This window comes from Streptomyces kunmingensis, assembly GCF_039533535.1.
Taxonomy (GTDB): Bacteria; Actinomycetota; Actinomycetes; order Streptomycetales; family Streptomycetaceae; genus Streptomyces; species Streptomyces kunmingensis.
Map to the genome: position 1 here is coordinate 711,169 of NZ_BAAATS010000006.1, position 57,671 is coordinate 768,839.

The 57,671-nt window shown below is 70.3% G+C and carries 43 protein-coding genes (2 of these 43 only partly in view); 20 read left to right on the forward strand and 23 right to left on the reverse strand.

Going from position 1 to position 57,671, the window contains the following annotated elements:
* The 3 genes from ABD366_RS11300 to ABD366_RS11310 form a co-directional block, all read left to right on the forward strand.
* Window positions 1-203: the 3' portion of an acetate--CoA ligase family protein gene (locus tag ABD366_RS11300; protein WP_324773816.1), read on the forward strand. It extends 1,951 nt beyond the left edge of the window; the window shows 203 of its 2,154 coding nt (coding positions 1,952-2,154); its start codon lies off the left edge, out of view; its stop codon occupies window positions 201-203.
* Window positions 204-325: 122 nt separating this feature from the next.
* Window positions 326-1,711: an OFA family MFS transporter gene (locus ABD366_RS11305; protein WP_324773814.1), complete on the forward strand. Its 1,386-nt coding sequence runs from the start codon at window positions 326-328 to the stop codon at window positions 1,709-1,711.
* Between the two features lies 1 nt (window position 1,712).
* The gene (locus ABD366_RS11310) at window positions 1,713-3,089 is read left to right on the forward strand and encodes an OFA family MFS transporter (RefSeq protein ID WP_324773812.1); all 1,377 of its coding nucleotides are present in this window, start codon (window positions 1,713-1,715) and stop codon (window positions 3,087-3,089) included.
* 66 nt (window positions 3,090-3,155) lie between these two features.
* On the opposite strand, the gene ABD366_RS11315 is transcribed toward ABD366_RS11310, so the two are convergent.
* The 15 genes from ABD366_RS11315 to ABD366_RS11385 form a co-directional block, all read right to left on the reverse strand.
* Entirely contained in the window at window positions 3,156-4,340 is a 1,185-nt protein-coding gene (locus ABD366_RS11315; RefSeq protein ID WP_324773810.1) for a sugar phosphate isomerase/epimerase family protein, read from the reverse strand.
* A gap of 119 nt (window positions 4,341-4,459) precedes the next feature.
* The gene (locus tag ABD366_RS11320; protein ID WP_324773808.1) at window positions 4,460-5,845 is read right to left on the reverse strand and encodes an alkaline phosphatase family protein; all 1,386 of its coding nucleotides are present in this window, start codon (window positions 5,843-5,845) and stop codon (window positions 4,460-4,462) included.
* Complete coding sequence (eboE, locus tag ABD366_RS11325) at window positions 5,842-7,014, reverse strand: metabolite traffic protein EboE (protein ID WP_324773806.1); 1,173 nt, start codon at window positions 7,012-7,014, stop codon at window positions 5,842-5,844. The genes ABD366_RS11320 and eboE overlap by 4 nt, the downstream gene beginning before the upstream one ends.
* Before the next feature lie 3 nt (window positions 7,015-7,017).
* Complete coding sequence (locus tag ABD366_RS11330) at window positions 7,018-7,869, reverse strand: TatD family hydrolase (RefSeq protein WP_324773804.1); 852 nt, start codon at window positions 7,867-7,869, stop codon at window positions 7,018-7,020.
* Complete coding sequence (locus ABD366_RS11335; RefSeq protein WP_324773802.1) at window positions 7,869-8,498, reverse strand: EboA domain-containing protein; 630 nt, start codon at window positions 8,496-8,498, stop codon at window positions 7,869-7,871. The genes ABD366_RS11330 and ABD366_RS11335 overlap by 1 nt, the downstream gene beginning before the upstream one ends.
* On the reverse strand, window positions 8,495-9,367 hold the full coding sequence (locus tag ABD366_RS11340; RefSeq protein WP_324773800.1) for a sugar phosphate isomerase/epimerase family protein: 873 nt from the start codon (window positions 9,365-9,367) through the stop codon (window positions 8,495-8,497). The genes ABD366_RS11335 and ABD366_RS11340 overlap by 4 nt, the downstream gene beginning before the upstream one ends.
* A gap of 163 nt (window positions 9,368-9,530) precedes the next feature.
* Window positions 9,531-10,511 (reverse strand): SCO3242 family prenyltransferase, encoded by a 981-nt coding sequence (locus ABD366_RS11345; RefSeq protein ID WP_425576950.1) that lies wholly within the window; start codon window positions 10,509-10,511, stop codon window positions 9,531-9,533.
* Window positions 10,508-11,710 carry an inositol-3-phosphate synthase gene (locus ABD366_RS11350; RefSeq protein WP_324771114.1) on the reverse strand — a complete coding sequence of 401 codons (1,203 nt, stop codon included), beginning with the start codon at window positions 11,708-11,710 and terminating at the stop codon, window positions 10,508-10,510. Before ABD366_RS11350 ends, ABD366_RS11345 begins: the two co-directional genes overlap by 4 nt.
* Before the next feature lie 136 nt (window positions 11,711-11,846).
* Window positions 11,847-15,578, reverse strand: a complete 3,732-nt coding sequence (locus ABD366_RS11355; RefSeq protein WP_324771113.1) for a ThuA domain-containing protein — start codon at window positions 15,576-15,578, stop codon at window positions 11,847-11,849.
* Window positions 15,579-15,839: 261 nt separating this feature from the next.
* Window positions 15,840-16,838 carry a sugar phosphate isomerase/epimerase family protein gene (locus ABD366_RS11360; protein ID WP_324771112.1) on the reverse strand — a complete coding sequence of 333 codons (999 nt, stop codon included), beginning with the start codon at window positions 16,836-16,838 and terminating at the stop codon, window positions 15,840-15,842.
* A gap of 14 nt (window positions 16,839-16,852) precedes the next feature.
* A complete protein-coding gene (locus ABD366_RS11365) occupies window positions 16,853-18,088 on the reverse strand; it encodes a Gfo/Idh/MocA family protein (protein WP_411293766.1) in 1,236 nt (411 codons plus the stop codon).
* Between the two features lie 55 nt (window positions 18,089-18,143).
* The gene (locus ABD366_RS11370) at window positions 18,144-19,193 is read right to left on the reverse strand and encodes a substrate-binding domain-containing protein (RefSeq protein WP_324771111.1); all 1,050 of its coding nucleotides are present in this window, start codon (window positions 19,191-19,193) and stop codon (window positions 18,144-18,146) included.
* Between the two features lie 39 nt (window positions 19,194-19,232).
* Window positions 19,233-20,243: an ABC transporter permease gene (locus ABD366_RS11375; RefSeq protein ID WP_324771110.1), complete on the reverse strand. Its 1,011-nt coding sequence runs from the start codon at window positions 20,241-20,243 to the stop codon at window positions 19,233-19,235.
* Between the two features lie 139 nt (window positions 20,244-20,382).
* The gene (locus ABD366_RS11380) at window positions 20,383-21,870 is read right to left on the reverse strand and encodes a sugar ABC transporter ATP-binding protein (RefSeq protein ID WP_324771109.1); all 1,488 of its coding nucleotides are present in this window, start codon (window positions 21,868-21,870) and stop codon (window positions 20,383-20,385) included.
* Window positions 21,871-22,002: 132 nt separating this feature from the next.
* The gene (locus ABD366_RS11385) at window positions 22,003-23,184 is read right to left on the reverse strand and encodes an ROK family transcriptional regulator (protein ID WP_324771108.1); all 1,182 of its coding nucleotides are present in this window, start codon (window positions 23,182-23,184) and stop codon (window positions 22,003-22,005) included.
* 229 nt (window positions 23,185-23,413) lie between these two features.
* Between ABD366_RS11385 and ABD366_RS11390 the strand changes: the two genes are divergently transcribed.
* Together ABD366_RS11390 and ABD366_RS11395 are read left to right on the forward strand one after the other, a co-directional pair.
* Entirely contained in the window at window positions 23,414-24,646 is a 1,233-nt protein-coding gene (locus tag ABD366_RS11390) for a low temperature requirement protein A (RefSeq protein WP_324771107.1), read from the forward strand.
* Window positions 24,643-25,482, forward strand: a complete 840-nt coding sequence (locus tag ABD366_RS11395) for an NAD(P)H-binding protein (RefSeq protein WP_324771106.1) — start codon at window positions 24,643-24,645, stop codon at window positions 25,480-25,482. The genes ABD366_RS11390 and ABD366_RS11395 overlap by 4 nt, the downstream gene beginning before the upstream one ends.
* Window positions 25,483-25,513: 31 nt before the next feature.
* On the opposite strand, the gene ABD366_RS11400 is transcribed toward ABD366_RS11395, so the two are convergent.
* The 4 genes from ABD366_RS11400 to ABD366_RS11410 form a co-directional block, all read right to left on the reverse strand.
* Window positions 25,514-26,191 (reverse strand): GntR family transcriptional regulator, encoded by a 678-nt coding sequence (locus ABD366_RS11400; RefSeq protein WP_324771105.1) that lies wholly within the window; start codon window positions 26,189-26,191, stop codon window positions 25,514-25,516.
* Between the two features lie 174 nt (window positions 26,192-26,365).
* On the reverse strand, window positions 26,366-27,313 hold the full coding sequence (locus ABD366_RS11405) for a beta-ketoacyl-ACP synthase III (RefSeq protein ID WP_324771104.1): 948 nt from the start codon (window positions 27,311-27,313) through the stop codon (window positions 26,366-26,368).
* 142 nt (window positions 27,314-27,455) lie between these two features.
* Window positions 27,456-27,596, reverse strand: coding sequence for an MFS transporter small subunit (locus ABD366_RS43460; RefSeq protein WP_425576951.1), 141 nt, complete (start codon window positions 27,594-27,596; stop codon window positions 27,456-27,458).
* A complete protein-coding gene (locus ABD366_RS11410; protein WP_324771103.1) occupies window positions 27,559-28,908 on the reverse strand; it encodes an L-lactate MFS transporter in 1,350 nt (449 codons plus the stop codon). Before ABD366_RS11410 ends, ABD366_RS43460 begins: the two co-directional genes overlap by 38 nt.
* Before the next feature lie 379 nt (window positions 28,909-29,287).
* Here ABD366_RS11410 and ABD366_RS11415 point away from each other — a divergent pair, with 379 nt between their 5' ends.
* The 6 genes from ABD366_RS11415 (at window position 29,288) to ABD366_RS11440 (ending at window position 37,771) form a co-directional block, all read left to right on the forward strand.
* On the forward strand, window positions 29,288-30,268 hold the full coding sequence (locus ABD366_RS11415; protein ID WP_324771102.1) for a 2-dehydropantoate 2-reductase: 981 nt from the start codon (window positions 29,288-29,290) through the stop codon (window positions 30,266-30,268).
* Window positions 30,265-32,217: a molybdopterin oxidoreductase family protein gene (locus ABD366_RS11420; protein WP_324771101.1), complete on the forward strand. Its 1,953-nt coding sequence runs from the start codon at window positions 30,265-30,267 to the stop codon at window positions 32,215-32,217. Before ABD366_RS11415 ends, ABD366_RS11420 begins: the two co-directional genes overlap by 4 nt.
* A gap of 28 nt (window positions 32,218-32,245) precedes the next feature.
* A complete protein-coding gene (locus ABD366_RS11425; protein WP_324771100.1) occupies window positions 32,246-34,081 on the forward strand; it encodes an NADH-ubiquinone oxidoreductase-F iron-sulfur binding region domain-containing protein in 1,836 nt (611 codons plus the stop codon).
* Entirely contained in the window at window positions 34,078-34,938 is an 861-nt protein-coding gene (locus ABD366_RS11430; protein WP_324771099.1) for a 2Fe-2S iron-sulfur cluster-binding protein, read from the forward strand. The genes ABD366_RS11425 and ABD366_RS11430 overlap by 4 nt, the downstream gene beginning before the upstream one ends.
* Before the next feature lie 7 nt (window positions 34,939-34,945).
* Window positions 34,946-35,803: a formate dehydrogenase accessory sulfurtransferase FdhD gene (gene fdhD / locus ABD366_RS11435; protein WP_324771098.1), complete on the forward strand. Its 858-nt coding sequence runs from the start codon at window positions 34,946-34,948 to the stop codon at window positions 35,801-35,803.
* A gap of 276 nt (window positions 35,804-36,079) precedes the next feature.
* A complete protein-coding gene (locus ABD366_RS11440) occupies window positions 36,080-37,771 on the forward strand; it encodes an exo-alpha-sialidase (protein ID WP_324771097.1) in 1,692 nt (563 codons plus the stop codon).
* 102 nt (window positions 37,772-37,873) lie between these two features.
* On the opposite strand, the gene ABD366_RS11445 is transcribed toward ABD366_RS11440, so the two are convergent.
* Window positions 37,874-38,917 carry a bile acid:sodium symporter family protein gene (locus ABD366_RS11445; protein ID WP_324771096.1) on the reverse strand — a complete coding sequence of 348 codons (1,044 nt, stop codon included), beginning with the start codon at window positions 38,915-38,917 and terminating at the stop codon, window positions 37,874-37,876.
* Between the two features lie 123 nt (window positions 38,918-39,040).
* On the opposite strand from ABD366_RS11445, the gene ABD366_RS11450 reads away from it, so the two are divergent.
* Window positions 39,041-39,916, forward strand: a complete 876-nt coding sequence (locus ABD366_RS11450; protein WP_324771095.1) for a LysR substrate-binding domain-containing protein — start codon at window positions 39,041-39,043, stop codon at window positions 39,914-39,916.
* Between the two features lie 38 nt (window positions 39,917-39,954).
* Here ABD366_RS11450 and ABD366_RS11455 read toward each other — a convergent pair whose 3' ends face one another.
* On the reverse strand, window positions 39,955-40,959 hold the full coding sequence (locus ABD366_RS11455) for an Lrp/AsnC family transcriptional regulator (protein WP_324771093.1): 1,005 nt from the start codon (window positions 40,957-40,959) through the stop codon (window positions 39,955-39,957).
* 164 nt (window positions 40,960-41,123) lie between these two features.
* Here ABD366_RS11455 and ABD366_RS11460 point away from each other — a divergent pair, with 164 nt between their 5' ends.
* From ABD366_RS11460 to ABD366_RS11485, 6 genes are all read left to right on the forward strand, one after another.
* A complete protein-coding gene (locus ABD366_RS11460; protein ID WP_324771117.1) occupies window positions 41,124-42,608 on the forward strand; it encodes an MFS transporter in 1,485 nt (494 codons plus the stop codon).
* Window positions 42,609-42,833: 225 nt separating this feature from the next.
* Window positions 42,834-44,660 (forward strand): AMP-dependent synthetase/ligase, encoded by a 1,827-nt coding sequence (locus ABD366_RS11465; RefSeq protein WP_324771091.1) that lies wholly within the window; start codon window positions 42,834-42,836, stop codon window positions 44,658-44,660.
* A 132-nt stretch (window positions 44,661-44,792) separates the two neighbouring features.
* Complete coding sequence (locus tag ABD366_RS11470) at window positions 44,793-46,046, forward strand: ABC transporter substrate-binding protein (protein WP_324771090.1); 1,254 nt, start codon at window positions 44,793-44,795, stop codon at window positions 46,044-46,046.
* A gap of 31 nt (window positions 46,047-46,077) precedes the next feature.
* Window positions 46,078-48,765 (forward strand): ABC transporter permease subunit, encoded by a 2,688-nt coding sequence (locus ABD366_RS11475; protein ID WP_324771088.1) that lies wholly within the window; start codon window positions 46,078-46,080, stop codon window positions 48,763-48,765.
* Entirely contained in the window at window positions 48,762-49,484 is a 723-nt protein-coding gene (locus ABD366_RS11480; RefSeq protein WP_324771087.1) for an ABC transporter ATP-binding protein, read from the forward strand. The genes ABD366_RS11475 and ABD366_RS11480 overlap by 4 nt, the downstream gene beginning before the upstream one ends.
* 172 nt (window positions 49,485-49,656) lie before the next feature.
* Window positions 49,657-50,448 carry an aldo/keto reductase gene (locus ABD366_RS11485; RefSeq protein ID WP_324771116.1) on the forward strand — a complete coding sequence of 264 codons (792 nt, stop codon included), beginning with the start codon at window positions 49,657-49,659 and terminating at the stop codon, window positions 50,446-50,448.
* Window positions 50,449-50,532: 84 nt separating this feature from the next.
* On the opposite strand, the gene ABD366_RS11490 is transcribed toward ABD366_RS11485, so the two are convergent.
* Window positions 50,533-52,275, reverse strand: coding sequence for a glycoside hydrolase family 6 protein (locus ABD366_RS11490; RefSeq protein WP_324771086.1), 1,743 nt, complete (start codon window positions 52,273-52,275; stop codon window positions 50,533-50,535).
* Window positions 52,276-52,443: 168 nt separating this feature from the next.
* Window positions 52,444-53,943, reverse strand: coding sequence for a cellulose binding domain-containing protein (locus ABD366_RS11495; RefSeq protein WP_324771085.1), 1,500 nt, complete (start codon window positions 53,941-53,943; stop codon window positions 52,444-52,446).
* A gap of 285 nt (window positions 53,944-54,228) precedes the next feature.
* Here ABD366_RS11495 and ABD366_RS11500 point away from each other — a divergent pair, with 285 nt between their 5' ends.
* The gene (locus ABD366_RS11500; protein WP_324771084.1) at window positions 54,229-57,132 is read left to right on the forward strand and encodes a glycoside hydrolase family 48 protein; all 2,904 of its coding nucleotides are present in this window, start codon (window positions 54,229-54,231) and stop codon (window positions 57,130-57,132) included.
* Window positions 57,133-57,254: 122 nt separating this feature from the next.
* Window positions 57,255-57,671, forward strand: the 5' portion of a protein-coding gene (locus ABD366_RS11505) for a cellulose binding domain-containing protein (protein ID WP_324771082.1). Its footprint extends 2,244 nt past the window's final position; 417 of the gene's 2,661 nt are visible here — the first part of the coding sequence; its start codon is at window positions 57,255-57,257; its stop codon lies beyond the right edge, outside the window.

Sequence of the window (57,671 nt, forward strand, 5' to 3'; positions counted from 1 at the left end):
TGGTCCAGGAGTTCCGCGAGCGCGGCGTCGAGAAGCCCGTCGTCGCGTCGCTGGCCGGGGACGTCGAGGTCGAGGAGGCGTGCCAGTACCTCTTCGAGCGCGGCGTGGTCGCGTATCCGTACACGACCGAGAAGCCGGTGGCCGTGCTCGGCGCCAAGTACCGGTGGGCGCGGGCGGCCGGTCTGTTGGGGGGCGGTCGATGAGGTGACCTTGGGCGGGTCCGGTCGGCGGTGCGCGTCGGCCGGACCCAGGTCCCGTGCGCACACGAAAGCAATTTGGACAGGGGGCGCTGGCCAGATCTTTCGACGCAAGGGGTGCGACCGTCATGACAACCACCGAACTACCCGCCTCCGTCCCGTACCGGGAGGTGGCGGACGTCAACGGCCGGGTGTACCGGGTTGGCGAGACCGACATCGACATCATGGGCCGCAAGCGCAAGTGGATGGTGATCCTGCCCTGGGTGGGCATGATGGGGATCTCCTCCGCCGAGTACGCGTTCGCGTCCGCGGAGGACACCCTGCACACCGCGCACGACTGGAACAGTCTGCACATCTTCTGGATGATGACGGTCTGGGTGTTCTTCCAGGCCGCCGTGGCCTTCCCCGCGGGCAGGCTGCGGGAGAGCGGCAGGCTGCCGGCCCGCTGGACGATGATGATCGGCGCGGCGGGCACCTTCATGGGGTACCTCTCGCTCGCCCTCGCGCCACACGTCGTCGTCGCCTACATAGGCTTCAGCATGCTCAGCGGCATGGGCGCGGGCATGGTGTACGCCACCTGCGTCAACATGGTGGGCAAGTGGTATCCGGAGCGCAGGGGCGGCAAGACCGGCTTCGTCAACGGCGGATTCGCCTACGGGTCGGTGCCGTTCGTCTTCCTCTTCACCGGCTACATGGATCTGACCAACTTCCGCTGGGTGCTGCTCTCGGTGGGCGTCCTGCTCGCCGCGATGGTCGCGAGTGCCGGCTACTTCTTCAAGGACCCGCCGAAGAACTGGTGGCCCGCGAACATCGATCCGCTGAACCCGCCGGAGGACCCGCGCGCGCGGCGTTCCCTGGAGAAGAACCCGCCGGCTGTCAAGCAGTACACCCCCATGGAGGCGTGGAGGACTGGCCGGGTCGCGCTGATGTGGTTCTGTCTGGCCTGCACGTCCGGCGTGAACATCTTCGGTATCGCCTTCCAGGTCGACATCGGTGAGGAGGCGGGCTTCGCGGGTGGCATCGTGGCCACCGCCATGTCACTCAAGGCGATCGTGAACGGCACCGGGCGCGGCGTCATCGGCTGGCTCTCCGACCGCTACGGCCGCAAACAGTGTCTGCTCGCCGTCTGCGCCATTCTGGGCGGCGCCCAGTTCGGCATCCTCTTCTCGGCCGAGGCCAAGAACCTTCCTCTGTTCCTGATCTTCTCCGCGATATCGGGCTTCGGCGGCGGCGCCATCTTCCCGATGTTCGCGGCACTCACCGCCGACTATTTCGGCGAGAACAACAACGCCACCAACTACGGCATGGTCTACAGCTCCAAACTCGTCTCTGGACTCGGCGCGGGTATGGGAGCCGTGGTCGTCGGCGCCTGGGGACACTCCGGCGCCTTCATCCTGGCCGGCTGCATCTCGTTCTTCGCCGGTTTCATCGCTCTCTTCCTGTCGCCGCCCGGCAGGCCCAAGTCCCGTGATGTGAAACCCAATCCGCAACCGCTCGGTGAGGAGATGGCTTGATATGACGGCGGAGCCCATCGCCGCAGGTAACACTGCACCGGCCACTGGCACGAAGTACCGAGAGATCACCGACGAGAACGGCCGCGTCTATCGCGTAGGCGAGACGGACCGCGACATCCTCGGCCATTCCCGTAAGTTCATGGTGTACCTGCCATGGGTCGCGATGATGGCCATCAGCGTCTCCGAATACGCCTATGGTTCGGCAGAGGACACCCTGTCGAGCGCCCACGGCTGGACGCAGTCGAACACCTTCTGGATCCTGAGCATCTGGGTGTTCTTCCAGGCGGGTATCGCCTTCCCGGCCGGATGGCTGCGGGAGAGGGGAATCCTGACCGCGAAGAGGGCGACGATGACCGGCGCCTTCATGTGCTTACTGGGATTTCTCGCCCTGTCCCACTTCAGCAACGTGTGGCTGGCGATCCTCGGATTCGGCGTCATCGGCGGCCTGGGCTCCGGCCTCGTCTACGCGACCTGTATCAACATGGTCGGCAAGTGGTTCCCGGAACGCAAGGGCGGCAAGACCGGCTTCGTCAACGGCGGTTTCGCCTACGGGTCGTTGCCTTTCATCTTCATCTTCAACTACGGGTTCGACACGTCGAACTACCACCGTGTCCTCGACATGATCGGCGTGTACGTCCTGATCGTCGTGCTGGTCTCGGCCTTCTTCTTCAGGGATCCGCCGAAGAACTGGTGGCCGAACGAAATCGACCCGCTGGCCAAGAGCGGGACGAGCAAGAGCGAGAGGAGCCTCGCCAAGAATCCGCCCGCGGTACGGCAGTTCACCCCCAAAGAGGCCATCAGAACCGGGATGCTGCCGCTGATGTGGCTGAGTCTGGTACTGACGGCCGGAGTATCGATCTTCGGTATCTCCTTCCAGGTGGACTTCGCCAGGGAAGTCGGCTTCGGTCCTCTGGTCGCCGCGTCCTCGATGGGGGTGATGGCCGTCATCAACGGTGTGGGCCGTGCGGTCGTCGGCTGGATGTCGGACATCCTGGGCCGCAAATCGAGCCTCGTCTTCGTGATCGTCGTCCTCGGCCTCGCCCAGTTCGGAGTCATCTGGGCGGGCGACGTCCGCAGCGAATGGCTGTTCCTGTTCTTCGCCTTCCTCTCCGGGTTCGGCGGCGGCGCCTTCTACCCGATGTTCGCGGCGCTGACCCCGGACTATTTCGGGGAGAACTACAACGCCACCAACTACGGGCTCGTGTACAGCGGCAAACTCATCAGCGGCCTCTTCGGCGGCGGACTCGGCTCGATGGTGGTCGCCTCGTGGGGCTACAACGGGGCGTACGCGCTGGCCGGCGGGATATCGATGCTGGCGGCCGCGGTCGCGCTGCTGCTGCGCCAGCCGGGAAGGGAGCGGGGCGCTGCCGCGCAGTGAGACCGGTACCAATGGAGTGGGGCCCGGCCTGTTGGCCGGGCCCCACTCCATTCATCGCTTCGGTGATCAGCGCTTCTTGCGCAGGGCCGCCAAATTGTCGTAACCGGTCCTGGCGTACTTCAGTGACTGGCCGAGGTCCGTGGAGCTCGGTGCGTTGTCCTGCTCGACCATGGGATTGTGGTAGTTCTTGTCACCGACCCGGCTGAAGAATGTGCGGTAGTCGATGACGCCCTCACCGAAGACGCCCATGTCGTAGCCCTCCCCGCTCGTCTCGTTGCGCGTGCCGTCCTTGGCATGGAACAAGGGGTAGCGCTTGTTGTGGCGGACGACGAGCCCGGCCGGGTCGAAGACCTTCTCCCGCTGGGAACCGTCGTGCGCGGTGTACGTGTGGAACTTGTACTGCGCGACGTGCGCCCAGAAGATGTCCATCTCCAGCCAGACCGTCCTCGGGTCGGTGCCCTTGAGGAAGTACTCCAGCTTGCGGATGCCGGAGCTGCGGGTCGGGCGGCCCTGCGCGTCGAGCGGGCCGCCGTCGAGCAGGAAGCCGTACGCCGCGTCATGGTTGTGGGTGTAGAGCTTGATGCCGGCCTTGCGGGCGATGGCGCCCAGCGCGTTCCACTTGTCGGCGGCGACGTCCCAGTCCGCCTTGTACGAGCTTGAGGTGGGGTCGCCACCGGTGCCCATGTGCTGCATGCCGAGGATGTTGGCGATTTCCAGGTGCTTCTTGAACGTGTCGATGTCGGCCTGGCTGAGCGGCCACGACGACGGGATGAAGCCGTGGTTGCCCTGGGCGCGCAGACCGTACTCGTCGAGCCAGGAGCGCAGCAGCTTGGCGCCGGCCACGGACTCGAGGTTGGCGCCGCCCGGCGCGTTCGCGTGCTGGCCGTAGCCGGCGAACTCGACCTGCTTGTAGCCGTAGCGGGCCAGTTCCTTGAACACCTCGCGGAAGCCGGAGGGGAGATTGCTGGCGAGCGGGTCGCGGCCGGTCGCGTCGCGCACGGTGTAGAGGATGATGCCGCGTTTGTTCGCGGGCACGAGTTCGTGGCCGCGGCCGTGTCCGCCGTGGTCATGCCCGTGTCCGTGGCCGCCACCGCCCGTCTGCGGCTGGGCGAAGGACGGTGCGGCGCCGAACACGGGCGCGGCGATCGCACCCGCGGCGACGGCGGTGCAGGTGCTGAGGAAGCGGCGGCGGTTGATGCCGAGACGCAGTCTGAGGGCGTCGTCGGCGGGGGTGTCCTGGAAGTCGGTCACGGGTGCCTCTCTTCGACGTGCGGGCGAATCTGGCGGATACCACTGGCGTGTTGTCAGTGGCGCGTGCTTCACTCTCTGTAACTGGTCCTGGTCAGACGCGGGTCGGGCCGAGGTCTGTCTCAGCTCAGGCCTGCCAGTTCCAAGAGCAGGGATTTCACAGCGGTGGCCGGGATCCGGCCGGGAAGTGCGTGGGGGGTGGAGCTGATGATGAGCGGACCTTCGTCGTCGCTCGTGGGCAGGCGGCCGTGGCTGCCGCGAATAGGTGAGGGGTCGAGGGGCACGACCGCCATGCGGTAGCGCATCCCGAGCTTCTTGCGGGCGAGCGCGCCCGCGGCCTTGACCTTGACGTAGGGGTCGAGGGGGTCCATGAACAGTTCGACCGGGTCGTAGCCGGGTTTGCGGTGGATCTCGACCAGCTGCACGAAGTCGGGCGCGTGGGCGTCGTCGAGCCAGTAGTAGTACGTGAACCAGGCGTCGGGTTCCGCGATCGCGACGAGTTCGCCGGAGCGCGGGTGGTCCAGGTGATGGTCCTTCTTGCCCTGGTCGTCGAGGAGTTGCTCGATGCCGGGCAGGTCGGCGAGGGCGTCGCGGGTGGCGTCGAGGTCCTCGGGGCGGCGCACATAGATGTGCGCGATCTGATGGTCGGCGACGGCGAAAGCCCGTGAGGTCATCGGGTCGAGGTACTCCATGCCGTCCTGCGTGTGCACCTCGAGGAGGCCGGCGCGGCGCAGGGCCCGGTTGATGTCGACGGGGCGGTCGGCGCGCGTGATGCCGTACTCGGAGAGGGCGACGACGGTGCGTCCCTCGGCCCTGGCGTCGTCGAGGAGCGGGGCGAGGGCCGTGTCGAGTTCGGCGGCGGCCCGGTGGGCGCGGGGGTCGTCGGGGCCGAAGCGCTGCAGGTCGTAGTCGAGGTGAGGGAGGTAGCACAGAGTGAGATCGGGGTGGCGGGTCGCCATGACGTGGCGGGTGGCGTCGATGATCCACTGGCTGGAGACGATGTCGGCGCCCGGGCCCCAGAAGTGGAAGAGGGGGAACGTGCCGAGTTTCTCGGTGAGTTCGTCGTGCAGGGCCGGGGGCCTGGTGTAGCAGTCGGGTTCCTTGCGGCCGTCGGCGTAGTAAACGGGGCGGGGGGTGATCGTGATGTCGGTATCGGCGCCCATGGCGTACCACCAGCAGATGTTGGCAACCGTGTAGCCGGGGTGGGCGCGGCGGGCGGCGTCCCAGAGTTTGTCGCCGGAGACGAGGCCGTTGTGCTGGCGCCACAGCAGGACGTCGCCGAGTTCGCGGAAGTACCAGCCGTTGCCGACGATGCCGTGCTCGGACGGCATGGTGCCGGTCAGGAACGTGGACTGGGCGGCGCAGGTCACCGCGGGCAGGACGGTGCCGAGGGGCGCGCGGGAGCCGGACTGGCTGAGGGCTTTCAGGTGGGGCATGTGGTCGAGGAGACGGGGGGTGAGGCCGACGACGTCCAGGACGAGGAGCGGGGTGGGGCGGGTGTCCGTCATGGCAGCTCCTTGAGGCCGAGATCGGTCAGCAGGTCGCGGGCGAGGGCGAGTTCGGCGGCGATGCCGTCGGCGAGCTGGGTCCGGGCCCGGGGGCGCAGTTCGGGCGGCAGTGCCTGCCAGGTGTACGTCTCGACTTCGAGGTGCTGGGTGAGCGGGTGCGCACCGCCGACGAGGCGGGTCAGCGTGGACTTGAGGACGGGCAGCGTGGAGGTGAGCGGGGCGGCGGGGGCCGCGTGCAGGGGGACGTGGAAGTGGGCGCGCCAGGGTGTGTCGTCCGGCAGCGCGGCGCCGTCGAGGGCGGGGCCGAGGTCGTCGGTGCCGTGCAGGCCGTCGGCGGCGACGGTGCGGGTCTGGTGCAGGAAGCGGGGTTCGTCGAAGGCGGCGAGTGCCTCGCGGACTTCGGGTAGATGGGGGTGTTCGGCGTGCAGGGCTGCGGAGAGCTGCGATTTGACGACCGGGATGTGGGCGGCGGCAAGGCCGTCGAGCGCGGTGTCCGGGTCCTCGAAGGAGGTGGCGAGGTGACAGGTGTCGAGGCACAGGCCGATGCGGTCGGGGCGGGCCACGGCGGTGAGCGGCGCGATGGCGTCGGCGGTGGTCTCGACGATGCAGCCCGGTTCGGGTTCCAGGCCGACGCGGATCGAGCGGCCGGTCAGTTCCTCGAGGGCGTCGAGGCGTTCGGCGAGCGTGACCAGGGCGGCGCGGGCCGTGTCGGCGCGCTGCGCGTCGTGGACGGTGCGCCAGGCGAGCGGGAGGGTGGAGATGGTGCCGTCGGTGACGTCGGCGGGGAGCAGCGCGGCGAGGAGGCGCGCCAGTTCGATGGTGTGGCTGAGGCGTTCGGGGTCGGCCCAGTCCGGTTTGTAGACCCGGTACTTGACCTCTTCGGCGCCGAAGCCCTCATAGGGGAAGCCGTTGAGGGTGACGACCTCCAGGCCGCGCCGGTCCAGTTCCGCGCGCAGGCCGCGCAGTGCGGCCGGGTCGGTGGTCAGGGTGCGGGCGGCGTTCCTGGCGAGCCACAGGCCGATGCCGAGGCGGTCGCGGCCGAGGCGTTTGCGGACGGGTTCGCAGTGGTCGCGGAGCTGGGCGAGGACGCCGTCGAGGGTCTCGGCCGGGTGCACGTTCGTGCAGTACGCGAGGTGGACGGTGGACCCGTCGGGGTGGCGGAATCGCATGGGTCACGCTCCCCCGCGCAGGATGGAGTTGCCCTCGTGGGTCGCTTCCGGCGGGGTCACCGTGTCGAGTTGCAGGCGGCCGCTCAGCCCGTAGAAGGCGACCGGGTTGCGCCACAGGACCCGGTCGACGTCGTCGTCGGTGAAGCCGGCGGCGAGCATCGCATCGGCGACCTTGCGGGTCTTGAGGGGGTCGCTCTTGCCCCAGTCCGCCGCGGAGTTGACCAGGACCTTCTCGGGGCCGTAGAGGCGCAGGATCTCGACCATGCGGTCCTCGTCCATCTTGGTGTCGGGATAGACGGAGAAGCCGAGCCAGCTCCCGGCGTCCTTGGCCTCCTTGACGGTGGTCTCGTTGAGGTGGTCGACCAGGACGTGGTCGACGGGGAGCGCGGACTCGCGGACCACGTCCAGGGTGCGGCGCAGGCCGACGAGTTTGTCGCGGTGCGGAGTGTGCACCATGGCGGGCAGTTCGTGGTCGGCGGCGAGTTGCAGCTGCGCGGCCAGTGCCGTGTCCTCGGCGGGTGTCATGGAGTCGTAGCCGATCTCGCCGACGGCGACGACGCTGTCCTTGACGAGGTAGCGCGGCAGGGCGTCCAGGACCGGGGTGCAGCGCGGGTCGTTGGCCTCTTTGGGGTTGAGCGCGATGGTGCAGTGGTGGGCGATGCCGTACTGCGCGGCGCGGAAGGGCTCCCAGCCGAGGAGTGCGTCGAAGTAGTCGAAGAAGGAGGCGGGCGAGGTGCGGGGCTGGCCGAGCCAGAAGGAGGGTTCGACGACGGCGCGAACGCCGGCCGCGTACATGGCCTGGTAGTCGTCGGTGGTGCGCGACGTCATGTGGATGTGGGGGTCGAAGATGCGCATCAGGCCTCCTTCTTCGCGGGTGCCGTCTGGGTGAGCACGCGGTGCAGGTCCTCGGGGACGGGCCGGCCCGCGGCGGTGCGCTTCTGGGCGAAGTCGCCCAGCATGCGCGCGAGTTCGGTGTTCCCGTCGGCGCGCCGAGGCAGTTCGGCGACGACGTCGACGGGGACACCGGTGAACAGGCACTTCAGTACGGCGTGCCGCCAGTCGTGGTCGGGCAGGTGCTGGGCGGCGTACGGGCCGACGGCGGCGGCGACCAGCCGGGTGTCGTTGGTGCGCAGCGCGTCCTCGACGAGGGGCAGGCCCTCGGAGCCGGTGACGAGGTGGGGCAGCGCCTCCAGGACGGCGCGGCGTTCGGCGGCGGTGCCCTGCGCGTACAGGCGGGTCAGGGTGGCGGTGTCGGCGCGGGCCGCGTGCAGCAGCAGGACACGGGTGGCGTCGGCGTGGTCCTGGCCCGCCCTGCGGCCCGCCTCGGCGAAGCGCAGTTCCCAGACGGGTGGGGGGCTGTCGTCGCCGGATCCGGGGTGCGCGGCGGCTTCCTCCACGGCCTGGTCGAGCCAGGCGCGGGCGGCCGGCGTCAGGGTGGTGTCGAGGTGGGCGCGGAGTTCGGCGATCGTGGCGGGCCTGGTCATACGCGGCCTCCTTGTGCTGCTGTACGCAGGAACTCCATGGACCGGGCGGCCAGTTCGGGGCCGGCGTGGGAGTGCCGGGGCAGTTCGACCACCGTCAGTCCCTGGTAGCCGGTGGCGGCGAGCGCCTCCAGCACCGGCGGAAAGTCGATCTCGCCCTCCCCGAAGGGAAGGTGTTCATGGACGCCGCGGCGCATGTCCTCGATCTGGACGTGCCGCAGCCAGGGCGCCGCCGCGCGCACGCAGTCGGCCGGTGGGTCCGGTTCCAGGCACTGGCAGTGGCCGATGTCGAGGGTGAGGCCCAGGGCGTCGGGGCTGCCGAGGGCATGACGCAGTTGGTGGAAGTCCGCGAGGCTGCCCAGCAGGTGGCCGGGTTCGGGCTCGATGGCGAGAGGGACGCCGGCGGTGGTGGCGGCCTCCACGACCGGGCCGAGTTCGTCGGCGAGCCGCTTCCACGCGGTGTCCGGGTCGGTGCCGTCGGGGGTGATGCCGCTGAAGCAGTGCACCGCGTGGGCGCCGAGGTCGGCGGCGACGCGGACGGCACGAGTGAGCAGCCGGGCGCGGGCCGCGCGGGCGTCCGGGTCGGGGTCGAGGAGGGAGGGGCCGTGCTTGCGGCGCGGGTCCAGGACATAGCGGGCGCCGGTCTCGACGGTGGCCGTGAGTTGGTACCGGTCCAGGAGCCGGGCGACCTGGCGGGTGCGTTCCGCGAGGTCCGGGGTCAGCGGGTCCAGGTGCATGTGGTCGAGCGTGAGACCGACACCGTCGTAGCCGAGGTCGGAGAGGAGAGCGAGGGCGTCGTCGAGGCGGAGATCGGTGAGGCCGTTGGTGCCGTAGCCCCAGCGCGGGGCGCTGCGCGACGGATGCGGGCTCATGTGACGCTCACCTTCTTCGCGAAGCGTGGGGCCGGTGGGACGAAGGCACGGGTGGCCCAAGCCGCCTCCGGAGCCCTCGTGCGGGGACCGGGGACGGGGACGGCTGTGGCCCAGGCCGGCCCCGGGGCTCCCGCGCGCGGGGCGCGGCTTCGCCGGTGCGGGCTCATGTGACGCTCACCTTCTTCGCGAAGCGGCGGGCGAGGGGGGCCAGGGCTGCGGTGGCAAGGGCTGTTCGAGGGGCTCCCGCGCGGGCGGCGAGCGCTGCCTGGAGCGGGATCATGGCGCGGATTCCGGCGCCGACGGCTCGCTGGGTCAGGGGCGGGGACGGGTTGAGGGTGGCGTGGAGGAGGGGGCGGAGCGTGGTGGCGGCGTATGCGGTGGGACCCGACAGGCCGAGGGGGGCTGCGGCGCCTCGGCCTGCCGGGAGTCTGAGGAGGTGCCTGGTCAGAACCGCGGTGGTGAGCAGGGCCGCCGCGGGGGCGGCGGGTGTGCCGCCTGTCGTCTCGTTGCGGGAGACGGTGGTGACGGCGGCGGTGTGCGTGGCCAGGGTCAGGGCGGACGGTGCGGCGGCGCGCAGGGGTGCGGTCCTGTCGGGAGGGGTGGCGCCGTCCGGATGCCCGGCGTGGTGGGACGCGGCCGCTCCCATGAGGACGTCCAGGCCCCGGGCCGCGCCCATCGCGGCCGGTCCGGCGGGGGTCCGCTTCAGGCCGAGGTCGTACGCCCAGACCGTCGCCGCGAGCGCCGCGCTCAGCATGCCCGGCGTGCGGCCCGCGCGGAACGCCAGACCGAGGCCGGCCGCGGTGAACGCGCCGGCGGCGGTGAGTGCCGCCGCGGGGCGGACCCGCCCGGAGGGGATCGGGCGGTGGGGGCGGTCGACGGCGTCCTCGTCCCGGTCTGCCCAGTCGTTGAGGGCCATGCCCGCCTCGTACAGGCACAGCGAGGAGCCGATGGCGAGGAGGGTGCCGCGGCCGGGGCGGGCCCCCGCGGCGGCGGCGCCCGCGAGAGCGTCACCGGGGACGGTGAACAGGGCGGGCAGGCGCAGGAGTTCGGCCCAGGCGCGCAGGCTGCTCCGGGTGGCGGTCGGTCGGGCCTCCGCGGGCGACGGCCGGCCGGGGGTCGCACCCTGCGGCGGTCCCCCGGTCACCGTCCGGCCTCGTCGCGCAGCAGCGCGGCGAAGTCCACCAGGGCGGCGAACTGCTCGCCCAGCGCCGACGAGGAGTCGCCGTCCGGGTCCTTGAAGTAGAACCCGAGCTCCGGGCGGGGGCCGGTCAGGCCGATGTCGGCGGCGCGCAGCAGCAGCCGGGCGAGGTCCAGGACCAGGGGCGCGGCGAGTGCGGAGTCGCAGCCCTGCCAGGTGGTCTGGAGGACCATGCGCGCGCCGAGGAAGCCGTCGAAGGCGATGTGGTCCCAGGCGGTCTTCCAGTCGCCGAGGGCGGGCACGTCGTCGATGTGGACCTCGCCCTGGGGGGCGGCGCCGAGGGTGTCGGCGAGGACGCGTTCCTTGCCGGCGTTCTTCGCGGCGGCCGCGGCGGGGTCGGCGAGGGCGGCACCGTCGCCGCCGCCCAGCAGGTTGGTGCCGGACCAGGCGCGTACGGCGAGGGCGCGTTGCAGGAACATCGGGCCGAGTACGGAGCGCAGCAGGGTCTGCCCGGTCTTGCCGTCGCGGCCCGCGTAGGGGACGGATGCGGTGGCGGCCGTGGCGGCGAGGTCGGGGTGGTGCAGACCGGTGGAGGGGGTGAAGTTGACGTAGGGGCAGCCGGCGCGCAGGGCGGCGGCGGCGTAGAGCGAGCTGGGCGGGAGGAGTCCGTCGGCGGCCGGTGCCGGTTCGGTGGAGGCGACGTTCACGACGACGGCGCCCGCCAGGTTCTGGGCGTGTATGAAGTCGCGTATGTCGGTGGCGAAGGTGGTGATCAGTTCGTCCTGCGTGCGGTCGTCGTCACGGCCGGGCAGGGGGCCGCCGGGCTTGATCTCCCGGTCGGCGGCGGCCAGTTCGGCTGCCACGGCGGAGGGCAGTCCGTGCGGCAGGACACCACCGTCGGCGAGGTGTTCGGCGCGTTTGGGCAGCGGGCAGTCGACGGTGTCGTGGCCGCCGAAGACGAGCGACGACAACGTTGGCAGACCCACGTCGGTGAAGGGGGCGGTCTCGGTGACCATGCCGGTCGGCGGGTGCAGTCCCGCGGCGACGGCGGCGCATCCCGCGACGGCGGTGGTGGCGACGGAGCCGCGTGCTCCGACGAGCCAGACACCGTAGCGCGCAGGGGAGGGCGAGGGGGAAGACGAGAGGGAGGACGAGGTGGGGGTCGGGGAGGAGAGGGGGGACGAGAGGGACGGTTCGGCGGACATGGGCAGCCTCCTTGTCAAACACGAACCGGCGGTCGAACACGAACCGGGGGTCGTACGCGATACGGGGACGAGCGGTGCCGGAAGGGGCCGGGTGAGACGGCGGGCGGAGGTCCGGCGTCCTCCGCCCGCCGCCGTTCTAGTCGCCCGTGGTGGGCAGTTCCTTGAGCTGGATGTTGCGGTAAAAGACCTGGTCGTCGGCGCCGTGGTTCTGGATGCCGATGTAGCCGTCCTTCAGGCTCCGCTCAGGGTTCTTGTTGGTGAAGTCGTTGATCTTGACTCCGTTGAGGAACACCTGGAGGCGTTCGCCCTGGACCTTGATCTCGTAGGAGTTCCACTGGCCGGGCGGCCGCAGGACCTGGTCACGGGCTTTGATGTTCGCCGACTTGAACGTGTAGACCGCGCCGGTGGTGCGGTCGGCGGCGTCCGTGGCGTCGATCTGGATCTCGTAGCCCTTGTTCACCGCGGACCAGGGGTCGTCGGATTCGGGGAAGCCCACGAAGATGCCGGAGTTGTCGTCGCCCTGCATCTTCCAGTCGAGCTTGAGGGAGTACGACTTCAGCTCCTTGGCCTGGTACCAGAGCAGGCCCATGCCGCCCTCGGACTCCAGGGTGCCGTCCTTGACGTTGAACTTGCCGGGGCCGGCCTGCTTCCAGCCGTCCAGGGACTGGCCGTTGAAGATCGGCCGGTAGTCCTTGTTCGGCTTGCAGTCCGCCTTGGCCTGGCCGCTGGCGTACTTCAGGCCGCCGAGCAGGTGGGTGCGGAAGGCGTCGTCCGCGTAGGACTCCTTCGTGTGGCCGAGGCCGGTGTAGAAGGAGCGGCCGCCGCCGTAGTTCTGGCACCAGGCGATCGGGTGGTCGCCCTTCATGTTGCCGCCCTGGTACGTCGTCTCGTCGAGAGAGGCGAGGACGTGCACCTTGTCGCGCGGGTTGGTGCGGTAGTTGTACAGCTCGTCGGTGCGCTCCCAGGCCTGGCCGAGGTGGGCGGTGGCCGGGTTGGCGTTGTCCTCGACGCGGACGGTGGCCTTCTGGATGGCCGGGTGCGAGTCGAAGTAGGCGCCGACGAGGCCGCCGTAGTACGACCAGTCGTACTCGGTGTCGGCGGCGGCGTGGACGCCCATGTAGCCGCCGCCCTTGGCGATGAACTCCTCGAACGCCTTCTGCTGGGCGTCGTTCAGGACGTTACCCGTGGTCGACATGAAGACGACCGCGTCGTAGCGGGCGAGGTTGTTGGTGGTGAACTGGGCGGCGGACTCGGTGGCGTCGACCGTGATGTTGCTGGTCGCGCCGAGTTCCTTCAGGGCCGCGATGCCCTCGGGGATCGCGTCGTGGCGGAAGCCGGCCGTCTTGGAGAAGACGAGGACCCGCTTGGCGCCCTTCACGGGGGCCTCGTTGGAGATCTCGAAGTCGTCGACGTCGTAGAGCGCGCCGTCGCCGCCCTCGAAGACGAGGTACAGGTCGGTCGTCTTCTTCGGGACGTTCTTCAGCGGGACGTCGATGTTCTGGAAGGTCTCCCAGCCGCCGGTGACGGGGACCGGGGCGGAGCCCAGCAGGGTGCCGGTCGCCGATCCGGTGCGCACCTCGAGGAAGCCGCCCGCGCCGCCGGAGGAGATCCGGGCGGTGAGCTTCTTGGACCCGGTGAGGTTGTAGGGCGTGAAGGAGATCCAGTCGCCGTCGTTGATGTCACCGACGGTCCGGCCGCCGTTGGCCTCGGTCTTGTTCTGCGGCGTGGTGCCCTGCTGCGCGGTGTAGTGCTCGGCCTGGCGGTGGCGCGGCTGGAGCTGGACCTGGTCGTGTGTGGTGAGCGCGGCCTGACCGCCCCCGCCGCCGTCGGTGTACTCGGCGTCGAGCACGCCGTAGATGTTGGCGTTGGGGTCGTGCTCGGCGTCGGCGGGTGCGGTGATGGTGCCTTCGCAGCCGTTGGCCGAGGTGATCGCGTGGGCGTGGTTGTCGTGGCCGAGGAGGTAGCGCACGGTGACCTTGGAGCAGTCGATCGTGCCGTCCTCCGGGTCACTGACCGCGACCTTGAACGGGATGGTGTCGCCGAACTTGAACAGCGATCCGTTCGGCGGGTTCTGGAACTTCACCGAGGGAGCGGTGTTGCCGACGACGATGCGTACGTTGGCGGAGCCCGTGCGTCCCGTGCCGTCGTCACCGGTGACCGTCACCACGTACGTGCCGTCCTTGCGGTACGTGTGGCTGGGGTTGGCGCCGGTGCCCTTGGTGCCGTCGCCGAAGTCCCAACTGTAGGTGATCGGGTCGTCGTCGGCGTCGGTGCCGGTCGCCGTGAAGTTGGTGCGCAGCGGCGACTGGCCGGAGGTCTTGGACGCCTTGGCCTCGACGATCGGCGAGTGGCCGCCGGTGGCGTTCTCGATGCGGTACAGCGCCGAGTGCTCGTCGCCGCCGAACCAGGAGAGGCCGTAGTCGAGGACGTAGAGCGCGCCGTCGGGGCCGAAGGCGCTGTCCATGACCTGGGTGCCGGACCACGGGAAGTCGTTGATCTTCTCGACGTTTCCGGAGCCGTCCTGCTCGATCCGCTTGATCCACTGACGGCCGAACTCGGTGGCGAAGAAGTCGCCGTCGTACTCCTCGGGGAACTTCACCGGGGAGTCGAGGTTCGCGTCGTAGCGGTAGACCGGTCCTGCCATCGGCGACTCGGAGCCGGAGCCGAACTCGGGCACGGAGGCGTTGTCGTACGGGATCCAGGCGGGCTGGGCCGGCGGCAGGTCGGTGATGCCGGTGTTGTTCGGCGACGTGTTCTTCGGCGCGTTGCAGTCGAACGTGGCGCCGGACGCCTTGGTGGCGAAGTCGTAGTCGACGTAGGCGTCGTTGTTGCCGGTGCAGTACGGCCAGCCGAAGTTGCCCGCCTTGGTGATCTTGGCGAACTCGACCTGTCCGGCCGGTCCCCGCTTGGGGTCGGCGGCGCCGGCGTCCGGCCCGTAGTCACCGACGTAGACGGTGCCGGTCGGCTTGTCGACGCTGATGCGGAACGGGTTGCGGAAGCCCATCGCGTAGATCTCGGGGCGGGTCTTCTCGGTGCCCGGCGCGAAGAGGTTCCCGGCGGGGATGTCGTAGGTGCCGTCCGCCTTGACCTTGATGCGCAGGACCTTGCCGCGCAGGTCGTTGGTGTTGCCCGAGCTGCGCTGCGCGTCGAAGGCCGGGTTGCGGTCCGCGCGCTCGTCGAGGGGGCTGTAGCCGTCGGAGGCGAACGGGTTGGTGTCGTCGCCGGTCGACAGGTACAGGTTGCCGTCGGCGTCGAAGTCGATGTCACCGCCGACGTGGCAGCAGGTGCCGCGGGAGGTCTTGACCTCCAGGACGTTCTTCTCGCTGGCCTTGTCGAGGGTGCCGTCCTCCTTGAGGACGAAGCGGGCGAGGCGGTTCACACCGTCGAACTTGGCGAAGTCGGCGGCGGTGCCGGTCTCGGGGGCGTCACCGGCCGGAGTGGACAGCGGCGGCGCGTAGAAGAGGTAGATGAACCGGTTGTCCTTGAAGCCCGGGTCGACGCCGACGCCCTGGAGGCCTTCCTCGTCGTGGTCGTACACGTCGAGCTTGCCGGCGACGGAGGTGGAGCCGCCCGCGTCCGTGAGGCGCAGCGTGCCGTCGCGGGAGGTGTGCAGGACGCTGCGGTCCGGCAGGACGGCCAGCGACATGGGCTCGCCGGTCTCGTCCGCGCCCTTGGCGAGGGTGACCTGCTGGAAGTCGGAGTCGGCGGCGGGCGGGTCGGGGTCCGGGTGCGCGCTGGCCGTGCCGGGCACGGCGAGGGCGAGCGAGGAGCCGACCAGCACGGAGCCGGTGAGCAGGGCGATCGTGGTCCGGAGTCTGGAGCGCCGGGTGGTGGTGCCGTTGCGGTTTCTGCTTCTGCTGCTGTGCACGAAAGTCCCTCCGGGAACGGGGTGGGCCGTACGGAATGGGTGCGAAGACGTGCGGTGCGGGCGCCGGGGTGCGCCGTCACCCCGGAGGTGTGTGTTACCTGAACGCTTCAGGGACCGTAACCGCGTTTGTCCGGGGGGAACAGCCCTTGCGTCACTACTAGTTGAGCTTTTCCCCAACGCAGGACAAAGCCGGTTCCGGGCAGGCCGGACCGGGGACCGGCGTGGGTCGCCTGCCCCTGGTTCCGGCCCCGGCCGGGTCGGTCAGCTGTTGAACGCGGCGTCGAAGGACGCGCTCGGCGGCTCGAAGTCGAGCTTGCGCAGATGGCTCAGCGCCTCGGGAGCGCCCTGGAGCCGGTCCATGCCGGCGTCCTCCCACTCCACCGAGATCGGCCCCTGGTAGTCGATCGAGCGGAGCATGCGGAACACGTCCTCCCAGGGCACGTCGCCGTGTCCGGCGGAGACGAAGTCCCAGCCGCGACGCGGGTCGCCCCACGGCAGATGGGAGCCGAGGCGCCCGTTGCGGCCGTCGAGGCGGCGCCGTGCCTCCTTGCAGTCGACGTGGTAGATCCGGTCGCGGAAGTCCCACAGGAACCCGACCGGGTCGAGGTCCTGCCACACGAAGTGGGACGGGTCGAAGTTGAGACCGAAAGCCGGACGGTGGTCGACCGCCTCCAGGGCCTTGTGGGTCGTCCAGTAGTCGTACGCGATCTCGCTCGGGTGCACCTCGTGGGCGAAGCGCACGCCCTCCGCGTCGAACACGTCGAGGATCGGGTTCCAGCGCGTGGCAAAGTCCTCGTAGCCGCGTTCGATCATCGACTCGGGAGCCGGCGGGAACATGGCGACCAGATGCCAGATCGACGAGCCGGTGAAGCCGATGACGGTGTCGACCCCGAAGGCGGCGGCCGCGCGGGCCGTGTCCTTGATCTCGGCCGCGGCGCGCCGGCGTACACCCTCGCCGTCGCCGTCGCCCCAGATCCGGGCGGGCAGGATCGCCTCGTGGCGTTCGTCGATGATGGAGTCGCAGACGGCCTGGCCCACCAGATGGTTGGAGATGGCGAAGCACTTGAGGCCGTACTTGTCGAGCAGCGCGTGGCGCGAGTCGAGGTACGCCGGGTCCGCGAGGGCCTTGTCCACCTCGAAGTGGTCGCCCCAGCAGGCGAGTTCGAGGCCGTCGTAGCCGAAGTCGCGGGCCAGGCGGCAGACCTCTTCGAGCGGCAGATCCGCCCATTGACCGGTGAACAGGGTGAACTGGCGTGGCATGGTCGGGGGCCTCCTCAAGCCTGAACGGGGGTGTACACGGAGTTCTTCGCCGCGCTCTCCTCGACGGCCGCGAGGACGCGCTGCACCTGGAGGCCGTCGGCGAACGACGGGGCGGGCACGGTGCCTTCGGCGATGGCGTGGACGAGGTCGCGGGCCTGGTGGACGAAGGTGTGCTCGTAGCCCAGACCGTGGCCCGGCGGCCACCAGGCCTCCAGGTAGGGGTGCTCGGGTTCGGTGACGAGGATGCGACGGAAGCCGGCGCTGACCCCGGGCTCGGTCTGGTCGTGGAAGTACAGCTCGTTCAGGCGCTCCAGGTCGAAGGCCAACGAACCGCGTTCGCCGTTGAGTTCGACCTTCAGCGCGTTCTTGCGGCCCGTCGCGAAGCGGGTCGCTTCGAAAGAGGCAAGAGCGCCGGAAGCGAAGCGGCCGGTGAACAGGGCCGCGTCGTCGACCGTGACCTGACCGACGCCGCCTCCCCCGGTCCCCGACAGTCCGGCCGAGGCGCCTGCCGGGATCGGGCGTTCGCGGACGAACGTCTCCATGAGCGCCGAGACGCCCGCCACGGGCTCCCCCGCCAGGTACTGGGCCAGGTCGACGGCGTGCGCGCCCAGGTCGCCGAGGGCGCCCGAGCCCGCGTACGGCTTCTGCAGCCGCCACGTCAGCGGGAACGACGGGTCGACGAGCCAGTCCTGGAGGTAGCTGACGCGCACGTGCCGCAGGGTGCCGACGCGGCCTTCCGCGATCATGCGGCGGGCGAGGGCCATGGCGGGCACCCGGCGGTAGTTGAAGCCCGTCATGGCCACCTGGCCGCGTGCGGCGGCGAGTTGGGCCACTTCGGTCATCGCCTCCGCCTCCTCGACGGAGTTGGCGAGGGGCTTCTCGCAGAGCACGTGCTTGCCCGCTTCGAGGGCGGCGACGGCGATCTCGGCGTGGCTGTCACCGGGCGTGCAGATGTCGACGAGGTCGACGTCGTCCCGCTCGATGAGCGCCCGCCAGTCCGTCTCGGCGGCGGCCCAGCCGAGCCGGTCGGCCGCGGCGCGCACGGCGGAGCCGTCACGGCCGCAGACCGCGGCGAGCCGGGGGGTGAGCGGCAGGTCGAAGACCCGGCCCGCGGTGCGCCACCCCTGTGAGTGGGCGGCGCCCATGAACGCGTAGCCGACCATGCCGACCCCCAGGACCGGCTTCACCTCTCCGTCGTTGTCGCCGCCGCCCGTAACTCGAGCCGCCGTACCCGTGTTGCTGCCTGCCATGCGGAAGTCCTCCTCGTCCACGCGGTGATCGCCAGGTGCCTCGTGCCGGCGCCGGTCACTTGAAGCCGGTCGGCATGTACTGGCCGACGTTCTCCTTGTCGACGACCGCGGAGAACAGGGTCACGTGGGCGGGGATCTCGAACTCGGCCATGCCGCTGATGCCCTTGCCCTGGCCGAGCGCGCGGGCCAGGTCGATGGCGGACGCGGCCATGGTGGGCGGGTACAGGACGGTGGCCTTCAGGACACTGTCGTCGGCCTCGATGGCCTGCATGGCGGAGAGGGCGCCCGCGCCGCCGACCATCAGGAAGCCGTCGCGGCCCGCCTGCTTGATGGCGCGCAGCGCGCCGACGCCCTGGTCGTCGTCGTGGTTCCACATGGCGTCGAAGCTCTTCTGCGCCTGGAGCAGCTGGGCCATCTTGGCCTGGCCCGACTCGACGGTGAAGTCGGCGGCCTGGCGGGCCACCTTCTCGATGTTCGGGTAGTTCTTCAGCGCGTCGTCGAAGCCTTGCGTGCGCTGCTTGGTGAGTTCGAGGTTGTCGATGCCCGCGAGCTCGATGACCTTCGCGTTCTTCTTGTCCTTGAGCTTCTCGCCGATGTAGTTACCGGCGCTCAGGCCCATGCCGTAGTTGTCGCCGCCGACCCAGCAGCGGTAGGCCTGCGGGGTGTTGAAGATGCGGTCGAGGTTGACGACGGGGATACCGGCGCGCATCGCCTTCAGCCCCACCTGTGTCAGGGCCTTGCCGTCGGCGGGCAGCACGACGAGGACGTCGACCTTCTTGTTGATGAGGGTCTCGACCTGGCCGATCTGCGCGGCCGTGTCGTTCGAGCCCTCGGTGGCCTCGAGGGTGACGTCGGCGTACTTCTTCGCCCGTTCCTTGGCGTTCTCGTTGATGGCGTTGAGCCAGCCGTGGTCGGCCTGCGGTCCGGCGAAGCCGATGGTGACCTGCTTGCCCTTCTTGTCGTCGGCGACCGGCTGGTCGGCGGCCTTGCTGCTGTCGCCCTTGTCACTGGGCTCGTTGCTGGTGCAGGCCGTGAGCAGGCCGCCTGCGGTGACGGCTGCTGCCGCGCCGAACAGGAGTCCTCTGCGGCTCGTGGTCTCTGGCATGGCGTCGTCCCTTCCCGGGGCTGAGCGGGGCTGAGGAGGTCAGGAGTGCGTGTTCGCTGTGCGTCGCTGGACCAGGACCGCGGCGACGATGATCGCGCCCTTGGCGATCTCCTGGACGTCGCTCTGGAGGTTGTTCAGCGCGAAGATGTTGGTGATGGTGGTGAAGATCAGGACACCGAGGACGGAGCCGACGATGGTGCCGCGGCCGCCGGTGAGGAGGGTGCCGCCGATGATGGCGGCGGCGATGGCGTCGAGTTCGTACAGGTTGCCGTTGGTGTTCTGGCCCGATCCGGCGAGCACGATCAGCAGGAACGCGGCGATGCCGCAGCACAGGCCGGACAGCAGGTAGAGGTACAGGCGCTGACGGCGTACGTCGATGCCGGCGAGGCGGGCGGCTTCCGCGTTGCCGCCGACGGCGACCGAGCGGCGGCCGAACGTGGTGCGGTTCAGGACGAGCCAGCCGATGACCGTGACCGCGGCGAAGACGAGGACGAGCGGTGGGATCCCGAGGATGTAGGAGTCCCGCTCGCCGAGCTTCAACACGCTGTCGACGGTGACCACTTGGGTGCTGCCGTCGGTGATCTGCTCGGCGAGGCCGCGGCCCGAGGCGAGCATCGCGAGGGTGGCGATGAAGGGGACCATGCCGCCGTACGCGATGAGGACGCCGTTGACGAGGCCGCAGGCCACACCGACGACGACCGCGGTGAACAGGATGCCGATGAAGCCGTACTCCTGGGTGGCGACCGTCGTGGCCCAGCAGCTGGCGAGGGCGACGATGGCGCCTACGGAGAGGTCGATGCCGCCGGAGATGATCACGAAGGTCATGCCGACGGTGACCACGCCGATGACGGACGCCTGGGTCAGGATCAGCTGGACGTTGTCGGTGTCCAGGAAGGAGTCCGGCTGGGTGATGCCGCCGATGATGATCAGGGCGGCGAGGACGCCGAGCAGGGAGAGCGTGCGGACGTCCAGGCGGACGGCCTTCACGGTGTGGGGAGCGGCGGCGCGTTTGGGCTCCGCCGGGCGGGTTGGGGTGGCGGGCTGCGTCATGACGCCGGGGTCCCTTCTGAGGAGATCGACCACTCGCCGTGATACGGCTGTTCGATGTCGGGTGCGGGTTGTGGCTGGTTGCTCGCGCCCCGCGGCGGAGCCGCTGATTGACACAGCCCCGCGCCCCTTTCGGGGCTGCTCATGCCGGGGTGCCTTCCATTACCAGGTCCAGGACTCGGTGTTCCGTGAGTTCTGTGGCCGGGGCCTCATGGACGACACGGCCCTCGCGCAGGACCAGGACGCGGTCCGCCAGGCCGAGGACCTCGGGGACCTCGCTGGAGACCAGGAGGACGGCGAGGCCGTCGTCGGCGAGGCGGCGGATGACCGCGTAGAGCTCGGCGCGGGCGCCGACGTCGACGCCGCGGGTCGGCTCGTCCAGGAGCAGGACCTTGCAGCCGCGGAGCAGCCAGCGGGCCAGCACCGCTTTCTGCTGGTTGCCGCCGGAGAGGGTGCGGATGGGGACGGACGGATTGTCCGGGCGCAGCGACAGCTCGCGGACGACCTGGTGCGCGGCCTTGCTCTCCCGGCCCTGGTCGACCCAACCCCCGTAGGAGAAGCGGGACATGGAGGAGACCGAGACGTTGCGCGTCACGGACTCCAGCATCAGGAGACCTTGCGCCTTGCGTTCCTCGGGTGCGAGGCCGAGGCCCGCCCGGACGGCCGCGCGTACGCTGCCCGGGCGCAACGCCCGGCCCTCGACGCTGACCTGACCCCCCGTCGGTTTGCGGGCGCCGTAGATCGTCTCCAGGATCTCGGAGCGGCCCGAGCCGACCAGTCCGGCCAGGCCGACGATCTCGCCGGGGCGGATGTCGAGGTCCAGTGGCTCGAACTCGCCGTCGCGAGAGAGGTTCTGGACGCGCAGAACCGGTTCTGCCGTCGGTGGGGCCGTCGGGCGGTCCGGGAAGACGTACTCGACGTTGCGGCCCGTCATCAGCGCCACGACGTCACGCGTCGGCGTGTCCTTCGCGGGGAGTCCGCCGGCCACGGCCCGGCCGTCCTTGAGGACGGTGACCCGGTCGCCGATGCGGCGGATCTCCTCCAGGCGGTGCGAGATGTAGATGACCGCCACGCCGTCGGCCGTGAGGCTCGCGACGGTCCGGAAGAGGTTGTCGACCTCGTCCGGGTCGAGCGCCGCGGAGGGTTCGTCCATGACGATGAGCCGTACGTCGTGGGAGAGCGCGCGGGCCATCGAGACGATCTGCTGTCCGGCCGCCGAGAGGTCGCCGACCAGGGTGCCGGGGTCGATCTCTCCGTGGCCGAGTCGTCGCAGCAGGGCGGCGGTCGACGCCTTGGCGTCCCGCCCTCGTACGACGAAACCGGCTGCGGTGGGTTCGTGGCCGAGGAAGACGTTCTCGGCCACCGACAGGCCGCCCACCAGGTCGAGTTCCTGGTAGATGGTGGCGATGCCGAGGCGCATCGCGGCGATCGGTGAGCGCAGGGAGACCGTCTCGCCGCGCCAGGTGATGGTGCCCTCGTCGGGCTGGTGGGCGCCGGCGAGGACCTTGATGAGGGTGGATTTGCCCGCGCCGTTCTGGCCGAGCAGGCAGTGCACCTCGCCCGCCTGGACCTCGAGGTCCACGCCGTCGAGAGCACGTACGCCGGGGAACGACTTGGTGATGCCGTTCATGGTGAGCAACGGTGGTTCTGGTGCCGAAAGTGCCATGGCGGTTCCCCTAGCAGCGGGTGCGGGCCGGTTTCAGGGCAGGGCAGAGCAGTGCGCCGTACTGAGTGGTGTGGTGATGCGGTGGTGCCGGGTGTCCTACGCGGGTGAGAACAGGTGGTCGCTGATCAGGCGGGCGCCGCCGATGACGCCCGCGGCGGGGCCCAGCTCACCCAGGACGATGGGCAGGTTGCCGGTCGCCAGGGGGAGCGACTGGCGGTAGACCTGGGTGCGCAGGGCGGCGAGGAGCGTATGGCCGAGGCCGGTGACTCCGCCGCCGATGACGACCAGGCCCGGGTTGAAGAAGCTGACGAGGGAGGCGATGACCTGGCCGGTGCGGTTGCCGCCGTCGCGGATGAGATCGAGGGAGGTTCCGTCACCGGCGGCCGCAGCCACCGCGACATCGGCGGCGCTGAGCTTTCCGGCCGCCTCCAGGCGTCCGGCGAGCTCGGGCGAGCGCCCGTCACGGGCGGCCTCCTCGGCGTCGCGGGCGAGCGCCGCGCCGCTGAAGTAGGCCTCCAGGCAGCCCCTGTTGCCGCAGGCGCACTGCCTGCCGTCGGGTTCGACCTGGATGTGGCCGATGTCGCCGGCCGATCCGGTCGTGCCGCGGTAGACCTCGCCGCCGACGACGATGCCGCAGCCGATACCGGTACCGATCTTGACGCAGAGGAAGTCGCGTGCGGAGCGGGCGACGCCCGCGTGCTGCTCCCCCACGGCCATCAGGTTCACGTCGTTGTCGACCATGACGGGGCAGCCCAGCTCCTGGCTGAGTGCCTCGCGGACCGGGAAACCGTCCCAGCCGGGCATGATCGGCGGAGCGACCGGGACACCTTCGGGGAAGCGGACGGGGCCGGGCACGCCGATGCCCGCTCCGTCGAACCCCTCGGCGAGTCCGGACGCCTTCAACTTGGCTGCCATGGCGAGTACTTGCTCGAAGACCGCGACCGGCCCCTCGCGTACGTCCATGGGCTGGGTGATGTGCCCGAGGACCTCCAGCTCGGCGTTGGTGACGGCGACGTCGACCGAGGTCGCGCCGATGTCGACGCCGAGGAAGCGGAGTCCGGGCGCGAGCCGGATGTTGTGGGAGCGGCGGCCGCCGCGCGAGGCGGCGAGTCCGTCGGCGACCACGAGTCCGGTCTCCAGGAGGCGGTCCACCTCGACGGCCAGCTTGGAGCGGGACAGATCGATCTGATCGCCCAGCTGGGCGCGGGAGTTGGGTCCTCCGTCGCGCAGCAGTCGCAGCAAGCGCGCCTGGTGCGCGTTGGCGGGTCGAGCCGTCATGCGTCTCACGTGCCCCTCCCCGCCTCTTCGGGCTCCGGTACTTTCGCCGTTCTTTCGATGGGGAACGTAGCAGTGCCTGCCGGGTGTGGGAAGAAGTTGCGCAGGAATTACCCATGACTTTCTCCAGTCACAGGACAAAGGTGGATCCGAAGATCGGCCCGGGGGCCGGTCCTCCCGTAGCCTGTCCATCGCGCGCGGCAACGCGCCACGTCACAGGGGGAGTTAGGACATGACGCCGGAGACGGCACCATCACAGGAGCCGGCGAGAGCCGCACGGCCGGAGCCCGCGGTCCCACAGCGGGTCACCTCGCTGGAGCTCTTCTTCGACCTGGTCTTCGTCTACACACTGACCCAGCTGACCGTGCTGATCGCGCACGATCTGTCGTGGGCCACCGCGGGCCGCGTCGTGCTCATCTTCGCCGTTCTGTACTGGATGTACTCGGCCTACGCCTACCTCACCAACCAGGTGCCGCCGGACCGGCCCTCCCGCCGGGCGCTGATGCTCCTCGGCATGGCGGGCTTCCTCATCTGCGCCCTGTCGATCCCGCACGCCTTCGACCCGCACTCGAACGCGGGCGTCGTCTTCGGCCTCGGCCTTCTGCTGGTCGTCGTCGTCCACAGCGTCCTCTACACCCGCAGCCACGGCCATGACGTCGTCTGGTACGCGGCGCCCAACGCCACTGCCGCGCTCGCCGTGACGGGCGCCGGCCTGTGCACGGGGGCACTCGCGAACGGGCTGTGGGTCCTGGCGATCGTGCTGCAGTTCGTGACGCCGCTGATGGCGGAGCACGGACCGACGCGCGGTTCGGGCCGCGCGTCCGCCGAACTCCGCTCCCAGATGGGCGCGTTGAACCCCGGTCATTTCGTGGAGCGGCACGGGCTGCTGCTGATCGTCTCCTTCGGCGAGTCGATCATCGCGATCGGCGTCGGCATCGGCGACCTGCCGTTCACGGCGAGCGTGTTCACCGGCGTCTTCCTGGCCCTCGCCCTCGCCGGAGCGCTGTGGTGGACGTACTTCGTGCGCGACGAGGGCGGGGCCGAGCACGCGTTCGCCGCGACACCGGCCGACCGGCGCTGGCGCCAGGCGATGACCGCGTACTACTACGCGTTCCTGCCGATGCTGCTCGGCGTCGCGTTCCTCGCCGCCGGGATCAAGAAGTCGCTCGGGCACATCGGCGAGCAGTTGCCCACGGGCCCGGCGCTCGCGCTGGCTGGCGGGGTCGCCCTGTTCCTGGCGGGCGACGTGGCGTTCCGGGCGGCGATGCGGCTGCTCCCGGTGGGCTACCGGGCGCTCGCGGTACCGGTGGTGCTCGCGACGGCACTCCTCGGCCTGCACGTGTCCGCCCTGGCCCAACTGCTGGCGCTGGTGGCCCTGTTGGTCCTCATGCTGGCCGCTGAGGCGCGCTGGTCCCCCCGCGCGTCCGCCACCGGGGCGGGCGCCGGAGCAGGGGAGCTCACATGATTCTGGTGACGGGGGCGACGGGCAACGTCGGCTCGCAGGTCGTCCGTGCCGTGGCCGCGGCCGGGGCCCCGGTGCGGGCCCTCAGCCGCACGGGCCGGGCCGAGGGGCTGCCGCCCGGCGTCGACGCGGCGGCGGGCGATCTGGGCCGGCCAAAGACGCTGCGGCCCGCGCTCGCCGGCGTGGAGGCGCTGTTCCTGCTGCCCGGATACAGCGGCCAGCGGCAGGTCCTCGCCGACGCGCGGGAGGCGGGGGTGCGGCGGGTGGTGCTGCTGTCGAGCGCTTCCGTCCCCGGCGGCGAGGAGTCGAACGCCGTCACCCGCTACATGATGGAGTCGGAGGACGCGGCGAGGGAGTCCGGCCTGGCCTGGACGTTCCTGCGCCCGTGCGCCTTCGCGTCCAACACCCTGGAGTGGGCCGACCAGTTGAAGAAGGGTGACGTGGTCCGGGCCGCGTTCCCCGGCGTACGCGCGGCGGTGCTCGACCCGTACGACATCGGCGAGGTGGCGGCCCGCGTCCTGCTCGCGCCCCCGGGCCCGTACGACGGCCGGGCACTCGCCCTCTCCGGGCCCGAGGCGCAGACCCCGGCGGACCGGGTCCGCGTCCTCGGTGAGGTGCTCGGCCGGCCGCTGCGCTTCGAAGGCCTGACGGACGAGGAGGCGCGGGCCGACTTCTCGGCCCGGATGCCCGAGGCGTACGTCGACGCCTTCTTCCGGTACTACGTGGACGGGACGCTGGACGAGTCCCCCGTGCGGGACACGGTGGAGCGGGTCACGGGCCGGGCGCCGCGCACGTTCGCGCAGTGGGCCCGGGAGCACGCGGGCGCCTTCGACGCCTGAGACGGCACCCGGGCCGGTCCGGACGGCGGGCTCAGTCCTGGTTGCGGTGGTGGTAGGTCTCGCGGGTGTGCTCCGTGTGCGCCCGCATCACCGCTGTCGCCCGTGATTCGTCGCGGGCCGAGATCGCCGCGATGAGTTCGCGGTGCTCGATCCAGGACTGTTTGCCGCGCTGGCGGGCGACGGGCTGGTAGTACCAGCGGACGCGGGCGTCGACCTGGCCGGCGAGTTCGGCCAGGACCACGTTGCCCGCGAGTTCCATGACCTTCGCGTGGAACTCGGCGTTCGTCGCGACGACCACGTCCACGTCCCCGTCGGCGACGGCCTGCTCACCCTTGGCGCAGAGCTCCTCCAGGGCGGTGATGCCGGTCTTGCCCGCGTTGGCCGCGGCGAGCCGGGCCGCCTCGGCCTCCAGCAGCGTGCGGACGGTGAGGAGCTGGTCGGCCTCCTCCTCCGTCGGCTCGTGCACGAACGCGCCCTGCGCGGGGCGCAGATCGACCCAGCCCTCGGTGTTCAGGCGTTGCAGCGCCTCGCGCACTGGCTGGCGCGAGACCCCGAGATGCCCGGCCAGCTCACTCTCGACGAGGTGCTGGCCGGGCTGGAGGGCGCGGGTCGTGATGAGTGCGAGCAGCGCCTCGTAGACCCGCTCGCGCAACGGGCCGGGGCGCTCGAGCTTGGGCACCGCCCCCTGCGGCAGTCCTGTGGACAACATCGCGGTCCCCCTCGTGGGCGTTCGATTGTCTTTGGAATACAGTTTACCGAGCACAATCGCTACCACTAGGGGCAGTTGGCCTCGTCACATCCCGCACACCTCGGAGCACGGGCGGCGCGCACCTCAGATCACGGGCAGCGGACGACGTACGTCACGGACAGCGGACGACGCCCGTCAGGGGCAGCGCACGACCTGGCCCGCGTACGAGAGGTTTCCGCCGAATCCGAAGAGCAGGGCGGGCTCCCCGCTGCGCAGCTCCCCCCGTTCGATCAGCTTGGACAGCGCCATCGGCACGCTCGCGGCGGAGGTGTTGCCGGAGTCGACGACGTCCCGGGCCACCACCGCGTTCACGGCGCCGATCTTCTCGGCGAGGGGCTCGATGATCCGCAGGTTGGCCTGGTGCAGGACGACCGCGGCGAGGTCGGCCGGGGCCAGGCCCGCCTTCTCGCAGGCCTCGCGGGCGAGCGGCGGCAGCTGCCGGGTCGCCCAGCGGTAGACGGACTGGCCTTCCTGGGCGAAGCGCGCGGGTTCGCCCTCGATCCGTACGGCGTTGCCCATCTCCGGGACCGAACCCCACAGGACGGGGCCGATGCCGGGCTCCTCGCCGTCGGCGCACGGCTCGATGACCACGGCGCCCGCGCCGTCGCCGACCAGGACGCAGGTGGTGCGGTCGGTCCAGTCGGTGACGGCCGACATCTTGTCCGCGCCGATGACGAGCGCGCGGGTGGCGGCCCCGGCACGCAGTGTGTGGTCGGCGGTGGCCAGGGCGTGGGTGAAGCCGGCGCAGACGACGTTCAGGTCGAGCGCGGCCGGGGACGGGATGCCGAGCCGGTGGGCGACGCGGGACGCCATGTTCGGCGAGCGGTCGACGGCGGTGGAGGTGGCGACGACGACCAGGTCGATGGCGTCGGCGCTCAGGCCCGCGGCGGCCAGCGCCTTGGCGGCGGCGTGCGCGGCGAGCTCGTCGACCGGTTCGTCGGGGCCCGCGATGTGCCGGGTACGGATGCCGACGCGCGAGCGGATCCACTCGTCGTCGGTGTCGACCATGCCCGCCAGGTCCTCGTTGGTGAGGACTCTGGCGGGCTGGTAGTGACCGATGCCGACGATGCGCGAGCCGTTCATGGACGTCCCCTCGTGTAGCTGGCCCGCCCCCGTGCGAGCTGCGGACGTTCAAGTCTGCTCAGCGACCGGCGAGTAGGAGGTGACGTATGCAACAGGATTGCGGTGGATCGGTTGGAGACTTCCGACCGATCGGCCCGACCGGTCAGCCTGTGAACAGTTGTGTGGCCTTTTGCACTAGTTCGTACAGTCCGTAGGCGAGCGGCGCGCCGACCCACAGCCAGGCGAAGGCGATCAGGCCCCGGCGGCTAGGCGGGCTGCTGGTGGTCACGGTCGGCGGTGTCATCGGCGGGCTCCCTGGGGGTGGGGACGTGATGGCGGGCGTGGACGGGCCGGATGAGTTCGTTGGCGACGAAGCCGACGACCAGGAGGCCGATCATGATGATGAACGAGAGTCCGTAGAGGGACGAGCCGTGTTTCCCGGCGGACTCCTGGCTGTCGGAGACCCAGTTGACGATGAGCGGGCCGAGGACGCCCGCCAGCGACCAGGCGGTGAGCAGCCGCCCGTGGATGGCGCCCACCTGGTACGTGCCGAACAGGTCCTTCAGATACGCGGGAGCGGTCGCGAAACCGCCTCCGTAGAAGGAGAGGATCACCAGCGCGCAGATGACGAACAGGGGCTTGGAGGCATCGCCGTACAGGGCGATGAGGAGGTACATCAGGGCGCCCACGCCGAGGTAGAGGCGGTAGACGTTCTTGCGGCCGATCAGGTCGGAGGTGGAGGACCAGCCGATGCGGCCGGCCATGTTCGCGGCGGAGAGCAGGGCGACGAATCCGGCCGCGGCGGATGCGGTGACCGGGGTGCTGGAGTCTTTGAAGAAGTCGGTGATCATCGGTGCGGCTTTTTCGAGGATGCCGATGCCGGCGGTCACGTTCAGGCACAGGACGAGCCACAGGCACCAGAACTGGGGGGTGCGGATGGCCTGTTTCGCTGATACCTGCGGGCCGGTGGGGGTTACCGTCTGCGCGGTTTCCCGCGCCTCTGGCGGCGACTTCTTGCCCGGCACCCGTATCAGCACCACGCCCAGCGTCATGAAGACCGCGTAGACGAGGCCGTGCACGAGGAACGCCAGGGCGATGCCGTCGCTGTCCGATCCGAACGAGTCCAGCATCTGGGCGCTCCACGGCGACGCGATCAGCGCGCCGCCGCCGAAGCCCATGATCGCGATGCCGGTGGCCATGCCCGGCCTGTCCGGGAACCACTTGATCAGGGTGGAGACCGGGGAGATGTAGCCGATACCGAGGCCGATGCCGCCGACGAAGCCGTAGCCGAGCACGATCAGCCAGTACTGCTCGGTGGCGGCGCCGAGGGCGGAGAGCAGGAAGCCCGAGGAGAAGCAGACGAGGGCGACGGACATCGCCCAGCGCGGGCCGTTGCGTTCGACGAGCGTGCCACCGAACGCGGCGGACAGGCCGAGCATGACGATGCCGAGCTGGAACGGCAGCGCGCTCTGGGTGCCGCTCAGGTTCAGGGCGGATTCGAGGGGCGGTTTGAAAACGCTCCAGGCGTACGCCTGGCCGATGGAGAGATGGACCGAGAGGGCGGCGGGCGGTACGAGCCAGCGGCTCCAGCCCGGGGGTGCGACGGGGGGCCTCATGATCCAGAACCGTAGGCAGCGGCGGAGGCGTTGGGAAGGGGTGGACGGCACTCCGCACAGAATTCGTCGACGGTATGCAATGCCGTTGAGTACTCCGAGCCGCATGCCGGTACGTATGCCGCTGCGCAATGCCCTGGCAAGCCGAGGGGCGAGCCGGTGCGCGGAGTCTTGTCGACCCAACTTCCATACTGTAGACAATATTCCATCGACAGTCTCCACCGTTCCTTGTGACAGTCTCCACCGTCCCTTGTGACGGCCTCCGCCGTCCCGTGTGACGGCCTCCGCTCGTCCCCTGTGACAGCCTCCGCTTCTTTCCCCGGACCGCCACTGCCCGTGCGAGCAGGGCGGAGCCGGACCCTCGACCGGACGGAGCCAGCCAGTGAAGGTCGCAGTCCTCGGCGCCGGAGCGATCGGCGCCTACGTCGGAGCCGCGCTGCACCGCGCGGGCGCCGACGTCTCCCTCGTCGCCCGTGGACCGCACCTGGCGGCCATGAGGCACAGCGGTGTCCAGGTCGTCAGCCCGCGCGGCGATTTCACCGCGCGGGTCCACGCCACCGACGACCCGGCCGAGATCGGGCCCGCCGACTATGTGTTCCTGGGCCTCAAGGCCAACTCGTACGCGGCGTGCGGGCCGCTGATCGAGCCCCTGCTGCACGACCGTACGGCGGTCGTCGCGGCACAGAACGGCATCCCCTGGTGGTACTTCCACGGGCATGGCGGCCCGCACGACGGCCACCGGCTCGAGAGCGTCGACCCGGCCGGAGCCGTGAGCGCGGTGCTCGCCCCCCAACGCGCCGTCGGTTGTGTCGTCTACGCGGCAACGGAGCTGGCGGCGCCGGGAGTTGTGCGCCACTTGGAAGGGACGCGGTTCTCCGTCGGGGAGCCGGACCGCTCGGTGTCGGCGCGCTGTACCGCGTTCAGTGACGCGATGCGGGCGGGCGGCCTGAAGTGCCCCGTCGAACCCGATCTGCGCTCCGACATCTGGATCAAGCTGCTCGGCAACATCTCCTTCAACCCGATCAGCGCCCTGGTCCGCGCCACCATGCGGCAGATGTGTCTGCACGGCGGTACCCGCCGGGTCATCGAGATCATGATGACCGAGACCCTCGCCGTCGCCGCGGCCCTCGGCTGCACACCCGACATCTCCGTGCAGCGCCGCCTGGCCGGCGCCGAACGGGTCGGCGACCACCGCACCTCCACGCTCCAGGACCTGGAACGCGGAAAGCCCCTGGAGCTGGACGTGTTGCTGGCCGCGGTCGTGGAGCTGGCGGACATCACGGGCGTCGAGGTGCCCACCCTGCGCACCGTGCACGCCCTCTCGGACCTGCTCGCCCACGGCATCAGGAGGGACGCCGCATGAAAGAGACCATGAAGCGCAAGCGGCGCGACCGCACCCCGAAGACCTACACCCGGCTCACCCACCCGCTGGTGCGCTCCGTTCCGGGCGACCGCAACTCGCCTTTCAGGCAAGCCACTTGGGACGAGGCTCTGACGCGCGCGGCCGACGGTTTCCGGCGCACCCGCGAGGAGCACGGAGCGGACGCCTTCGCGATGCTGTCCTGCGCCCGCGCCACCAACGAGATGAACTTCGTGGCGCAGAAGTTCACACGTGTCGTCATGGGCACCAACAACGTGGACTCCTGCAACCGTACGTGTCACGCGCCGAGCGTCGCCGGTCTGTCGGCGGTGTTCGGCTCCGGCGGCGGCACCTCCTCGTACGAGGAGGTCGAGCACACGGACCTCATCGTGATGTGGGGCTCCAACGCCCGCTTCGCCCACCCGATCTTCTTCCAGCACGTACTGAAGGGGATCAGGAACGGGGCCCGGATGTACGCCGTCGACCCGCGCCGCACCTCGACCGCCGAGTGGGCGGAGAGCTGGCTCGGCCTGAACGTCGGCACCGACATCCCGCTCGCGCACGCCGTCGCCCGGGAGATCATCGCCGCCGGCCTGTACAACAAGGCGTTCGTGGAACGGGCGACGACCGGCTTCGAGGAGTTCAAGGCGCTCGTCGAACCGTGGACGCTCTCCCTGGCGGAGAAGGTCACCGGTGTCCCCGCCGCCGCCATCCGCGACCTCGCCCACGCCTACGCACGAGCCGAACGTGCGCAACTCTGCTGGACGCTCGGGATCACCGAGCACCACAACGGCACCGACAACGTCCGCGCTCTGATCAACCTGTCGCTCCTCACCGGCCACGTCGGCCGGTACGGCGCCGGGGTGCAGCCGCTGCGCGGCCAGAACAACGTGCAGGGCGGCGGCGACATGGGCGCCATCCCCAACCGGCTGCCCGGCTTCCAGGACCTCCTCGACGACGGCCACCGGGTCAAGTTCGAGCAGGCCTGGGACACGGTGATCCAGCCGCGGTACGGGATGACCCTCACCGACATGTTCGAGGCGATGGAACACGGGCGGCTGCACGCCGTCTACTGCATCGGCGAGAACCCCGCGCAGTCGGAGGCCGACAGCGAGCAGGCCATGCGCAGGCTCGCCGCCCTCGACCACCTGGTGGTCCAGGACATCTTCCTGACCAGGACCGCCGAGCTGGCCGACGTGGTGCTGCCCGCGACGGCCGCCTGGGCCGAGACCGACGGCACGACCACCAACAGCGAACGGCGGGTCCAGCGCGTACGGGCCGCGCTCACCCCGCCCGGCGAGGCGCGCGAGGACATCGACATCATCTGCGACGTCGCCGCGCGCCTCGGCCACGACTGGAAGTACGCGGACGCCGAAGCCGTCTGGAACGAGCTGCGCGCCCTGTCGCCGGACCACTTCGGCATGACGTACGACCGGCTCGCGGAGCACCAGGGGCTGCAGTGGCCCTGCCCCGACGTGGACGAGCTGCCCTCCTCGTATCTGCACGGGCGGCTGTGGGACACCGACCCCGAACGGCGCGGGCGGCTCGCGCCGTTCGGGCTCGTCGAGCACGATCCGCCGGTCGACCTCACCGACGAGTCGTACCCGATCCGGCTGACGACCGGGCGCCGCCTCGACTCGTACAACACCGGTGTGCAGAGCGGGGGTTTCGCGTCCCCGCTGCGCCGCGGCGAGTACGTCGAGCTGTGCCCGGAGGACGCCGAACGGTACGGGGTCGTGGTCGGCGAGGAGGTCCGGGTCTCGTCGCGGCGCGGGGTGGTCACCGCGCCGGTCTGGGTCGATCCGGGCCTGCGTCCCGGGCTCGCCTTCATGACCATGCACTTTCCCGACGAGGTGGACACCAACTCGCTGACGATCGAGGCGAACTGTCCGATCGCGGGGACGGCGGAGTTCAAGGCGTCGGCCATACGTATCGAGAAGCTGACCGTGTGACGTGTGAGCGGAGAGGGGCTGGGCGACCGTGGACCTGCGCTTTGGTGACAGCAAACCGACCGACGAGGAACGGGAGGCGGTCGACGCGCTGCTCGGGCCGCCGGAGTCCGCGTGGGAGGGGGCCGATGACCGCTCCGACGCGGATCTGCGGTGGGCGCGGGGTGGGCGGGCCGCCCGCGAGCGGCGGGATCTGTTGTTGCCGGGGTTGCATGCGGTCAACGACCGGGTGGGGTGGATCAGCCCTGGCGCGCTGGACTATCTGTGCCGTCGGCTGACGGTGCCTCCGGCTGAGGCGTATGGGGTGGCGACGTTCTATTCCATGTTCTCGGTGCGGGAGCGGCCTGCGGCCGTGCTTCATGTTTGTACGGATCTGGCGTGTGCGCGGGTGGGGGGTGCGGAGTTGTGTGCGGCGGCGCGAGCAGGGTTGGGGCCTGATGTTGATGTTGCGGAGTCACCGTGTCTGGGGCTTTGTGAGCGGGCGCCGGCTGCTCTGCTTGTGCGGGCCGGGTCTGTTGCGTCGGCCGTGCCTCTCGCGCCGTTTCGGGGCTCCGCCCCGGACCCCGCTGCCTCTCGTCCCGGAGCGGGGCTGGATTTGGCCGGCGATGAGCCCGTCGCGTCAGCAGCTGTGCCCCAAGCCGGTGACCCGGGCCTCGTCCTTCTCAAGCGCGTCGGCCGCGTCGACCCCGCCTCCCTCGACGACTACCGGGCCGCCGGCGGGTACTCCGCTCTGCGCCGCGCCTTCGCCATCGGGGCCGCCGGGGTGATTCGGGAGGTCACGGAGGCGGGGCTGGTGGGGCGGGGTGGGGCCGCGTTTCCTACGGGGCGCAAGTGGCAGGCCACCGCGGCGCAGCCGGACGGGCCGCACTATCTCGTGTGCAACGCCGACGAGTCCGAGCCCGGCACCTTCAAGGACCGGGTCGTGATGGAAGGCGACCCGTACGCGCTCGTGGAGGCCATGACGATCGCGGCGTACGCGACGGGTGCGCGTCACGGGTATCTGTATCTGCGCGGCGAGTACCCGACGGCACTCGCCAGGATGAGTCACGCCATCGAACAGGCCAGGGTGCGGGGGTTGTTGGGGGAGGACGTCCTCGGGCAGGGGTTCTCCTTCGACATCGAGATCCGGCGCGGTGCGGGTGCCTACATCTGCGGCGAGGAGACCGCGCTGTTCAACTCCATCGAGGGGTACCGGGGCGAGCCGCGCTCCAAGCCGCCGTTCCCCGTCGAGAAGGGCCTGTTCGGCAAGCCGACCGCCGCCAACAACGTCGAGACGCTCGTCAATGTGCTGCCGATCCTGACCATGGGGGCGCAGGCTTACGCGGCCATCGGCACCGGGCAGTCGACGGGCCCCAAGCTGTTCTGCGTCTCCGGCGCCGTCGACCGGCCCGGCATCTACGAGCTGCCCTTCGGGGCGACCCTGGGTGAACTGCTCGACCTCGCCGGCACCCCTGGCCCGCTGCGGGCGATCCTGCTCGGCGGCGCCGCAGGCGGCTTCGTACGCCCCGACGAACTCGACATCCCGCTCACCTTCGAGGGCACCCGCGCCGCGGGCACCACGCTCGGCTCCGGTGTGGTGATGGCCTTCGACGACGCGCTGCCGCTCCCGCGCATCCTGCTGCGCATCGCGCAGTTCTTCCGCGAGGAGTCCTGCGGGCAGTGCGTGCCGTGCCGGGTGGGCACGGTGCGCCAGCAGGAGGCGCTGCACCGGATCGCCGAGAAGAAGGGCATCGAGGCCGACGACGACATCGCCCTGCTGCGCGAGGTGGGGCGCGCCATGAAGGACGCCTCGATCTGCGGTCTGGGCCAGACCGCCTGGAACGCCATCGAGTCCGCCATCGACCGCCTGGGGGCGTACGCGTCATGACCGCCGTTGAGCTGGGGATCCCCCGGCGCCTGCTGGAGTTCACGATCGACGGGGAGCCGGTGCGCGCGGCCGAGGGGGCGACGATCCTCGAGGCCTGCCGCGCCGCCGGGAAGGACATCCCGACCCTGTGTCAGGGCGACACCCTGACGCCGAAGAACGCCTGCCGGGTGTGTGTCGTGGAGGTCGAGGGGGCGCGGACGCTCGTGCCCGCGTGTTCGAGGAGAGCCGAGCCGGGGATGGAGGTGCGCACGGACACCGAGCGCGCCCGGCACAGCCGCAAGGTCGTCCTCGAACTCCTGGCGTCCTCGGTCGACATGTCGACCACCCCACATGTCGCCTCGTGGCTGAAGGAGTACGAGGCGAAACCGGACCGGTTCGGCCCGGACGCGGAGCGGCTCGGCGAGGAACCGAGGGTCGACAACGACCTCTACGTACGCGACTACGACAAGTGCATCCTCTGCTACAAGTGCGTCGACGCCTGTGGCGACCAGTGGCAGAACACCTTCGCGATCTCGGTCGCAGGCCGCGGTTTCGACGCACGTATCGCCGTCGAGCAGGACGCGCCGCTGACCGACTCGGCGTGTGTGTACTGCGGCAACTGCGTCGAGGTGTGTCCGACGGGAGCGCTGTCGTTCAAGTCGGAGTTCGACATGCGCGCCGCGGGTACGTGGGACGAGTCGGCGCAGTCGGAGACGACGACCGTGTGCGCGTACTGCGGAGTCGGCTGCAACCTCACGCTCCATGTGCAGGACAATGAGATCGTGAAGGTCACGTCACCGCACGACAACCCGGTGACGCACGGCAACCTCTGCATCAAGGGCCGCTTCGGCTACCAGCACGTACAGAACCGGGACTGATCAAGACATGGGACGAGTCACGGAACGGCGCAAGGTGATCCGGATCAGGGACGGGCGTGTCTCGACCCGGCCGGACACCCTCGTCGCCGAGGAACCCCTGGAGATCCGGCTGAACGGCAAGCCGCTCGCCATCACCATGCGCACGCCGGGCGACGACTTCGCGCTCGCCGCGGGCTTCCTGGTCAGCGAGGGGGTGCTGGGCGGCGCCGACGATCTGCAGAACATCGTGTACTGCGCGGGCGCCACGGCGGACGGCTCGAACACCTACAACGTGGTCGATGTGCGCACCACGCCCGGCGTCGTCCTGCCCGACATCACGCTGGAGCGCAACGTCTACACGACCTCGTCCTGCGGGCTGTGCGGCAAGGCGAGCCTCGACGCGGTGCGCACCACGGCCCGGTTCCCGATCGCCGACACTCCCCCGCTCCGCCTCACGCCGGAGCTGCTCTCCGCTCTCCCCGACCGGCTCCGCGAGGACCAGCGTGTCTTCGACCGGACCGGCGGCCTGCACGCGGCGGCCCTGTTCGACGAGGAGGGGCAGCTCGTCGACATACGGGAGGACGTGGGGCGGCACAACGCGGTGGACAAGCTCGTCGGCCGCGCCCTGCAGAACGGGGACCTGCCGCTGTCGCGGTCGGTCCTCATGGTGTCCGGACGGGCCTCGTTCGAGCTGGCGCAGAAGGCCGTCATGGCGGGCATCCCGATGCTCGCCGCGGTCTCCGCGCCGTCGTCGCTCGCCGTCGACCTGGCCGCCGAGACGGGCCTGACCCTGATCGGCTTCCTGCGGGGCTCCTCCATGAACGTGTACGCGGGTGAACACCGGGTCGCTCTGCAGGCCGCGACGGCCGTTTCACAGCAGGGCTGACCCGGCCCCCGCCACACGGCGGCGGGGGCCCGGCCCGGCGGGGAGCGCCCCCTGCGCCGGCCGGGCCCCTACGCCGCCGTGTCAGCTGTTCCTGACGGGGCGTCCGGTCCCCGGGTCCCGTGCTGCGCCGATGGCCTGAACCTCCGGTCCCGCGATGCACGGTTCTTGTGGGGTGACGAGCCGCCCCAGTAGCGTCTGTCACGCATACGTTGGACGTGGGATGTCCGGTTGTCCGTATGACCTGAAAGGGTAGGACGCGCCATGCGACGAAGAAACATGCGCACACGTCTGAGATCGGCGGTGGCGGCGCTGGCCGTCGCCGCGGCACTGCCCGCGCCGGTGGCCGCACACGCCGCCACCGCCACGGAGACCCCGCCCTCCTTCGAGCAGCAGGTCCTCTTCAAGGCGTCTCAGGACCCCGGATACGCCTGCTACCGGATCCCCGCCGTCGTGAAGACGGCGAAGGGGACCCTGCTGGCCTTCGCCGAGGGCCGCACGAACGACTGCTCGGACGCCGGTGACATAGACATCGTCGTCAAACGGTCCGAGGACGGCGGCCGTACGTGGTCACCGCTCCAGGTCGTCAACGAGGGCGCGGGTGACACACACGGAAACCCGGCGCCGATCGTGGACCTGCGAACCGGTCGCATCGTGCTCGGCGAGACGTACAACACCGGCCGCACCGACGGCAAGAACTGCGACACGCCGTGCGATCGCACCCCGCACCTGCAGTACAGCGACGACGACGGCCGCAGCTGGTCCGCGCCGCGCGACCTCAGTGACGAGCTGCTGCCCCCCGACTTCAACTCCTGGTACGCGACCGGGCCCGTGCACGGCATCCAGCTGACCAAGGGCCGCCCGATCGCGGACGACGGCACGTTCCGCCAGAAGCCGTCCGAGATGACGCTCGCCGAGCGCCCCGACGGCACGATCTACGTCAGCGGCCGCGAACAGGACGGCACCGACCCCGGACATCGCACGCACGCGGTGAGCCGGGACGGCGGGAACTCGTTCGCCCGCCCCTTCGCCACGCAGCCCGACCTGTACGCGCCGCAGGTGCAGTGCTCGGTGCTGCCCGCCGGCCGGGGCGGCAGGCAGCTGCTGCTCGCCTGCCCCGGCGATCCGGACCGGCGCCGCACCATGACCGTCCGGTCCTCCTACGACGGCGGGCGCACCTGGGACAGCTTCGACCGGAGCACCGTGGTGACCACGGACTGGTCGGGCTACTCGGATCTGGTGCAGGCCGACCGTGACCACGTGGGCCTGATGTACGAGGGCGGCGCGGTCGACGCGCGCGACGAGATCCGCTTCGCCCGGTTCATGCCCGACTGGCTGAAGAAGCGGCGCGGCGCCGATCCGACGACGGACGACGTCGCGCCGGGCGCGCGGCGGGCGGCTGTGCTCGGCGGGGCGTCGGTGACGGACGGGGCCGCCGGGCGGGCGCTGTCGTTCGACGGGGTCGATGACGCGGTCCGGCTGCCGTACCGGCCTGGAATAGCGCTCGGCGAACGGGACTTCGCCGCCTCCGTACGGTTCCGGTACACGGCGACCAGCGGCGAGCAGCCGTTCCTGTGGATGGGCGGAATAGGAACGACTCAGCCGCAGGTGTGGCTGCGGGGCGAGCCGGCCTCGCACCGGATCATCGGGTTGATGACCGCCCGCGACGGCGCGGGGGCGCCGCGCTCCGTTTCGGTGAGCAGCTCGTCCGCGTACAACGACGGGGCATGGCATCAGGCCGAACTCCGGCGCGCCGACGGCCAGTTGACGCTCACCATCGACGGCGTCGTGGTCAGGAGCGCGGCCGCCGTTCCCGGGTCGGTGAGCAGGAACTCGCCGTTCGGGGTGCATGTGGGGCAGCGGATGGACAGCCGAGCGTACTTCAGCGGGGCCCTCGACGATGTGCGGGTCACCTCCGGTGGGCGGTCGGTTGTGTGGTTGCCGCTGGATCAGGTGCGGGGCACCCGGTAGCTACGCGTGGCGTGGGGGGCGTGAGCGATCGTTGGCGTCTCGCGACCGGTGAGGGCTGGTCGCGCAGCTCCCCGCGCCCCTGACCGGGCTTCATTCTGGCCCTCAGCCGGAACGTGTCGCTGTACCGGCCGCGGTTCGGGCCTCGACGGCCGGGGTGAGCGGCTCGCCGCCCGGCTCCTCGGGGTCCTTCGCTCGGCGCTTGGCGATGACCGCGCACACCATCAGCTGCATCTGGTGGAAGAGCATCAGGGGCAGCACCGCCAGCGAGGCGTGCGCACCGAACAGGACGCTCGCCATGGGCAGTCCGGAGGCCAGGGACTTCTTCGAGCCGGCGAACTGGACGGCGATCCGGTCGGCGCGGTTGAAGCCGAGGGCCTTCGCGCCGTACCAGGTCGCGGCGAGCATCACCGCGAGGAGCACGGCCTCGACGGCGAGCAGGCCGGCCAGGCGGACGGCGCTGACCTGGTGCCAGATGCCCTGCACCATGCCTTCGCTGAACGCCGTGTAGACGACGAGCAGGATCGAGCCGCGGTCGACGTAGCCGAGGATCTTCTTGTGGCGGGCGATGAAGCCGCCGACCCAGCGGCGCAGCAACTGGCCCGCGAGGAACGGCACGAGCAGCTGCAGCACGATCTTGACCAGCGAGTCGGCGGAGAAGCCCCCGCCGCTGTTGCCGAGCAGCGCCGCCGCGAGCAGCGGGGTGAGGACGATGCCGGCGAGGGAGGAGAAGGAGCCCGCGCAGATCGCCGCCGGGACGTTGCCGCGCGCGATCGAGGTGAACGCGATCGACGACTGGATGGTGGAGGGGACGAGGGTGAGGAAGAGCAGCCCCTCGTACAGGTTCTGCGGGAGCAGGACGGGGACGAGGCCGCGGGCGGCGAGGCCGAGCAGCGGGAAGGCCACGAACGTGCAGGCGAGAACCGTGACGTGGAGCCGCCAGTGCCGCAGGCCGTCCATCGCCTCACGGGTCGAGAGTCTGGCCCCGTAGAGGAAGAAGAGGAAGGCGACCGCGCCGGTCGAGGCGCCCGAGGCGACATCGGCGGCGGCGCCGCGGGCCGGGAGGAGTGCGGCGAGGCCGACTGTCCCGATCAACGCCAGAATGTACGGGTCGATCGGCATCCAGCTCGGCCAGTGCAGGCGTTTCATTGGTTCCTTGCTCTCGGTTCAGGTCGTGCCCTCTCCATGGTCCTCCTGATCACCGTGATCGGGAATCCTGCATACCGTTCTGACTGTGATCGTGTTGCGTGATGAGCGGGGTAGGGTCGGAGCATGTACGACCCCGGGCAGTTGCGGACGTTCCTCGCCGTCGCGCAGACGCTGAGCTTCACGCAGGCCGCGCGCCGGCTCGGGCTGCGGCAGTCGACGGTCAGCCAGCATGTGCGGCGGTTGGAGGACGCGGCCGGGCGCACGCTGTTCACGCGGGACACGCACTCCGTGGAGCTGACCGAGGACGGGGAGGCGATGCTCGGGTTCGCGCGGCGGATCCTGGAGGTCCACGAGCAGGCCGCCGCCTTCTTCACAGGAACGCGGCTGCGCGGGCGGCTGCGGTTCGGGGCCTCCGAGGACTTCGTGCTGACGCGGCTCACGGAGATCCTGGAGGCGTTCCGGCACGAGCATCCCGAGGTCGACCTGGAGCTGACGGTCGAGCTGTCGGGGACGCTGCACGAGCAGCTGGACGCCGGGAAGCTCGATCTGGTCCTGGCCAAGCGGCGGCCGGAGGATCCGCGCGGGGAGTCCGTGTGGCACGACCGGATGGTGTGGATCGGCTCCGAGCGACTGCGGATCGATCCGGAGCGGCCCGTGCCGCTGATCGTGTACCCGCCGCCCGGGATCTCGCGGGCGATGGCCCTCGAAGCGCTGGAGCGGCACGGGCGGGCGTGGCGGATCGCCTGTACGAGCGGTTCGCTGAACGGGCTGATCGCCGCGGCGCGGGCCGGTCTCGGCGTGATGGCGCACGCGCGGGGGCTCGTCCCTCCGGGGCTGGTGCGGGTCCCTGACCGGGTGGGGCTGCCGGAGCTGGGGGAGGTCGATTTCGTGCTGCTGCACGGTTCCGCGGGGCGGGGGCGGGAGCAGGGTGGGGCCGGTGCGGCACTGGCTCAGGCGATCCTGGCCGGTGGGGATCGGTTGCATCGGGCCGCTCGTTAGCGCCTTCGCGCCGTTGTTTCGCCGCTTGCGTCGCGGCTTCACGTGCGTCGTGGTTGCTCGCGCCGTTCCCCGCGCCCCTTGGCGGGGTTGTATGTGAGCTGCTTCACCCTGCGGGAGAAGGGGGCCGTTTCCACGTGTTCCACTCCCTTCAGGTGGCCGAGTTTGCCGCTCACGTAGGCGTAGAGGTCCGCCGTGTCGCGGGCCACCGCGGTGACCACGATGTTCGAGGGGCCCGCGGTCGCGGCGGCGTAGGCGATCTCCTGGTGGTCGGCGAGGGCGCGGCCGACCGCGTGGAGGTGGCGCGGGGCCGCAGTGATCCACAGGACGGCCGCCAGTCCGTAGCCCAGGCGCGTCGTGTCGTACTCGATGTCGACATAGCAGGCGCCGGAGGCGAGGAGCTGGGCCAGGCGGCGTTTGACCGCGGATTCCGAGGTGCCGGTGGCGCGCTGGAGTTCGGGGTAGGTGGCGCGGCCGTCCCGTTTGAGGACGGCGAGCAGCGGGGCGTCGTCCTGGGTCGGCAGAGCCGGTTCGGCCGTGGGCGGCGGCGGGCGCAGCGCCTCGACCTGGTCAGGGGTGAGCAGGCCGTGCTTGCGCAGCCAGCCCTGGGGGCCGCCGAAGTACCGGTGCAGCATCTGCAGGGCCCGGATCTCCACGATGTGCGGCGTGCGCGGGAGTTTGCCGAGGAGCAGGTCGTCGTGGTCGCCGGGGGTGCGCGGCACCGTGATGCAGACGACCTCCGTGCCGCCGGAGGTCAGGCCGATCCACGCCGTGTCCGGTCGGCGCGCCAGTGCCGTCGCGATGGTCTCGGCGCCCTCCGGCGCACAGCGCAGCCGCAGCATCCAGGTGTCGTGGCCGAGCAGATGGCTGTCCTGGAGGCCGACGACGCGCAGCCCGCCGCTCGCGACGAGCTTGCGGTAGCGGCGGGCCACGGTCTGGTCGGAGACGCCGACGACCTCGGCGATCCGGCTGAAGGGGGCACGCCCGTCGATCTCCAGGGCCTGGAGGATCTTGAGCTCCACCTCGTCGAACGTGTGGGAATCCATGCCGTTTCCGCCTTCAGTTGTCGGATTCCGTCTCCTGAGCGCCGCTGATCGTGGTGATCGACCGCCGCAGCGTCATCGTACGGAGGCATTACGAGAGACGACGAGAGACGACGAGTGTCGACGAGTGTCGACGAGTGTCGACGAGACGAGAGGCCGGATTCACGATGCGTACATGGGGGACCTTGACCGCGGTCTGCCTGGGCACGTTCATGCTGCTGCTGGACGTGTCCATAGCCGTGGTCGCGCTGCCGGACATGGCCGGCGCGCTGCACGCCTCGCTCAGCGATCTGCAGTGGGTGATGGACGGGTACGCGCTGGCGCTCGCCGCGCTGCTGCTCGGTATCGGCGCGGCCGCGGACATCCTCGGGCGGCGCCGGGTGCATGTGGCGGGTGTGGTGGTGTTCGCGGTCGCCTCGCTGGTGTGCGGGCTCGCGAGCGGGCCGGGGATGCTCGTCACCGCGCGGGTCGTGCAGGGGGTGGGCGCCGCGGCGATGTTCGCGACGACGCTGCCGATCCTCGGCTCCGTCTACCAGGGGCGGCAGCGCTCCGTCGCCCTGGGTGTGTTCGGTGCGGTGAGCGGTGGCGCGGCCGCCATCGGGCCCGTGCTGGGCGGCCTGCTCACCGAAGGGCCGGGATGGCGGTGGATCTTCTGGGTCAATCTGCCGGTCGGTGTCGCGGCGGTGTGGCTGACCCTGCGGGCCGTGCCGGAGTCGCGCGGGCCGCGGGAGCGGCGGATCGACTGGGCCGGGACCGTGACGTTCGCGGCGTTCGCCGGAGCGGCGACGTACGGCGTCATCCGGGCCGGCGAGCGGGGCTGGGGCGAGCGCGGCGCACTCGGCGCGCTGGCCGCGTCCGGCCTGGCCCTGGTGGCGTTCGTCCTGGTCGAGCGGCGGTCGGCGCATCCGATGCTCGATCTGGCGCTGCTGCGCAAGCCCGCGTTCGTGGGCGTGATGGTGGGGGCGTTCGCCTTCAACGCGGCCGCGTTCGGTGTGCTGCCCTACACCTCGCTGTGGCTGCAGACGCTGCTCGGGATGAGCCCGGTCCGCGGCGGCCTGGTGTTCTTGTCGCTGTCCGGGGCGTCGATGGTGGTGGCGATCGCCGGCGGGAAGCTGCTGCACGGGGTGCCCGCGCGGATCACGGTCGGCGGCGGGCTCGTCCTGATCGGGGTCGGCCTGTGCTGCCAGGCCGTGCTCGACGCGGGGTCGACCTGGCCGGCGCTCGTGCCGGGGCTGCTCCTGACCGGCGTCGGGGTCGGGTTCGTGTCGCCGGGCATCGCGGGCGCCGCGCTCGCCACGGTCGAGCCGGCCCGGGCGGGCATGGCGGGCGGTTCGCTCAACACGTTCCGCCAGCTCGGGTACGCGCTCGGCATCGCCGTCTTCGGCACCGTGGTGATCTCCGGGATGCAGGACACGCTGCCGCGCGGGGCCGCGCATGCGCTCGCGGGCGGTGGGGCAGACTCCATGCGCGGCCGGGTGCCGGAGCACGCGCTGCACACGGCGTTCGCACACGGGCTCAACTCGGCATCGGTGCTGGCCGGTTGCGTGGCGCTCGTCGGGGGCCTGGCGGTGCTCGTCCTGGTACGGTCGCCCAAGGCGCCCGTAGCGGAACCGACCACTCCGTCCAAAAAGGCGGTCGGCGCGCCTCAGTGACCTCTCCGTACAGATTCCGTGGAGAGTGGTGAAGAGCGCCGGGAGATTACGCCCCCGAAACTTACTCAAGCGTAAGTATTCTGTCCCGCCGCTTCCCTTGTGGCCGTATTTACCCGGCTGACCTGTGCATATTCCGCGCGCTCCCGGCGACTTGGTACCCCTCCCGCCGAGGCGCGCGGTCGGGTACCGTCACCGACGCTGTGCGGAGCGCCACAAGGAGCAACTTTGCGCGAGTTCACCAACCCCGCTCTGGCGACGGCGCCGCCGGTGGGCGGCCTGGCCGACGCCGTCTTCGATCACGCCCTGGAGGATCCCTCACATATCGCCTTCGGCCGCAAGGACAAGCAGGGCCAGTGGCACGACGTCACCTCGGGCCAGTTCCGTGACGAGGTGCTGGCCCTGGCCAAGGGTCTGCTCGCGGAAGGCATCAGATTCGGCGACCGCGTCGCGATCATGTCCCCGACGCGCTACGAGTGGACGCTGTTCGACTTCGCGCTGTGGACCATCGGCGCCCAGGTCGTCCCGGTCTATCCCACGTCCTCCGCCGAGCAGGTCTTCTGGATGCTGTACGACGCCCAGGTGACGGCCGCGGTGGTGGAGCACGAGGACCACGCGATGACCATCGCCACGGTCATCGACCGGCTGCCGCATCTTCAGCGGTTGTGGCAGCTCGACTCCGACGCGGTCGGCCAGGTGTCGGCGTCCGGCACCCACATCGACGACGAGACGGTGCACCGGCACCGCCGCGCGGTCACCCCGGACTCGGTCGCCACCATCATCTACACGTCCGGCACGACGGGCCGCCCCAAGGGCTGCGTGATCACACACGCGAACTTCATGTTCGAGGCCGACACGATGGTGACCCGCTGGGAGCCGGTCTTCGCGTCCAAGCGCGACAGCGTGGCGTCCACCCTGCTGTTCCTGCCGCTGGCGCACGTCTTCGGGCGAATGGTGCAGATCGCCGCCGTACGCGGCGGCGTGAAGCTTGCGCATCAGCCGCGACTGAACGCGGCGGCGCTGCTGCCCGACCTCCAGGCGTTCCGGCCCACCTTCATCCTGGCGGTGCCGTACATCTTCGAGAAGGTCTTCAACGCGGCCCGCCGCAAGGCCGAGAAGGAGGGCAGGTCGGGGGCGTTCGACAAGGCCGTCGAGTGTGCCGTGAAGTACGCGGACGCCCAGGAGGCGAAGGCGTTCGGCACCGGCCCGGGGCCGTCGGCGTCGCTGCGGATGCAGCACTCGGTCTTCGACAAGCTGGTGTACTCCAAGGTGCGCGAGGCGATGGGCGGCCGGGTGCGGCAGGCGATGTCCGGCGGTTCCGGCATGGACCGGCGGCTCGGACTGTTCTTCGCGGGCGCGGGCGTCGCCGTCTACGAGGGGTACGGGCTGACCGAGTCCACGGCCGCGGCGGCCGCGAACCCGCCCGAGCAGACCCGCTACGGCACGGTCGGCAAGGCCATTCCGGGCACGACGGTGCACATCGCGGACGACGGCGAGATCTGGCTGTACGGCGACAACATCTTCCAGGGGTACCTCAACGACCCGAAGGCGACGGACGCCACTCTGCACGACGGCTGGCTGGCCACCGGTGACCTGGGCTCGCTCGACGAGGACGGCTACCTCACCATCACCGGGCGCAAGAAGGAGATACTGGTGACCTCCGGCGGCAAGAGCGTCTCGCCGCAGCAACTGGAGGAGCGCGTCCGGGACCATCCGCTGGTCGCGCAGTGCATCGTCGTGGGCAACGACCGGCCGTACATCGCGGCGCTCGTCACGCTCGACTCCGAGGCCGTCGAGCACTGGCTCGGCATGCGCGGCAAGCAGCTGATGACCCCCGCCGACCTGGTGCGCGACGGTGACCTGGAGATGGAGGTGCGGCGGGCGGTGGTGGCCGCCAACACGCTCGTCTCGCAGGCGGAGTCGATCCGAACGTTCCGGATCCTGGCCCATCAGTTCACCGAGGAGCACGGGCTGCTGACCCCGTCGCTGAAGCTGAAGCGGAAGTCGATCGAGTCGGCGTACGCGGCGGAGGTCGACGCGCTGTACCGCAGCTGATCCGACGCGTCACTGAGCAAGTCCAGCCTTGCACACGGCTCCTGACGGCCTATCAGAAACTGCTGCGTCGGTTATTGACGGTTCGTCAGGTCGCACACAGAATCTGCCTCACTCCGACGGAGGGGGCCGACCGTGTCGCGACCGATCCGCGCCATCACCGCCACCGTGGCGGCGCTCCTGCTCGCCACCGCCTGCAACTCCACGGCGAACAGCACCTCATCGGCAGGCGAGGGAAGTTCCGTACGAGGGGTGAGCGACGACACCGTCAGGGTCGGCGGCATCGTCTCCATGACGACCGCGAGCGGGTACAGCAAGAAGGACACCGACCTGGGCGCGAAGGCCCGCTTCGCCAGGGCCAACGCCGAGGGCGGGGTCAACGGCCGGAAGATCGACTACCTGGGCGCCGAGGACGACGGGCAGGACCCCGCGAAGAACCTGGCGGCGGCCCGCAAACTCGTCCAGCAGGACAAGGTGTTCGCCATCGCCCCGATGAGCTCGGTGACGTTCTCCGGCGCCGACTTCCTGCAGAAGCAGCGGGTTCCGACGTTCGGCTGGGGCACGCTGCCGGCGTTCTGCGGCCCGGCCTACCTCTACGGGTTCGGCGGCTGCATGGTGCCGATGCCGGGCGGCACGATCTCGCAGACCTGGCCCGAAGGCCTCAAGAACGTCACGGGCGGCGCGCGGGGCAGGTCCGTCGCGATCCTCGCCAACGACAACGACGCCGGCACCTTCGCCATCCGCACCTACAAACAGTCCTTCGCCTCCGCCGGCTACAGAGTGACGTACGCGAAGGCGTCCGTACCCGCCACGTCGGTCCCCAGCGACTGGTCCGCGTACACGAAAGAACTGCTGCGCAGTGACCGCGGCAAGGCGCCGGACGTGGTCGTCTCCGTGATGCAGACCCCGTACAACATCGGCCTGTTCACGGCCGTCAAGCGCACCGGCTTCAAAGGCGTGCTGACCGATCCGACCGACTACGACCCCGGGCTGCTCGCCAAGAGCGCGACGAAGCAGGCGCTCGACGGGGTGCACGTGCTGCTGTCCTTCCAGCCGTTCGAGTCGTCGACCGCGGCGATGAAGCAGTTCAAGGCGGACATCAGGAAGGCGGCCGACGAGGACGTCCCGTTGAGCATGCACATGATGACCGGCTACATGGGCGCCGATCTCTTCCTGGCCATCGCCGAGAAGGCGGGCAAGGACCTCGACCTCGACTCGTTCCAGAAGGCGGCGGCCGGTTTCTCGGACACCGGGACGATGGTCGGCGACCGTGAACTGCCGCGCGGGCAACGGGAATCGTTCGGCTGCGGGGCGCTGGTGCAGCTGAAGGGCGGAGCGTACCGGGTCTCGTCGCCGTTCAGGTGCTACGCGCCCATCCCGTTCAAGTAGTTCGAGTAGGCCCGCCTGAAGGGGTTCTCGCATGGCTGACCTGCTTGCGTTCGTGCTGAGCGGCCTGGTGTCGGGCGCGCTGTACGCGCTGCTCGCCACCGGGCTCGTGCTCTCCTACTCGGCCTCCGGCCTCTTCAACTTCGCGCACGGCGCGACGGCGTATCTGTGCGCGCTGGCCTTCTACGAGCTGCGTTCCGGCTTCGGCTGGCCCGCCGTGCCGACAGCGCTGCTGCTGGTGCTCGTCGTATGTCCCCTGCTGGGCTGGGGACTTGACCGGATGATGTTCCGCAAGCTGGCGCGGGTCGGCGAGAGCGCGCAGATCGTGGCGACGATCGGGCTGCTCGTCGCGCTGCCCGCTCTCGGTCTGTGGGTGGTGGAGCTGCTCGACGACGCGGGGGCCGCCGTGAAACCGGCGGAGAACCAGTTCGGCCTGCCGGGCGTCGGGCCCAGCCCGGCGGAGAGCTGGCAGCCGATGGACGGCGTCGGCGTCGACTCCGACCAGCTCATCACCTGGGTGGCCACGGCCGTCGTGGCGCTCGGCCTGTGGATCCTGCTGCGGCACACGGCCCTCGGTCTGAAACTGCGGGCCAGCGTCGACAACCGGACGCTGGTCGAGCTGCGCGGGATGAGCGCGGACCGCCTCTCGTCGGTGGCGTGGATGCTGTCCTCGGGGCTCGCGGGGCTCGCGGGCGTGCTCGCCACTCCCCTGCTCGGGCTCTCCGCGCACGACTTCACCCTGTTCCTCTTCGTGTCGGCGACGGCCGCGGTCCTCGGCCGGTTCATGTCGGTCCCGCTGGCCTTCGCCGGCGGCCTCGGCCTGGGGGTGCTGCAGAACCTGGTCGCGGGGTACGCCTCGTTCGCCGAGAAGATCACCGGGTTCCGTACGGCGGTGCCCTTCCTGATCCTGTTCGCCGGGCTGCTGCTGCTCACGCGACGCCGGCGCACGGCGGGCACGGCCGCGACGGACGCCCCGCCGGTGGACTACCTGGCGGGCAGGTCGTGGGCGCGGCGATGGGGGCCGTGGGCGGCGGCCGCGGTGCTGCTCGCGGTCTCCTTCTACACGGTGACGACGCCTTTCTGGAGCGGGATCCTCGCGCAGGGCCTGGCGATCTCCCTGGTGTTCATGTCGTTCACCGTGGTGACCGGGCTCGGGGCGATGGTCTCGCTCGCGCAGGCGTCGTTCGTGACGGGCGCGGCGCTGGTCGCCGGGCTGCTGATGAGCCACGGGGTGCCGTTCCTGGGCGCGGCGCTCATCGGGACGTGCGCGGCGGCGGCGCTCGGCGCGGTGGTGGCGCTGCCCGCGCTGCGGCTCGGCGGTCGCTCCCTCGCCCTCGCGACGCTCGCGCTGGCCTTCCTGGCGGACCAAGTCCTGTTCCAAATGGGCTGGTTGCGCAACGGCGACACCGGCTGGGAGATCCCGCGTGCCGTCCTCGGGCCCGTCGACCTCGGGGACGACCGGGCGATGGGTGTCGCCATGGTCGTGCTGTGCGCGGCGGGCGTGGCCGCGCTCAGCGCCCTGCGGGGCTCGCGGGCCGGGCGGGCCATGCTGGCGGTGCGCTCGGCCCCTGCCGCGGCGATGGCCTCCGGTGTCTCCGTGATCCGCACGAAGCTGCTGCTGTTCACCGTGTCGGCGGGGCTCGCCGGATTCGGCGGCGTGATGTACGCGTCGTTCAACACCCGCGTCACAGCGACCGACTTCACCGCGATGACCGGACTGATCTGGCTCGCCGTGGTGGTCGCGGCGGGGGTGCGCCGCCCGCAGTTCGCGGTGGTCGCGGGCCTCACGTTCGCCGTCGTACCGCATCTCGTCAGCGACTACGCGACGGAGTCGGTGCAGGTACCGGTCATCCTGTTCGGGCTGGCGGGGCTCGCGCTCGCCAACGATCCGGACGGGTACTGCGCCGCGTTCTCGGTACGCAGACACCGGCGCGGGGCGACCGCGGCCTCCCCGCCGAAGACCCGGGCGGCGACCGTCCCCGACCCCGATGCGGGACTCCAACTCCTCGACGTCCACGCCGGATACGACGGAGCGCCGGTCCTTCAGGGTGTCGGCCTGAGCGTCCGCCCCGGCGAGATCGTGGCGCTGCTCGGACCGAACGGTGCCGGGAAGTCGACCATGTGCAAGGTCGCGGCGGGACTGCTGACACCGCTCCAGGGGCAGGTCTACGTCGCCGGGCGCGCCGCGGGCCGGGAGGGTGCCGTCCGCCGGGCGCGGGCCGGGGTGGTGCTCGCGCCCGAGGGCCGCGCGATCTTCCCGTCCCTCACGGTCGACGAGAACCTGGCCCTTCAACTCCCCTCCACGCACGGCCGATCGGCGGTCTACGAGCGGTTCACCGGACTCGCCGCACGGCGAAGCGTCCCGGCGGGCTCGCTCTCCGGCGGCGAACAGCAGCTCCTCGCGCTCGCCCCGCTGCTGCACCGCCCCCCGCGGGTGCTCATCGCGGACGAGCCGTCGCTCGGACTCGCGCCCCGCGTCGTCGACGAGGTGTACCGGCTGCTCGCCGAACTCCGCGACGCGGGCACGGGGTTACTGCTCGTCGAGGAGAAGGCGTCCGAGATCCTCGGCGTCGCCGACACCGTGGCGTACCTCGCACAGGGCCGGGTGACCTGGTGCGGCCCACGCTCGCAGGTCGAGACGGAGCGGCTCACCGACGCCTATCTGGGCCTCGCGGCACCGGCACCCCGGCCCGCACCGGCCGAGGAGGCGGGGCGGGCATGAGCCACGTACTGAAGGCAGAGAGCATCGGGGTGCGGTTCGGCGGGGTGCGGGCCCTCGACGGGGTGGGCCTGCGGCTCGCGGCGGGCGAGGTGTGCGGCCTGATCGGACCGAACGGCGCGGGCAAGACGACCCTGTTCGACGTCGTCTCCGGGATCCTACGGCCAGACACCGGCCGGGTGCTCCTGGACGGCGCGGACATCACGCGGCGCTCCCCGGTGTGGCGGGCACGGCACGGGATGCGCCGCACGTTCCAGCGCCGGCAGTTGTTCGGGCAGCTCACGGTCGGGGACAATCTGCTGGTCGCCCAGGAGTGGCGGCGCGGCGGCGCGGACCCCGGCCGGGCGGCGGCGCTGCTGCGGGCCTGCGGACTCGACGCGCTCTCGGACGCGTACGCGGGGACACTGCCGGTCGGGCAGGCGCGCATGGTCGAGCTGGCGCGGGCCGCCGCCGACCGGCCGCGCGTGCTGCTCCTCGACGAGCCGGCTTCGGGCATGACGGCGGAGGAACGCGCACTGCTCGCGGCGGCGGTGCGGCACCTCGCCGAGGACGACGGGTGCGCGGTGCTGCTCGTCGAGCACAATGTGGCGTTCGTGATGGAGCTCTGCTCCCGGGTCATGGTCCTCGATCTGGGGCAGGTGCTCGCCGAGGGGACACCGGCTGCGATACGGGCTGACGAACGGGTACGCGAGGCGTACCTGGGGACGCAGACCCCGGCATGAAATTCACATACGTGACTGGCATGCTGGTGGTCGGCAAGAGTCCCGTGGTGCTCCCCCGGGCAGGAATGCACGTACTCCCGCGATCGTTGATCATGGGAGTACCAATCGACGACTTAAGGATCGACACCTCGTGAGCAAGGTCCCCCCGATCATCCTGAACAACGGCGTCGAGATGCCGCAGCTCGGTTTCGGCGTCTGGCAGGTGCCGGACGACCAGGCGGAGACGGCCGTGACGACGGCCCTGGAGTCCGGGTACCGCAGCATCGACACAGCGGCTGTCTACGGAAACGAAGAGGGCACCGGCAGGGCGATCGCCGCGTCCGCCGTACCCCGCGAGGACCTCTTCGTCACGACGAAGCTGTGGAACGCCGACCAGGGTTACGACTCCACCCTGCGCGCCTTCGACACCTCGCTCGCCAAGCTGGGCCTCGACCACGTGGACCTGTACCTGATCCACTGGCCGCTCCCGGCCAAGGACACGTACGTGGACACGTACAAGGCGTTCGAGAAGATCTACGCGGACGGCCGCGCCAAGGCGATCGGCGTCTCGAACTTCCTTCCCGAGCACGTCGACCGGCTGACCGCCGAGACGTCCATCGTCCCGGCCGTCAACCAGATCGAGCTCCACCCGCACCTCCAGCAGCGGGTCTCCCGCGAGAAGCACGCGGAGCTGGGCATCGCGACCGAGGCCTGGTCGCCGCTCGGCCAGGGCAAGGGCCTCCTCGAGGTCCCGGCGATCATCGCGATCGCGCAGAAGCACGGCCGTACACCCGCGCAGATCGTGCTGCGCTGGCACATCCAGCTCGGCAACGTGGTGATCCCCAAGTCCGTGACGCCGTCGCGGATCAAGGAGAACATCGACGTGTTCGGCTTCGAACTGGACGCCGAGGACCTCGGCGCGATCAGCGCACTCAACGAGGACCGCCGCCTGGGCGCGGACCCGGCCTCGTTCGACGTGGTCTGATCCCGCCGGCACGGTCGCGGTAGAGCTGGATCCGTCGGGGCCGGGGGTGTGGTGTTCGCCCGGCCCCGACGGAGTCGGGCTTTCTTACAGTGCCGGGTAGGCGTTCTTCATGAGCTCCTGGAACTGGGCGGAGAACCAGTGCCCGGACACCGGCGCGTTGGGCAGCGCCCCGGACAGGTGGTTGTTGTTGCGCGGGTTACCGGTGTACGTCGGGTCGCACATGCGGTCGAAGCCCTTGCCCTCGTCGTTGTCGATGGCGGTGCTCGAACCGTCCGACTCGCCCGGCGGCTTCATCCAGACGTACGCGTCGATCCCGGCGGCCGGGTTGGCCTGCGGCCGCTCACCGAGGCCGGCGCCCGACTGGTTGCACCAGTTGCCGAGGTGGATGCGGCGGTCGTAGCGCCCACCGTCCACGTACGTGTCGACGGTGGTCTTCGCACCCGGTCCGGCGGGCCGGGCCGGGCCGCCCCAGCCGTTGCGGGAGGTGTCGATCAGCATGCCGAGGTTCTGGTCGAAGCCGATCGAGACCAGCTTGGTGCGCATGGCCTGGGCGTACGACAGCTCGTCGGTGTAGCGGTTCCAGTCGACCCACTTGGACTGGCGGACCGAGACCCCGTTCACGGAGTCGTCGATGGTGAAGTTGTTCTCCTTCAGCGCGCTGTAGTTGGCGGTGTTCACGATGAAGCCGTGCACGTCGGCGAGGGTCGCGCCCTCGCTGGTGGCGGCCGTCTTGAACATGTCGGCGGAGGCGCCGAAGTTGTCGTCCCAGCCGAGCCAGCCGTGGTGGCCGGCGTCGATGTAGTTGTAGACGTTGTCGATGTCGCCGAGCTTGTCGAGGGCGTATCCGACGCCCTTCTGGTAGTTGCCGTTCGCCTTCATCACGTCACAGTTGGGGGTGGCCGTCGCGCGGGGCGTGACGTTCGTGACGAGGTTGGGCAGCGAGTCGATCTCGATCGTCGTGACGATCCGCAGGCTCGCGTACTTGGCGTCGCCGAGGATCGCCGCGATCGGGTCGATGAAGTCCGACTTGTACTTGGCGATGTCGTTCGGCCCGAGCTCGCCGTTGGAGGCGAGGGCGGCGCAGTCGCGGCCCGGGAGGTCGTAGACGACCAGCTGGACGACCTCTTCGCCGCTTCCCTTCTGGGTGAGGGCCTCGTCGAGGTGGTCACGCAGGCCCATGCCGCCGTTGACACCGTTGATGGCGGCGATGCGGTCGAGCCAGACGCCGGTGGGCTGGTTCGAGATCTTGGTCCCGCCCGGTTCGGCGGCGGCCTTCTCGGACCACTCCGGGTTCACGTACACCTTGGCGCCCGCGTACGGGTTGTCGACCCGGTCGGAGGGGCCCGTCGGGTCGGTCGGATCCGTGGGGTCGGTCGGGTCCGTCGGATCGGTGTCCCCGTTGCAGGTGACGCCGTTCAGTTTGAAGGTGGTGGGCAGGGCGTTGCTGCCGCTGTAGGACCCGTTGAAGCCGAAGGACGCGGAGGCGCCGGTGGCGAGGTTGCCGTTGTAGGAGAGGTTCTTCGCGGTGACGGCGGCGCCGGACTGGGAGATGTCCGCGTTCCAGCCGCTGGTGACCTTCTGGTTGCCCGCGTAGGACCAGGTGAGGTTCCAACTGTTCACGGCGGCGCCGTTGTTGGTGACGGTGACGGCGGTGGTGAACCCGCTGTCCCACTGGTTCTGCACCTTGTAGTCGACGCTACAGGTGGCCGCCGCGGCGCCCACGGCCACGTCGGCGGGCAGGGCGGCGGCGGTGCCCACGCAGGCGGCGCCGGTGAGGGCGAGTGCGGCGAGCGCGGCGGTGCCGGCGCGCGATCTGATACGGCTCATGGTGTGCGATGTCCCTTTCGTGGGGTGCGGGTGGTACTCGTGGGGTGCGAGGTCGTGCCGATGGAGCGGGGGGTGTCGGTCGGGAGGTGAGAGGTGGTGATCGCCGGGTGCAAGGTGGTTGCCGTGCGGCGAGGGATGGTTGCCGCCGGATGCCCGGTGATCGTCCGTTCAGCCGTTCAGCGCGCGCAGGTGATCGCGCAGACCGGCCCCGAACGCGGTCGGCGTCCCGTCGTAGTTGCTGATCAGGGACGGTCCGGAGGAGCAGTCCCAGGTGTTCCAGGTCCAGCCGAGGTACGACAGCTTGCGGTCGTCGAACCACTTCATGACACGGTCGATGAACCCGTGCGAGCAGGTGTTCTCGCCGATCTCCCCTGCCACCAGCGGGACTTGGGCCGCGACGGGCGCGAGCGTGGAGTCCCAGCAGCTCTCGGAGGCGCAGGTGTTGAAGTTGTAGACGTGCCAGGCCGCGGCGAGATTGCCGGCCGGGTCGTCGGGCCGGTGGGCGAGCCACTGGCCGAGGTCGTTGGAGTAGGCGAGGCCGCCCGCGAGGATCACGTTCCTGGCGCCCGTGCCGCGTACCGCGTCGACGAGGTCCTGCATACCGGCGACCTCGTAGCCGATGCCGGGGCAGGCGCCGCCGTCCTTCCAACAGGCCCACGCATCAGCGGTGCTGGAGGTCGCACGGTCCGGATAGGGCTCGTTGAAGAGATCGAAGACGACCGTCGGATCGTCCTTGTAGGCGCCCGCCACCGACGACCAGAACCCGGGTGCGTACCGCGCGTCCGGCATCGGCTTCTGGCAGCTGGCGTGGATGTCGGAGCAGCCGGCCGAGTTCCCCGTGTACTGGCCGTACGACCAGTGCATCTCCAGGATCGGCGTCATGCCGTGAGCCTTGACCTTGGTCACCAACTCCTTTATCGCGGACTGGTAGTTGACGCCCGCGTACTCGGGCTTGATGTTGTCGAGGCCGAGCCAGCACTCCTCGTTGAGCGGGATCCGGACGGCGTTGGCCTTCCAGTCGGCGATGGCGGCGACGGACGCGTCGTCGACCGGGCCGTCGAAGATCCCGTAACCCTGGACGCACATGAACTCGGCGCCGGAGCGGTTCACGCCGAGGATCCGGCGGGTGGCACCGGACGCGTCGACGAGCTTGTTCCCGGAGACCTTCAGGGCCGGGGCCGCGCCGTCCCCTCCCGGATCCGTCGGATCGGTCGGATCGGTGGGGTCCGTCGGATCCGTCGGGTCGGTGCCGTCGGTGTTGCAGGTCGTGCCGTTCAGCTTGAAGGCCGTCGGTACGGTGCCGGCCCCCGACCGCGACCCGATGAACCCGGCGGAGACGCTCCCGCCGGAGGGCAGCGCACCGTTCCAGGACTCGTTGACCGCGGTCACGGCCGTGCCGGACTGGGACCACTTCGCGGACCAGCCCTGAGTGACCTTCTGGCCGTCGGCGAGGTCGAAGGTCAGGCTCCAACTTGCCTTGGCCGCACTGTTGTTCGTGACCTTCACCGCGGCCTGGAAGCCGTCGTCCCACTGCCCGGTGACGGAGTACTCCACCGAGCAGGCGGGGGCGGCCGCGGACGCGGCGGTGGTCAGGGGGACGAGTGTGGCCGCCGAGACGACGCACGCGAGCAGAGTTGCACGTAACGCGTGATGCGGGGGGTGTCGCATGAGCGACTCCTTGCAGCTCGGGCGCAACCGGCACAGGCCGGCACGTCGACTGATGGAACCGCTCCCACTGGTTGCTGGTGGACTGTAGAGAAGGAACTGCCGTCAAGCAACAGACGAGTTACTAATTCTTGTTGTCGAAATAATTCGACTCTTCAAGCCTCTTGACCCTCAATTGCCGCGTCACCATCCTTGGGAGCGCTCCCACTGGTTCACAGGTTGTGACGCCCACATCACAGCCGCACCTCTTTGACCCCCCGCCCCTCCACCGCAAGGAGGAACCAGCGCATGGCAAACAGACCGGCCCGGCGGCTGTGGACCGCTGTCGCGGCCACCTTGGCACTACCGCTCGCCACCCTTGCGGCACTCCCAACCACCGCTCAGGCGGCGGCAGTTGAGTGCAGCGTCGACTACAAGACCAACGACTGGGGCTCCGGCTTCACCGCCGATCTGACGATCACCAACCGCGGTACCGCGGCGATCGACGGCTGGACCCTCACCTACAGCTACGGCGGCAACCAGAAGCTGAGCAACGGCTGGAACGCGACCTGGTCGCAGTCCGGTAGAACGGTCACCGCGAAAAGCCTCTCGTACAACGCGAAGATCGCGGCCGGCGCCGCCACCTCGGCAGGCGCGCAATTCACCTACAGTGGCTCGAATTCAGCGCCCACCGATTTCGCGGTCAACGGCACGACGTGTGCGGGCGCCCATCAGCCGCCGATCACGGTGCTCACCAGCCCGAAAGCCGGCGCTGTCTACTCGGCGGGCGACGCCGTCCCGCTCGCCGCCACCGCCGCGGCGGCCGACGGAGCGAGCATCGGCAAGGTCGAGTTCTACGACGACACGACGCTGCTCGGCACGGACACGACCGCCCCGTACGCGCTCTCCGCGGACGGTCTGGCAGCCGGCACGCACTCCCTGTACGCGAAGGCGTACGACAGTCAGGGCGCGTCCGGCGAGTCGACGCCGGTCGGCATCACGGTCGCGGCGGGCCCCGCGGTGGTCGCCTCGCCGACCCAACTCGGCGTCCAGCAAAGCAAGTCGGGCACGTTCGACGTGAAGCTGTCGACGCAGCCGGCGTCGAACGTCACGGTCGCGGTGGCCCGCACCAGCGGCAACACCGGCCTGTCCGTCTCCTCGGGCGCGAGCCTGACCTTCACGCCGTCGAACTGGAACACGGCGCAGAAGGTGACGGTCGCCGCCGACGCCTCCGGCACCGGCGCGGCCACCTTCACCGTGTCGGCTCCCGGCCACACCAAGGCCACGGTCACCGTCACGCAGCTCGCCGCCTCCAAGACGTACGACGCCCGCTTCCTCGATCTCTACGGGAAGATCACCAACCCGGCGAACGGCTACTTCTCGCCGGAGGGTGTCCCGTACCACTCGGTCGAGACGCTGATCGTCGAGGCGCCCGACCACGGCCACGAGACGACGTCGGAGGCGTACAGCTACCTGCTGTGGCTCCAGGCGATGTACGGCAAGGTCAGCGGCGACTGGTCGAAGTTCAACGGGGCGTGGACGATCATGGAGAAGTACATGATCCCCACGCACGCGGACCAGCCGACGAACTCCTCCTACAACGCCTCGAAGCCCGCGACGTACGCACCCGAGCACGATCTGCCGTCCCAGTACCCGGCCAAGCTCGATCCGTCGGTCCCGGTCGGCAGTGACCCGATCGCGGCGGAGCTGAAGAGCGCGTACGGCACGGACGACGTCTACGGCATGCACTGGTTGCAGGACGTCGACAACGTCTACGGCTACGGGAACGAGCCCGGCAAGTGCGAAGCGGGCCCGACCGCTACCGGCCCGTCCTACATCAACACCTTCCAGCGCGGTGCGCAGGAGTCGGTGTGGGAGACGGTTCCGCAGCCGACGTGCGACGCCTTCAAGTACGGCGGAAAAAACGGGTACTTGGACCTGTTCACCGGCGACTCCTCCTACGCCAAGCAGTGGAAGTTCACGAACGCGCCGGACGCCGACGCGCGGGCCGTGCAGGCCGCGTACTGGGCGGACGTGTGGGCCAAGCAGCAGGGCAAGGGTTCCGACGTCTCGGCGACCGTCGGCAAGGCCGCCAAGATGGGTGACTACCTGCGGTACTCGATGTACGACAAGTACTTCAAGAAGGTCGGGAACTGCACCGGGCCGGCGACCTGCCCGGCCGGCACCGGCAAGGACGCCTCGCACTACCTGATGTCCTGGTACTACGCGTGGGGCGGCGCGACGGACACCTCGGCGGGCTGGGCCTGGCGCATCGGTTCGAGCCACACCCACGGCGGCTACCAGAACCCCCTCGCCGCCTACGCCCTCTCCTCGTCCGCCGACCTGAAGCCCAAATCGGCCACGGGCCAGGCGGACTGGGCGAAGTCGCTCGACCGGCAGCTGGAGTTCTACCGCTGGCTCCAGTCGGACGAGGGTGGCATCGCGGGCGGCGCGACGAACAGCTGGGGCGGCAGCTACGGCACCCCGCCGTCCGGCACGCCGACGTTCTACGGCATGTACTACGACGAGGCGCCGGTCTACCACGACCCACCGTCGAACCAGTGGTTCGGCTTCCAGGCGTGGTCGATGGAGCGCGTCGCCGAGTACTACCAGCAGTCGGGCGACGCCGACGCGAAGGCCGTCCTGGACAAGTGGGTCGACTGGGCCCTGTCCGAGACGACCATCAACCCCGACGGTACGTTCCGGATCCCGTCGACGCTCCAGTGGTCGGGCAAGCCCGACACCTGGAACGCCTCAAGTCCCGGTGCGAACAGCGGACTTCACGTCACCGTCGCCGACTACACGAACGATGTCGGTGTCGCGGCGGCGTACGCGAAGACCCTGACGTACTACGCCGCCAAGTCCGGTGACACGCAGGCGAAGACGGTGGCGAAGGCGCTGCTCGACGGCATGTGGGAGCACGACCAGGACGCGCTCGGCATCGCCGTGCCCGAGACCCGGGCCGACTACAGCCGGTTCGACGACCCGGTCTACATCCCGAGCGGCTGGACCGGCACCATGCCGAACGGCGACGCAATCAACTCCTCGTCCACCTTCTCCTCGCTGCGCTCCTTCTACAAGAGCGACCCCAACTGGTCGAAGATCGAGACCTACTTGGCGGGCGGCGCGGCACCGACGTTCACGTACCACCGGTTCTGGGCCCAGGCGGACATCGCGCTCGCCATGGGTTCATACGCGGAGCTGCTCGAATAGACGCCCCGCCGGCGACGGCTCCGTGCACATCGGGCCGGGCGGTCCCCCTCCCCGGGGTCCGTCCGGCCCTCTCCCCTGCTCCTCCCTCACCCCCTCCCCCGGTATCCGCAACTGGAGATCTCATGCGCAGACCCCGCTTGCCCCTGGCAGGCGTACTCGCTCTCGTGGCGGGCCTGTTGACGACGGGCGTGGCCTCCGCGGCCGAAGCGCCGGCCGCCCCCCGCACGGCCGTCGCTGCCGACTCGTACACCTGGAAGAACGCCCGGATAGACGGCGGCGGGTTCGTCCCCGGCATCGTCTTCAACCGCACCGAGAAGAACCTCGCCTACGCCCGCACCGACATCGGCGGCGCCTACCGCTGGAACCAGACGGCGAAGTCCTGGACGCCGCTGCTCGACTCGGTCGGCTGGAACGACTGGGGCCACACGGGCGTCGCCTCCCTCGCGTCGGACTCCGTCGACCCGGACAAGGTCTACGCGGCCGTCGGCACGTACACGAACGACTGGGACCCGGGCAACGGCGCGATCCTGCGCTCCGCC

Excerpts from the sequence above, each read along its gene's own strand:
- ABD366_RS11455 (WP_324771093.1), bottom strand. The coding sequence starts at position 40,959 with ATGGATTCCCACACGTTCGACGAGGTGGAGCTCAAGATCCTCCAGGCC.
- ABD366_RS11375 (WP_324771110.1), bottom strand. The coding sequence starts at position 20,243 with ATGACGCAGCCCGCCACCCCAACCCGCCCGGCGGAGCCCAAACGCGCC.
- ABD366_RS11380 (WP_324771109.1), bottom strand. The coding sequence starts at position 21,870 with ATGAACGGCATCACCAAGTCGTTCCCCGGCGTACGTGCTCTCGACGGC.
- ABD366_RS11310 (WP_324773812.1), top strand. The coding sequence starts at position 1,713 with ATGACGGCGGAGCCCATCGCCGCAGGTAACACTGCACCGGCCACTGGC.
- ABD366_RS11305 (WP_324773814.1), top strand. The coding sequence starts at position 326 with ATGACAACCACCGAACTACCCGCCTCCGTCCCGTACCGGGAGGTGGCG.
- ABD366_RS11485 (WP_324771116.1), top strand. The coding sequence starts at position 49,657 with ATGCCGCAGCTCGGTTTCGGCGTCTGGCAGGTGCCGGACGACCAGGCG.
- ABD366_RS11460 (WP_324771117.1), top strand. The coding sequence starts at position 41,124 with ATGCGTACATGGGGGACCTTGACCGCGGTCTGCCTGGGCACGTTCATG.
- ABD366_RS11440 (WP_324771097.1), top strand. The coding sequence starts at position 36,080 with ATGCGCACACGTCTGAGATCGGCGGTGGCGGCGCTGGCCGTCGCCGCG.
- ABD366_RS11350 (WP_324771114.1), bottom strand. The coding sequence starts at position 11,710 with ATGTCCGCCGAACCGTCCCTCTCGTCCCCCCTCTCCTCCCCGACCCCC.
- ABD366_RS11495 (WP_324771085.1), bottom strand. The coding sequence starts at position 53,943 with ATGCGACACCCCCCGCATCACGCGTTACGTGCAACTCTGCTCGCGTGC.
- ABD366_RS11480 (WP_324771087.1), top strand. The coding sequence starts at position 48,762 with ATGAGCCACGTACTGAAGGCAGAGAGCATCGGGGTGCGGTTCGGCGGG.
- ABD366_RS11360 (WP_324771112.1), bottom strand. The coding sequence starts at position 16,838 with ATGCCACGCCAGTTCACCCTGTTCACCGGTCAATGGGCGGATCTGCCG.
- ABD366_RS11410 (WP_324771103.1), bottom strand. The coding sequence starts at position 28,908 with ATGAGGCCCCCCGTCGCACCCCCGGGCTGGAGCCGCTGGCTCGTACCG.
- fdhD (WP_324771098.1), top strand. The coding sequence starts at position 34,946 with ATGGGACGAGTCACGGAACGGCGCAAGGTGATCCGGATCAGGGACGGG.
- ABD366_RS11420 (WP_324771101.1), top strand. The coding sequence starts at position 30,265 with ATGAAAGAGACCATGAAGCGCAAGCGGCGCGACCGCACCCCGAAGACC.
- ABD366_RS11475 (WP_324771088.1), top strand. The coding sequence starts at position 46,078 with ATGGCTGACCTGCTTGCGTTCGTGCTGAGCGGCCTGGTGTCGGGCGCG.
- ABD366_RS43460 (WP_425576951.1), bottom strand. The coding sequence starts at position 27,596 with ATGACACCGCCGACCGTGACCACCAGCAGCCCGCCTAGCCGCCGGGGC.
- ABD366_RS11430 (WP_324771099.1), top strand. The coding sequence starts at position 34,078 with ATGACCGCCGTTGAGCTGGGGATCCCCCGGCGCCTGCTGGAGTTCACG.
- ABD366_RS11500 (WP_324771084.1), top strand. The coding sequence starts at position 54,229 with ATGGCAAACAGACCGGCCCGGCGGCTGTGGACCGCTGTCGCGGCCACC.
- ABD366_RS11390 (WP_324771107.1), top strand. The coding sequence starts at position 23,414 with ATGACGCCGGAGACGGCACCATCACAGGAGCCGGCGAGAGCCGCACGG.
- ABD366_RS11490 (WP_324771086.1), bottom strand. The coding sequence starts at position 52,275 with ATGAGCCGTATCAGATCGCGCGCCGGCACCGCCGCGCTCGCCGCACTC.
- ABD366_RS11385 (WP_324771108.1), bottom strand. The coding sequence starts at position 23,184 with ATGACGGCTCGACCCGCCAACGCGCACCAGGCGCGCTTGCTGCGACTG.
- ABD366_RS11335 (WP_324773802.1), bottom strand. The coding sequence starts at position 8,498 with ATGACCAGGCCCGCCACGATCGCCGAACTCCGCGCCCACCTCGACACC.
- ABD366_RS11445 (WP_324771096.1), bottom strand. The coding sequence starts at position 38,917 with ATGAAACGCCTGCACTGGCCGAGCTGGATGCCGATCGACCCGTACATT.
- ABD366_RS11405 (WP_324771104.1), bottom strand. The coding sequence starts at position 27,313 with ATGAACGGCTCGCGCATCGTCGGCATCGGTCACTACCAGCCCGCCAGA.
- ABD366_RS11370 (WP_324771111.1), bottom strand. The coding sequence starts at position 19,193 with ATGCCAGAGACCACGAGCCGCAGAGGACTCCTGTTCGGCGCGGCAGCA.
- ABD366_RS11450 (WP_324771095.1), top strand. The coding sequence starts at position 39,041 with ATGTACGACCCCGGGCAGTTGCGGACGTTCCTCGCCGTCGCGCAGACG.
- ABD366_RS11340 (WP_324773800.1), bottom strand. The coding sequence starts at position 9,367 with ATGAGCCCGCATCCGTCGCGCAGCGCCCCGCGCTGGGGCTACGGCACC.
- ABD366_RS11400 (WP_324771105.1), bottom strand. The coding sequence starts at position 26,191 with ATGTTGTCCACAGGACTGCCGCAGGGGGCGGTGCCCAAGCTCGAGCGC.
- eboE (WP_324773806.1), bottom strand. The coding sequence starts at position 7,014 with ATGCGATTCCGCCACCCCGACGGGTCCACCGTCCACCTCGCGTACTGC.
- ABD366_RS11330 (WP_324773804.1), bottom strand. The coding sequence starts at position 7,869 with ATGCGCATCTTCGACCCCCACATCCACATGACGTCGCGCACCACCGAC.
- ABD366_RS11365 (WP_411293766.1), bottom strand. The coding sequence starts at position 18,088 with ATGGCAGGCAGCAACACGGGTACGGCGGCTCGAGTTACGGGCGGCGGC.
- ABD366_RS11395 (WP_324771106.1), top strand. The coding sequence starts at position 24,643 with ATGATTCTGGTGACGGGGGCGACGGGCAACGTCGGCTCGCAGGTCGTC.
- ABD366_RS11320 (WP_324773808.1), bottom strand. The coding sequence starts at position 5,845 with ATGACGGACACCCGCCCCACCCCGCTCCTCGTCCTGGACGTCGTCGGC.